At 48.5% G+C, this 56603-nt stretch carries 58 protein-coding genes, 1 tRNA gene and 1 pseudogene (1 of these 60 cut by a window edge); 15 read left to right on the forward strand and 45 right to left on the reverse strand.

The genetic code is table 11. The annotated features are described in order from the left end of the window. Nucleotides 1-368: 368 nt before the first annotated feature. Both HAL07_RS01425 and HAL07_RS01430 read left to right on the forward strand, forming a co-directional pair. Nucleotides 369-1292 carry a restriction endonuclease gene (locus HAL07_RS01425; RefSeq protein WP_053944842.1) on the forward strand — a complete coding sequence of 308 codons (924 nt, stop codon included), beginning with the start codon at nt 369-371 and terminating at the stop codon, nt 1290-1292. Further along, nucleotides 1285-1842 carry a restriction endonuclease gene (locus HAL07_RS01430; protein WP_082355795.1) on the forward strand — a complete coding sequence of 186 codons (558 nt, stop codon included), beginning with the start codon at nt 1285-1287 and terminating at the stop codon, nt 1840-1842. Before HAL07_RS01425 ends, HAL07_RS01430 begins: the two co-directional genes overlap by 8 nt. Before the next feature lie 129 nt (nt 1843-1971). Here the strand turns inward: HAL07_RS01430 and HAL07_RS01435 are convergent, their stop codons facing one another. From HAL07_RS01435 to HAL07_RS01455, 5 genes are all read right to left on the reverse strand, one after another. Next, a complete protein-coding gene (locus HAL07_RS01435; RefSeq protein ID WP_053944844.1) occupies nt 1972-2343 on the reverse strand; it encodes a Fic family protein in 372 nt (123 codons plus the stop codon). A gap of 231 nt (nt 2344-2574) precedes the next feature. Further along, complete coding sequence (locus HAL07_RS01440; RefSeq protein ID WP_053944845.1) at nt 2575-3603, reverse strand: hypothetical protein; 1029 nt, start codon at nt 3601-3603, stop codon at nt 2575-2577. 13 nt (nt 3604-3616) lie between these two features. Then, nucleotides 3617-4060: a 23S rRNA (pseudouridine(1915)-N(3))-methyltransferase RlmH gene (locus tag HAL07_RS01445; RefSeq protein ID WP_053944846.1), complete on the reverse strand. Its 444-nt coding sequence runs from the start codon at nt 4058-4060 to the stop codon at nt 3617-3619. After that, nucleotides 4057-4908 carry an acetyl-CoA carboxylase, carboxyltransferase subunit beta gene (gene accD, locus HAL07_RS01450; RefSeq protein WP_053944847.1) on the reverse strand — a complete coding sequence of 284 codons (852 nt, stop codon included), beginning with the start codon at nt 4906-4908 and terminating at the stop codon, nt 4057-4059. The genes HAL07_RS01445 and accD overlap by 4 nt, the downstream gene beginning before the upstream one ends. Before the next feature lie 44 nt (nt 4909-4952). Next, on the reverse strand, nt 4953-6092 hold the full coding sequence (locus tag HAL07_RS01455) for a YbfB/YjiJ family MFS transporter (protein WP_053945031.1): 1140 nt from the start codon (nt 6090-6092) through the stop codon (nt 4953-4955). A gap of 130 nt (nt 6093-6222) precedes the next feature. On the opposite strand from HAL07_RS01455, the gene fliK reads away from it, so the two are divergent. Continuing rightward, nucleotides 6223-7788: a flagellar hook-length control protein FliK gene (fliK, locus tag HAL07_RS01460; RefSeq protein ID WP_053944848.1), complete on the forward strand. Its 1566-nt coding sequence runs from the start codon at nt 6223-6225 to the stop codon at nt 7786-7788. A 72-nt stretch (nt 7789-7860) separates the two neighbouring features. After that, nucleotides 7861-9081, forward strand: coding sequence for a glycosyltransferase family 9 protein (locus tag HAL07_RS01465; RefSeq protein ID WP_053944849.1), 1221 nt, complete (start codon nt 7861-7863; stop codon nt 9079-9081). Here HAL07_RS01465 and HAL07_RS01470 read toward each other — a convergent pair. The 4 genes from HAL07_RS01470 to HAL07_RS01485 form a co-directional block, all read right to left on the reverse strand. Then, nucleotides 9078-9587 carry a C40 family peptidase gene (locus HAL07_RS01470; protein WP_053944850.1) on the reverse strand — a complete coding sequence of 170 codons (510 nt, stop codon included), beginning with the start codon at nt 9585-9587 and terminating at the stop codon, nt 9078-9080. The two genes, HAL07_RS01465 and HAL07_RS01470, sit on opposite strands and share 4 nt — an antisense overlap. Nucleotides 9588-9600: 13 nt before the next feature. After that, nucleotides 9601-10707, reverse strand: coding sequence for a Cj0069 family protein (locus HAL07_RS01475; RefSeq protein ID WP_053944851.1), 1107 nt, complete (start codon nt 10705-10707; stop codon nt 9601-9603). Between the two features lie 92 nt (nt 10708-10799). After that, entirely contained in the window at nt 10800-12143 is a 1344-nt protein-coding gene (locus HAL07_RS01480; RefSeq protein WP_053944852.1) for an outer membrane family protein, read from the reverse strand. A gap of 56 nt (nt 12144-12199) precedes the next feature. Continuing rightward, nucleotides 12200-13558 carry an outer membrane family protein gene (locus HAL07_RS01485; RefSeq protein ID WP_053945032.1) on the reverse strand — a complete coding sequence of 453 codons (1359 nt, stop codon included), beginning with the start codon at nt 13556-13558 and terminating at the stop codon, nt 12200-12202. A gap of 124 nt (nt 13559-13682) precedes the next feature. Here HAL07_RS01485 and HAL07_RS01490 point away from each other — a divergent pair, with 124 nt between their 5' ends. Further along, nucleotides 13683-14018, forward strand: a complete 336-nt coding sequence (locus HAL07_RS01490) for a hypothetical protein (RefSeq protein WP_238374456.1) — start codon at nt 13683-13685, stop codon at nt 14016-14018. Here the strand turns inward: HAL07_RS01490 and mnmA are convergent. The 9 genes from mnmA to HAL07_RS01535 are packed head-to-tail and all read right to left on the reverse strand — an operon-like array spanning nt 14015 to nt 22057. Beyond that, nucleotides 14015-15052: a tRNA 2-thiouridine(34) synthase MnmA gene (gene mnmA / locus HAL07_RS01495; RefSeq protein WP_053944854.1), complete on the reverse strand. Its 1038-nt coding sequence runs from the start codon at nt 15050-15052 to the stop codon at nt 14015-14017. The genes HAL07_RS01490 and mnmA overlap by 4 nt on opposite strands. Next, the gene (locus tag HAL07_RS01500) at nt 15053-15733 is read right to left on the reverse strand and encodes a MotE family protein (protein ID WP_053944855.1); all 681 of its coding nucleotides are present in this window, start codon (nt 15731-15733) and stop codon (nt 15053-15055) included. Next, nucleotides 15726-16160 carry a flagellar FliJ family protein gene (locus HAL07_RS01505; RefSeq protein WP_053941709.1) on the reverse strand — a complete coding sequence of 145 codons (435 nt, stop codon included), beginning with the start codon at nt 16158-16160 and terminating at the stop codon, nt 15726-15728. Before HAL07_RS01505 ends, HAL07_RS01500 begins: the two co-directional genes overlap by 8 nt. Then, nucleotides 16157-17365, reverse strand: coding sequence for an adenylosuccinate synthase (locus HAL07_RS01510; RefSeq protein WP_053944856.1), 1209 nt, complete (start codon nt 17363-17365; stop codon nt 16157-16159). Before HAL07_RS01510 ends, HAL07_RS01505 begins: the two co-directional genes overlap by 4 nt. A gap of 11 nt (nt 17366-17376) precedes the next feature. Continuing rightward, nucleotides 17377-18312: a ribose-phosphate pyrophosphokinase gene (locus HAL07_RS01515; protein WP_053944857.1), complete on the reverse strand. Its 936-nt coding sequence runs from the start codon at nt 18310-18312 to the stop codon at nt 17377-17379. After that, complete coding sequence (locus HAL07_RS01520) at nt 18313-18807, reverse strand: HIT family protein (protein ID WP_053944858.1); 495 nt, start codon at nt 18805-18807, stop codon at nt 18313-18315. Nucleotides 18808-18816: 9 nt separating this feature from the next. After that, the gene (locus HAL07_RS01525; RefSeq protein ID WP_197271625.1) at nt 18817-20283 is read right to left on the reverse strand and encodes a Mur ligase family protein; all 1467 of its coding nucleotides are present in this window, start codon (nt 20281-20283) and stop codon (nt 18817-18819) included. Continuing rightward, the gene (gene estV / locus HAL07_RS01530; protein WP_053941705.1) at nt 20277-21014 is read right to left on the reverse strand and encodes an EstV family lipase; all 738 of its coding nucleotides are present in this window, start codon (nt 21012-21014) and stop codon (nt 20277-20279) included. The genes HAL07_RS01525 and estV overlap by 7 nt, the downstream gene beginning before the upstream one ends. Next, nucleotides 21014-22057, reverse strand: a complete 1044-nt coding sequence (locus HAL07_RS01535; RefSeq protein ID WP_053944859.1) for a D-alanine--D-alanine ligase — start codon at nt 22055-22057, stop codon at nt 21014-21016. The genes estV and HAL07_RS01535 overlap by 1 nt, the downstream gene beginning before the upstream one ends. 235 nt (nt 22058-22292) lie before the next feature. Here HAL07_RS01535 and prmC point away from each other — a divergent pair, with 235 nt between their 5' ends. Then, on the forward strand, nt 22293-23120 hold the full coding sequence (gene prmC, locus HAL07_RS01540; RefSeq protein ID WP_053941779.1) for a peptide chain release factor N(5)-glutamine methyltransferase: 828 nt from the start codon (nt 22293-22295) through the stop codon (nt 23118-23120). On the opposite strand, the gene nspC is transcribed toward prmC, so the two are convergent. From nspC to folD, 10 genes are read right to left on the reverse strand one after another with little or no spacing between them, the layout of a single operon-like run. Then, a complete protein-coding gene (gene nspC / locus HAL07_RS01545) occupies nt 23117-24316 on the reverse strand; it encodes a carboxynorspermidine decarboxylase (RefSeq protein ID WP_053944860.1) in 1200 nt (399 codons plus the stop codon). The genes prmC and nspC overlap by 4 nt on opposite strands. Beyond that, nucleotides 24316-25287 (reverse strand): chemotaxis protein, encoded by a 972-nt coding sequence (locus tag HAL07_RS01550; protein WP_053941702.1) that lies wholly within the window; start codon nt 25285-25287, stop codon nt 24316-24318. Before HAL07_RS01550 ends, nspC begins: the two co-directional genes overlap by 1 nt. A 40-nt stretch (nt 25288-25327) precedes the next feature. Next, nucleotides 25328-26428 (reverse strand): redox-regulated ATPase YchF, encoded by a 1101-nt coding sequence (gene ychF / locus HAL07_RS01555; protein WP_053944861.1) that lies wholly within the window; start codon nt 26426-26428, stop codon nt 25328-25330. Further along, nucleotides 26429-27871 carry a leucyl aminopeptidase gene (locus tag HAL07_RS01560; protein WP_053941700.1) on the reverse strand — a complete coding sequence of 481 codons (1443 nt, stop codon included), beginning with the start codon at nt 27869-27871 and terminating at the stop codon, nt 26429-26431. Between the two features lie 12 nt (nt 27872-27883). Further along, nucleotides 27884-28483 carry a DedA family protein gene (locus HAL07_RS01565; protein ID WP_053941699.1) on the reverse strand — a complete coding sequence of 200 codons (600 nt, stop codon included), beginning with the start codon at nt 28481-28483 and terminating at the stop codon, nt 27884-27886. 2 nt (nt 28484-28485) lie between these two features. Next, a complete protein-coding gene (locus tag HAL07_RS01570) occupies nt 28486-29034 on the reverse strand; it encodes an adenine phosphoribosyltransferase (protein ID WP_053941698.1) in 549 nt (182 codons plus the stop codon). Between the two features lie 6 nt (nt 29035-29040). After that, nucleotides 29041-29373 (reverse strand): coiled-coil domain-containing protein, encoded by a 333-nt coding sequence (locus HAL07_RS01575; RefSeq protein ID WP_082346437.1) that lies wholly within the window; start codon nt 29371-29373, stop codon nt 29041-29043. Then, the gene (rpiB, locus tag HAL07_RS01580; protein WP_053941697.1) at nt 29367-29801 is read right to left on the reverse strand and encodes a ribose 5-phosphate isomerase B; all 435 of its coding nucleotides are present in this window, start codon (nt 29799-29801) and stop codon (nt 29367-29369) included. Before rpiB ends, HAL07_RS01575 begins: the two co-directional genes overlap by 7 nt. Then, nucleotides 29802-30683, reverse strand: a complete 882-nt coding sequence (lepB, locus tag HAL07_RS01585; RefSeq protein ID WP_053941696.1) for a signal peptidase I — start codon at nt 30681-30683, stop codon at nt 29802-29804. Nucleotides 30684-30702: 19 nt separating this feature from the next. Then, nucleotides 30703-31551, reverse strand: a complete 849-nt coding sequence (gene folD / locus HAL07_RS01590) for a bifunctional methylenetetrahydrofolate dehydrogenase/methenyltetrahydrofolate cyclohydrolase FolD (RefSeq protein WP_053944862.1) — start codon at nt 31549-31551, stop codon at nt 30703-30705. Between the two features lie 94 nt (nt 31552-31645). Between folD and HAL07_RS01595 the strand changes: the two genes are divergently transcribed. After that, complete coding sequence (locus HAL07_RS01595; protein WP_053941777.1) at nt 31646-31969, forward strand: c-type cytochrome; 324 nt, start codon at nt 31646-31648, stop codon at nt 31967-31969. On the opposite strand, the gene thiC is transcribed toward HAL07_RS01595, so the two are convergent. Beyond that, nucleotides 31966-33297 carry a phosphomethylpyrimidine synthase ThiC gene (gene thiC, locus HAL07_RS01600; RefSeq protein WP_053944863.1) on the reverse strand — a complete coding sequence of 444 codons (1332 nt, stop codon included), beginning with the start codon at nt 33295-33297 and terminating at the stop codon, nt 31966-31968. The genes HAL07_RS01595 and thiC overlap by 4 nt on opposite strands. Nucleotides 33298-33487: 190 nt before the next feature. On the opposite strand from thiC, the gene ispF reads away from it, so the two are divergent. Together ispF and HAL07_RS01610 are read left to right on the forward strand one after the other, a co-directional pair. Beyond that, nucleotides 33488-34669, forward strand: a complete 1182-nt coding sequence (gene ispF / locus HAL07_RS01605) for a 2-C-methyl-D-erythritol 2,4-cyclodiphosphate synthase (protein WP_053941693.1) — start codon at nt 33488-33490, stop codon at nt 34667-34669. Continuing rightward, nucleotides 34662-35558: a response regulator transcription factor gene (locus HAL07_RS01610; protein ID WP_053944864.1), complete on the forward strand. Its 897-nt coding sequence runs from the start codon at nt 34662-34664 to the stop codon at nt 35556-35558. The genes ispF and HAL07_RS01610 overlap by 8 nt, the downstream gene beginning before the upstream one ends. 10 nt (nt 35559-35568) lie before the next feature. Here HAL07_RS01610 and HAL07_RS01615 read toward each other — a convergent pair whose 3' ends face one another. Genes HAL07_RS01615 through tsaD form a run of 3 tightly spaced genes read right to left on the reverse strand, consistent with a single transcriptional unit; the run spans nt 35569 to nt 38791 of the window. After that, complete coding sequence (locus HAL07_RS01615) at nt 35569-36126, reverse strand: ComF family protein (RefSeq protein WP_053944865.1); 558 nt, start codon at nt 36124-36126, stop codon at nt 35569-35571. Between the two features lies 1 nt (nt 36127). After that, on the reverse strand, nt 36128-37723 hold the full coding sequence (locus HAL07_RS08265; protein WP_053944866.1) for a methyl-accepting chemotaxis protein: 1596 nt from the start codon (nt 37721-37723) through the stop codon (nt 36128-36130). A gap of 36 nt (nt 37724-37759) precedes the next feature. Next, the gene (tsaD, locus tag HAL07_RS01625; protein ID WP_053944867.1) at nt 37760-38791 is read right to left on the reverse strand and encodes a tRNA (adenosine(37)-N6)-threonylcarbamoyltransferase complex transferase subunit TsaD; all 1032 of its coding nucleotides are present in this window, start codon (nt 38789-38791) and stop codon (nt 37760-37762) included. A gap of 120 nt (nt 38792-38911) precedes the next feature. On the opposite strand from tsaD, the gene HAL07_RS01630 reads away from it, so the two are divergent. The 5 genes from HAL07_RS01630 to HAL07_RS01650 all read left to right on the forward strand — a co-directional run bounded on the left by HAL07_RS01630 (nt 38912) and on the right by HAL07_RS01650 (nt 44474). Further along, entirely contained in the window at nt 38912-39913 is a 1002-nt protein-coding gene (locus tag HAL07_RS01630) for an agmatine deiminase family protein (RefSeq protein WP_053944868.1), read from the forward strand. Between the two features lie 6 nt (nt 39914-39919). Beyond that, nucleotides 39920-42112: a carbamoyltransferase HypF gene (gene hypF, locus HAL07_RS01635; protein ID WP_202903462.1), complete on the forward strand. Its 2193-nt coding sequence runs from the start codon at nt 39920-39922 to the stop codon at nt 42110-42112. Between the two features lie 3 nt (nt 42113-42115). Beyond that, on the forward strand, nt 42116-43105 hold the full coding sequence (gene hypE, locus HAL07_RS01640; protein ID WP_053941687.1) for a hydrogenase expression/formation protein HypE: 990 nt from the start codon (nt 42116-42118) through the stop codon (nt 43103-43105). A 76-nt stretch (nt 43106-43181) separates the two neighbouring features. Next, on the forward strand, nt 43182-44198 hold the full coding sequence (locus HAL07_RS01645; protein ID WP_053941686.1) for an aliphatic amidase: 1017 nt from the start codon (nt 43182-43184) through the stop codon (nt 44196-44198). A 72-nt stretch (nt 44199-44270) separates the two neighbouring features. Continuing rightward, entirely contained in the window at nt 44271-44474 is a 204-nt protein-coding gene (locus HAL07_RS01650; protein ID WP_053941685.1) for a hypothetical protein, read from the forward strand. Nucleotides 44475-44585: 111 nt separating this feature from the next. On the opposite strand, the gene HAL07_RS01655 is transcribed toward HAL07_RS01650, so the two are convergent. The 9 genes and pseudogenes from HAL07_RS01655 to modA form a co-directional block, all read right to left on the reverse strand. Then, a tRNA-Pro gene (locus HAL07_RS01655) sits at nt 44586-44663 on the reverse strand. 44 nt (nt 44664-44707) lie between these two features. Beyond that, nucleotides 44708-45802: a 1-deoxy-D-xylulose-5-phosphate reductoisomerase gene (dxr, locus tag HAL07_RS01660; RefSeq protein WP_082355775.1), complete on the reverse strand. Its 1095-nt coding sequence runs from the start codon at nt 45800-45802 to the stop codon at nt 44708-44710. Then, nucleotides 45799-46587, reverse strand: coding sequence for a phosphatidate cytidylyltransferase (locus HAL07_RS01665; protein WP_053944869.1), 789 nt, complete (start codon nt 46585-46587; stop codon nt 45799-45801). The genes dxr and HAL07_RS01665 overlap by 4 nt, the downstream gene beginning before the upstream one ends. A 14-nt stretch (nt 46588-46601) precedes the next feature. Beyond that, nucleotides 46602-48202 (reverse strand): annotated as a pseudogene (locus HAL07_RS01670) (SLC13 family permease). Nucleotides 48203-48267: 65 nt separating this feature from the next. After that, on the reverse strand, nt 48268-49989 hold the full coding sequence (locus HAL07_RS01675; protein WP_053944870.1) for an OmpP1/FadL family transporter: 1722 nt from the start codon (nt 49987-49989) through the stop codon (nt 48268-48270). A 15-nt stretch (nt 49990-50004) separates the two neighbouring features. Continuing rightward, a complete protein-coding gene (locus HAL07_RS01680) occupies nt 50005-50604 on the reverse strand; it encodes an HP0838 family lipoprotein (RefSeq protein WP_053945035.1) in 600 nt (199 codons plus the stop codon). A 31-nt stretch (nt 50605-50635) separates the two neighbouring features. Next, a complete protein-coding gene (locus HAL07_RS01685; protein WP_053941682.1) occupies nt 50636-51310 on the reverse strand; it encodes an LPP20 family lipoprotein in 675 nt (224 codons plus the stop codon). 46 nt (nt 51311-51356) lie between these two features. Next, entirely contained in the window at nt 51357-52034 is a 678-nt protein-coding gene (gene modB, locus HAL07_RS01690) for a molybdate ABC transporter permease subunit (protein WP_053941772.1), read from the reverse strand. Further along, on the reverse strand, nt 52024-52746 hold the full coding sequence (gene modA, locus HAL07_RS01695) for a molybdate ABC transporter substrate-binding protein (protein ID WP_053941681.1): 723 nt from the start codon (nt 52744-52746) through the stop codon (nt 52024-52026). Before modA ends, modB begins: the two co-directional genes overlap by 11 nt. 90 nt (nt 52747-52836) lie before the next feature. On the opposite strand from modA, the gene HAL07_RS01700 reads away from it, so the two are divergent. Beyond that, a complete protein-coding gene (locus tag HAL07_RS01700) occupies nt 52837-53868 on the forward strand; it encodes a bifunctional 3,4-dihydroxy-2-butanone 4-phosphate synthase/GTP cyclohydrolase II (protein WP_053944871.1) in 1032 nt (343 codons plus the stop codon). 178 nt (nt 53869-54046) lie between these two features. Here HAL07_RS01700 and cmoA read toward each other — a convergent pair whose 3' ends face one another. The 4 genes from cmoA to bioD all read right to left on the reverse strand — a co-directional run. Continuing rightward, complete coding sequence (cmoA, locus tag HAL07_RS01705) at nt 54047-54739, reverse strand: carboxy-S-adenosyl-L-methionine synthase CmoA (RefSeq protein ID WP_053941679.1); 693 nt, start codon at nt 54737-54739, stop codon at nt 54047-54049. Beyond that, nucleotides 54736-55512: a thiazole synthase gene (locus tag HAL07_RS01710; RefSeq protein WP_053944872.1), complete on the reverse strand. Its 777-nt coding sequence runs from the start codon at nt 55510-55512 to the stop codon at nt 54736-54738. Before HAL07_RS01710 ends, cmoA begins: the two co-directional genes overlap by 4 nt. Nucleotides 55513-55514: 2 nt before the next feature. After that, nucleotides 55515-56156, reverse strand: a complete 642-nt coding sequence (sodB, locus tag HAL07_RS01715; RefSeq protein ID WP_053944873.1) for a superoxide dismutase [Fe] — start codon at nt 56154-56156, stop codon at nt 55515-55517. Between the two features lie 70 nt (nt 56157-56226). Further along, nucleotides 56227-56603, reverse strand: partial view of a dethiobiotin synthase gene (gene bioD / locus HAL07_RS01720; protein WP_053944874.1) — the 3' portion only. The gene runs 283 nt beyond the window's last position; 377 of the gene's 660 nt are visible here — the last part of the coding sequence; its start codon lies beyond the right edge, outside the window; its stop codon occupies nt 56227-56229.

Raw genomic sequence — 56603 nt, forward strand, 5'->3', positions numbered from 1 at the left:
ACCTCGCTCGCACAATTTAAAAAATGTAAAGTCAAAACAAACTCTGCGTTAAATGCCCTAAACTCTGCTACACAAAACCCCCAAGCTTTAGAACAAGCTAACAACCTCGCCAAATCCCTAGAGGATTTAGAAGTCTTGTTAACTGCCTTGCAAGAAAGCCACGCTCCCCTACTACAAGGCACAAACACCAACACAAGCCAAAACACTAACCCCGCACAAGCCACACAAACAATCCAAAGCACACAATCTTCAAATGCTCTAGAAGTTAAACCCCTATGGAAATGTGGAGTTTTTGTATCTTAAAGCCATACTTTATTGCCACTCCCCCCAACTTTCGTTAAAATCTTGGCAAACACAAAGGGTTGTCTATGTCCTTAAAATATGTCAATGGCGGAGTGATGAAAGCAAATGCTAAGAATCACCTAGACGCTTACTACACCAAACCCGCCATCGCCAAAGAGCTGCTTAACACCACTAAAGAGTTCATTGCCAAATACGAAAACCTAGACAAATACACTTGGCTAGAGCCCAGCGTGGGGGAGGGGTGTTTTTACGATCTCTTACCCGAAGCTAAAATTGGAATCGACATCAACCCCACTAAAGAGGGCGTGATTTGTGCCAACTTTTTAGAGTGGGAGCTGCCCCAAAAGCCCCTAATTGTGATCGGCAATCCGCCCTTTGGGCATCGGGGAGTTTTAGCCCTAGAGTTCATCAAGCACGCCAAGAGTGCGGAGTTTGTGGCCTTTATCTTGCCCATGTTTTTTGCCAGTTTGGGCAAGGGGTCGGTGCGCTACCGGGTGCCAAATTTGCATTTATTGCATGAGCAACCCCTACCTAAAAACTCTTTTTACCTAGCCAATGGCAAAGAAAAGGATATTAGCTGCGTGTTTCAGATTTGGAGCAAGAATCACAAAAACCCCAAGAGCGAGTTTAATTGGTACCGCCACAAGAAAAGCGAACCCTTTAGCCATTTACTCAAGGTTGTAACGGTGTCCTTAGCCAAAAATAGAGAATGTGGCAAGGCATGGATTTTTGAGAAAAAAGCAAATTTTTATCTCTCCAGCACCTTTTTTAGACAGACTGCCGTTGTGCCTGAGTTTTGGCAAGTGAATTACAAAAGTGGAATCGCCATCATCTACCACGAAAACGCCCCTAAAGACAAACTAGACACACTCTTTTTAAACGCAAATTGGTGTCAATACAGCTCTTTGGCTACAAATGGCTGCCGCCACATTGGCAAGTCGCACATTTACCAGCTTTTAAAAGATAAAGGGTTTAGTGAAAATGCATGAGATTTTATTGACGCTCATTGAGTGCAAATACGAAGAGATTAAGGAAAAACAGCAAACCGGCATGTTTGAAAAGATTTTTCAGTTTGAAGGCAATGCCATAGGGCAGATTGGGGAGGCGTTTGTTAAAGAAGTTTTTAAAGTCCTTTGTTTGCCTTTAGATTGCAATAAAGAAGTGATTCACGATGAATACGATTTGCTCTCACAAGGAAAAAAAATAGAGATCAAAACGGCTAGAAAAGGTTTAAAAAAGGACACATTTCAATTTAATGGGATCAACCCTAAATACAATTACGACTACATTATCCTGCTTGGCATCACGGCCAACGATTTGCTTTACTACATCATTGACAAAAAGCAAGACCACAGCTACAAGCACAAAGAACGCAAGGACACCATCCGCATTCATGGCAAAGAAAAGCAATTAGTGGCGATGAATCCGGGCAATCAAGCTAATTACAAGCTTACCCTGTCTTTAAAGGAGTTAAAACCCATTGTGGGATTTACGGAGGAGTTAAAAAAGCTTTTTGGGGATGTGGAGGTAGGCCACTAAAATGGATTCCCTATGTACATGTATATTAGTAGTCTCTATATCTCAACACAAACCCTAAATAGAAAATCGAAGCAACTGCTCCAACCCTTCAATAATAAGTAGGCCAAAGCTCATCAAAGGACGGGAGGGCTAGTGGCTGTGGATATGTTGTATGGTGGCTGTTTCTAGCCAATCTTTGTCTATGCCACCCACAGCGACCCCCATCACAATGTCTTCAAACACTTTTTCAAAATCTCCTAACTCCACGCCATGCCCCATCAAGAAACAAGCCCCAAGAGCAAGGGCTGCCCGCTTGTTGCCATCCAAAAAGGGGTGGAATTTCATACAAGAAAACATTAAATGGGTACACTTCGCACTTAGAGCAGGGCAGTAGGCATCATTTTGGATATGTGCTAAAGCACTTTCTAAATACCCCAAACCTTTTTGGTAAAACCCTTGCCCGCCCCTTGTCTTTTGTAAAATCACGCTGTGTAGCTTCTTGCAAGGTCGGGTAAATGTCATTTTTGTGCCAATCGCTCATAGACAGCCAAAATTTCGGGGATGTCTAGGCGTTTCTCGTAGCCACTTTGGATTTTTTCAAAAAGCTGGGTTCTTGCGTCTAGGAGCGGGTTTTGTGGGGGGTTTGGAGTCTATGCTTTGCTTTGGCATGGATGCTTCTTTTGTCTAAGAAACCCTGTGGGTTCTACCTTGTGGGTTTCTCCTTCGGTCTCAAATTAAACCTTCGGCTTCAAATTAAACCTTCGGTTTAATTCCAAAAAATATATTTAACGGGTAGTTCTTGTCGGATTTTTTGAGCTCCAAATAAGCTTTGATGATCAAAAACTCGTCTTGAGGATGGGTGCTTAGGCGCTCTTTGGCCTGCTCGATCATCTCCAAATCTAAGAGCACATACAAAAACGCCTTTTCGGCTTGCTCGTCCTTTTCGGCCAAGAGCTCAAAGAATTTATACCAATCATCGGGGGATAAAAAGGTCTTTGCATCCACGGCCATTTGCAAATACTCTTGCTTGTCGCACCCCACTTGCACGCAAAGGTCGGCAATCTCGGTGAGTTGCATGCCCACTCTTTTGTCCCAAAATGCCCGCAACAACACCTCTAACACGGATTTATCCAACAACTCGCCCGCTCCCTTAAGGGCTTTGGGGATTTCCTTAAACGAGCCGCGTTGGATCAAGTCGATCAGGGCTTGGCGTTTTAAAGCGGGGCTGTGGCCTTCTTTTTTAAGGATTTGCTGGGCTTGCTTGAGGTCGCTATGGATTTTATTTTGTAAGTTTTGGATGTAAAAGGGGTTGCTCGGGTCTAAATTGTACTTGTGCCACTCCACATCCTCAGCCTGCGACACACGGGCATAAAGGCTAAAGAGTTGATCGAGCTTTTCATACCCGCTCTCTTGGCTGTTTAAGTCCGCTTGTAATTTAAAGCGGGCGAGGATTTTAGAGAGCGCCGCAAAGCGGGGGTTTTTGTATTTTTCTAAAATAAAATGTTCTCTCGTATTTTGGTCAATGATTTGCTTGGCTAATTTCTCAAAGTCGCGCTTTTCTTGGTAGCGTCTCCATAAATTGGCGATGCTCCCATTGAGCATAAACAGCAGGGTGAAGACAAAAAAGAGCAACACCACACCCACGACCCAAAGGGCTATGGGTAGGTTTAAGGTGTGGTTTGCGACATTGACGGGGAATTTTTGCGGGTCGGCATTGTAGATATACCAGCCCACAACAACCATAAACAGCAATGTAAAAGTGCCGTAGTAGCGTAATTTCATGCTCTCTCCAATTTCACTTGTGGTAAGGGTGGTTGTTTAAAAGGCTCAAGGCCCTAAAAATTTGCTCGCATAAAACGAGTTTAGCCATTTCGTGGCTAAAGGTGAGCGGGCTTAAAGATAAAGGGGTGCAACGCGTTAAAAACTCTTTTTCAAAGCCAAAAGCCCCGGCAATGAAAAATTGCACATGGGCGTGCGTGCTAAGGATTTGGCTAAACTCTTGGCTATCATAAGTTTTGCCGGCTGGGTGCAAGGCATAGGCGGGGATGCTTGGCTTTAAATAGGGGCTTAGGGCCTTAGAGTAAAGACTCTTGGCATTGGAGCTGTTTGTCAAGGCTTTAGGAAAAATATCCACAATCTCAAGCGTGGCCTTGAATTGCTGGCACGCGCGCTGTTGTTGTGCCAAGAGTGGGGCAAAATCGGGGTTTTTTTTGGCAATGGCGTAAATGCTGCAAGTCATCGGTTTTGGGTGAGCATCCCCACTAGGTCGCTTAAGGTCTTTTTTAAATCCCTGCGCTGGACAATCATGTCAATCAAGCCATGCTCGAGCAAAAACTCCGCGCTTTGAAAGCCCTCGGGCAACTCCGCGCCGATGGTCTGCTTAATCACCCGCGCGCCCGCAAAGCCAACCATCGCCCCCGGCTCGGCAATGATCAAGTCGCCCAAAAAGGCAAAAGACGCGCTCACCCCTCCAAAGGTGGGGTCTGTGAGTAGAGAAATGAAAGGCAGCCTTGCCTCTGTAAGCCGATTTAAGGCCGCGCTGGTCTTTGCCATTTGCATGAGCGAGTAGGTGGATTCTTGCATGCGCGCCCCCCCACTGGCCGACACGATCAACAACGCCTGCTCTTTTTCCACCGCCCGATTGATTGCCCGAACAATCTTTTCGCCCTCCACTGAGCCTAACGACCCGCCCATAAAAGAAAAGTCAAACACGACTATTTGCAACGCGGTGCCGTTGATCCGCCCCTCCACGCTGATCACCGAGCTGGGCCGCCCCGTTTTGGCCTCGTATTTTTTAATGCGCTGTTTGTAGCTCTCTTTATCCACGAAGTTGAGCGGGTCTATGGGGCGCAACTCTTGGTCGTATTCTATAAAAGAATTGTCATCGCACAAGAAAGCCAAGCGGTCATTTGCCCCCATCCTAAAATGGTAATGGCACTTCAAGCACACATGGTGTTTGGCAAAGACCTCTTTATAGTACATCAAAGCGGTGCATTTAGGGCATTTGATCCAATGGCTTGGCATGTCCTGTTCGCTTGATTGCACCCTTGTTTTCTTAAGATTTTTTAAAAAATCTGCAAAACCCATGGACTTTATCCTTGCAAAACAAATAGCCTCTATTCTAGCATGGCTTAAGTGTTTTTAAAAGTGCTTGCGGGCACGGGCAACAACACCGCAAAAGCCAAAAACAACGCCACTCCGCTCCAAAGGAACATTTTAAAGAAACTCAAACGGCCCAAAGCCCAAGTGAAAACAAAGGAAAACACTGCTTGAAAAATCCCAAAGGCTAGGGTTACTAGGCTGGAGGCTTGCACGAAATGCTCTTTACCCATGATATGGTACGCCATCGTGCTTGTGAGCGTGAGGTTGCCCGTGGTCCCAAAGCCCATTAAAAAAATGGATAGATTGAGCCACGCTATGTCCGTGCTAAACATGGCAATCACACAAGAGGCGGTCTTCATTAAAATCACAATGCTTGAGGCGTGCTTCAGCCCTAGGCTTTTGGCAAGGGTTGCGCTTAAGATTGTGCCACACGCCGCCCCAAAGCCAAAGAATGCCCACGAAGCCCCCGCCACCCCCTTGCTGAAGTTAAGAGAGCGCACTAAATAATCCACCCAAAAGAGCGTGTGGGGCAAGTAGCCAATGGCATTGAGCACCACAGACACCAAGAGTAGGGCAAAAAAGGTTGAGATTTTAAAGGAGGCTTTGGCATGGGTGGCATCTTTGGGCGGGTGCAAAGTCTTTAAAAACAAACAAGAGAGCACAAACGCCACCGCCCCCACAGCCCCTAAGAAAATCCACGCCATGTCTATGTCTTTGGCAAAGTGGGGCAGGATAAAGCCACTACACACCACCCCCATCCCAATCCCACTAAAGACAAAGCCACTCGCATAGGGGCGGTGTTGCTCTTTGACTAAGCTCAAACACAGGGGGGCAGAGAGCACCATTAAACAAGAGGCAGCCACGCCGGCTAAAAAACGCCAAGACCACGCCCACGCAAAGGGCAGGCGATCTAAATAGCAGGCAAAGAAACTAAGAGAAATGACTAAAAAGCTGATTTTGGCAATGCTCTCTAAAGACAAACGCCTTTGCAAGAGGCTTAAGATAGCACTCCCAAAGATATAACCGACCATGATCGCAATGGCAAGTTGTATGCTTTGGTGTTCGCTCATTTTGCCCGCTAAAATCAACAGAGGAATGAGAACCACATACCCAAAACGCGCCACGCCATTAGCCATGAAAGTCGCCAAAAAGCACACAAAAAGACGCATAAACATACAAAATGCTCCGTGTTGGAATCGTAAAAAAGCCCATATTAGCCCAAAATTAACAATCTTGCCTTAGAACTAGGGGAACTGAATTTGCTTAAGTTGGCCTGATAAACCATCGCAAAGGACTCTTGTGGCGACCCACATTAAAGGCTTAGAGGCCCTAGACCCCAAGGGCAACCCCAAAACCCACACCAAGAAGCACACGCCGGCAGAGGACAAAGATGCGTTTAAATCTTTGCTCGATCAAAAAAAGGCCCACCTTAAAGGCGATGGCAAAGACCACAAAGCAAAGGACAAAAAGGGAGAGCATGCCAAAAGTGATGTCCCTAAAGATCTTCCCCACGTTGCGCCCAACAGCCCCCTAGCGCATTTGCTGGATAAAAAGCTCACCCCCAAGCAAGAAAAAGAGCTCAAAAAAGAATTAAAAGCACAGGCAAAAGCAGAGGCTAAGGCCGAGCACTCTAAAAACAAACTTGACCCCTTTAGCCAAGCTATGGCGTTAAAAGGAGCAAAAAACGCCAAAGCCCCCTCTGCCACCCCCACAGCAAAGCTTGGCGACATTAAAAACCTAGAGAGTGCAAAGGCGTTAAATTTAAGCAAACTCCAACACGAGAGCAAAACAGGCAAGCTAGACAAAGCCCCGCCAAAAGGCATAGAACTAGCCACTAAGAGTGCGCCCAATCTAGCCAAAGGCGCGCAGAGCACACAAGCCACGCAAGCACAAGCCCCCCAGGAAGCCCGGGCTAAAATATCTACTGCTGACTTGCTCTCGCTAAAAAACCCTAAAGCCCAAAAAGCCCCCCTTGCCCACACAACAGAGAGCAAAGAGGGCAAAGAACAGGCCAAAAGCGCCCCCACAAATCCAAAAGATGCCGCCACCAACACCGCCAAAGCCCAAACACCCCTAAACCAACTATTGAATAAACCTAAACCCATGCCCCATGTCAAAGACAGCCACGACAACGATAAAGAAATTAAAAAGGCGTTTCAAGAAGCTTTTGACGGACCGCTTAAACCTAAACCCACTTTTATCCCACTATCCTTTGACCCTAACCGCATGCCTTTGCAGGGTCCGGCTAAACCCCTTGTGGCCAGCAAAGACGAGGACACCCGCACAAGCGCGATAGAAAGCCCCACGCACACCGCGCACACGACGCACACTACACAAAAAAGCACAGTAGAAGCCCCCCAAATCAAGGAAACAATCAAAAATTTAGCCACGAATTTACGCCAGGAACTTTTAGACTTCAAGCCCCCCATCACGAAGTTATCTATGGAGCTCAACCCGGATAAACTTGGCAAAGTGGAGGTGGTGATTCAACAAGTGGGGCAGAACTTGCAGGTGAGTTTAGCCTCCGCTGCGCCGGTCAGTGCTCTGCTCGTAGCACACCAAAGCGAGTTGCGCCAACATTTATCCCAAATGGGCTTTAACAATGTGGATTTGCGCTTCAATGCCACAAACAACGAGAACACCGCTTATCAAGGCGGGGGCAACCACAACTTCAATCAACAACAGCACAACCCCCAACAACAAGGCCAACAACAACCGCAACACAGCCCGCAAGTGCAAAGCGCCCCCTTGCAAAACCAACCCTCCCAGACTCCAGCACAAGGCACATCCCCACAAACCGCGCCCACTTCTATCGCTAAAGCCTCCTATGCGAGCAACCCCTCGGGCCTACCCGATTACGCTTAAGGGCACTTTTTAACAGATTAGGGCTTTTATCGCCCCGATTGCGCTACAATAACCCTTTTATAAAGGACTTGTATGGAAGCTTGGGTGCGTTTGTGGTTGGAGAGGGCGTTTTATAAATTTGTATGCGCTTTGTTGGCGCTACAAGTGCGTAAGCCCAAAATCCGCCCTAAAACCTTATTGCTGATTCGCCTAGACGCTTTGGGCGATTATGTGTTGTTTCGCAATTTTTTAAGGCCTATCAGAGAGGCCTACAAGGATTATGAGATCACCTTTTTATGCAACAGCGCAAACTTAGAAATCATCAACGCCTACGATTTGGATTGCGTGGATGAGCTTTATCCGCTTAAAGTGCCTACTTGGCGATCTTTAAAAAGCTTACATTGCTTTTCTAGCCTCTATCACTTTCTTTATAGCCTTTACAAACTGCGCCAAAAAGGCTATGAAATTTGCATTAGCCCCGTCTTTACCCGCCGTGTGTTTAAAGAAGATTTAATGATGCGAGCAGTGCATGCCACGCATAAAATAGGCAGTTATGGCGAAATGCTTAGTCGGTGCTGGCACGAAGTAAGGCCCGCACTAAGCCACCACGACAAGGCTTACACTTCTCTTTTAGACGCGAGCCCAAGCGTCCTCTTTGAATTTGAGCGCAACCGCGAATTTTGCGCCACGCTTTTAAACAAAAACTTAGACTCTGTGCGCTTGCACATGGAGTTGCCACACTCACCCCCTCCTCCCATTAAAGCCCCTTATGGGGTGTTTTTTATAGGCTCGCAGGTTTTAACAAAACAACTAGATGCGACTACTTGGATCGCTCTAGCTAAGGGCATCTCTTCCAATTTTTCACTGCTTTTGTGTGGCTCAAGCGGAGAAGTTAAGCGGGCTCAAGAAATCACGCAGGGCGTGGAGGGCTTAATTAATTTAGTGGGGCAAACTTCGCTGTGCGATCTCTTGCACTTGCTAAAGGGGGCAAGTTTTATTGTGTCGCACGAAACCGCCATCCCACATTTTTGCATGGCTTTAGGGTGTAAGGCGGTGTTTGTCGTGTGTAATGGTACTTATTTTGGGCGTTTTGCCCCCTACCCGAGTACCTACACCAACTACCACGCCATTTACCACCCCCGCGTGTGTGAGCTGCTCGCCTGTGTGCATGGCATTGGGCGGTGCATGGAAATTTACGCCCATAAATCCATAGACCTACAAATCCCCCACCCCGACCTGCCTAGACTCATTTTGCAAAAAATGGCAGAAGTCAATGGGGAGTGGATTAAAGACCCCACACCCATTAAGCTTTAAAACAGCTCCTCGCTTTTTAAATCCCACACACGCCAGTTGTCAAAATACTCCCCACGAAATTTGGTTTCGATGTCTAGTAAAGTCCATTTTTGGCTATCATGCGCGCCTGTGAGGCACTCATAGACGAAACAATGGCAGTTGCGCTCGTGCTTTTCTGTGGGGATGCCCATCGTGGGGTAGTTTAAAGTTTGGCCCACAAGGCTCTTTGCCCTTTGCGCGGCTTGAGAGAAACCCACCGCCTCGCTCCCCTTGCAAGAAACATAAATGCTCATCGCTTGTGTCCCGCTGATGAACTCTTTAGGGCTAGAGAGCTTGACCTCGCCCGAGCCTAGCAGCTCTACAATCTGTTGGTCGCCGACATAAATCCCTGTGTGGGTGGTGGGGCCTATGAGGCGGCAATATAAAATGCTGCCAAGTTTAGGCGTAACCTTGTCCCTTAAAACATTGTCGATGAAAGACTCGGCTAGATTAAAAGCAGCCGGCAAGCCAAAAATTAAGGGCAACACGGGCAATCCTTAATCAACTCAATTTGTCCTCTACAATGTCAATGATGGTGTTGGCGACCTTGCGCGCGGTTTTGTCTAAGAATTCTATGGGGGTCGTAAAGCCCACACAAGAGCAGTTGATTTCACCTAGAATATACTTGTCCTTGCCATGCTCATCGGTATCCAAGATAAAATCTGCCGTCCAAATGAGGGGCAGATCGTAATTGCCTAGCTTGGTTTGGATATGGGGCAGTTGCCTTAAGAAGTAATGCACCAAGTCGTCCCATTGCTCGGGTTTGTCGTAGCGGTATTTCGCCCCACTAAAGAGAGTGGCACTAAAGGCATCTGCCCCTTCAGCCGGCTTTTTATGCACCACATAAATGGGGTGTTTATAGAGCATGAGAATGCGAATCTCACCCTCTTTAATGCGGGGTAAAAAGGTCATGTCCACCAGCATGCCATTGTCCCCAACTAAGTATTTTTCACAAAAATCCATAAATTCGCCTAGTTGGCGGTGCTCCACATGGTTATCCACTGCTTCAATGCATTTGATTTTGGCATTTAGAGGCACTTCGCTAACGCCTGCAGGCAAAGGCTCTTCTAATTGCACATGCCAAATGCCCTCGCCGGTGGAGCCGCGGTTTTGTTTCAACACCCTCTCGCCCTTAGCCAAAGTTTTGGGAAAAGTCTTTTTCAAATCGTGCTGATCGCCCCAAGTTACTCCAATGCGTTTAGCCTCCTCTTTGTCATAATAGGCGTAGGTGTCATCGGGCACGAGCTCGGTATCGGCGAGTTTAGTGAGCGCGTCCTTAGCTCCATAGCCGATCATGGCATCGGGGTGAGGCATGCCAATCACGCCATGATCACAGAGTTTGCGCAAGAGATCAAAATAGAGTTTTTCTTCCTTCAAGTTACCCGGATTGACGCGGGAGACATAGGCATCGGCGACCTTTTGCACATATTCATAAATCCCTTTGGTTTTTTCACTATCTTTTAAAAGGGCATCGGTGAGTTGCACCACCTCTGCTTGCCAGCCCATTTTTTTGAGGTAGTCCATCATGGGCATGGTGTCGCGTCTGTGCCCATCTCTGCCCTTGTCCGTGCCACCTACAGCCTCAAAAAACACCACATGTTTTTTCATCAAAACCTCCAAAAGATTATTGCGGTTAATCCGCTGGTGTTATTGTAGCAAATGGAGAGCGCAAAACTTAAACAAAAGGCTGAGGTCACACGCTAAATCTGTAAATCATAACTCACCGAAGTCATCACATAACTACGATCCTGTGTGGTGGGGGCAAATTTAGGATTAGGTGCACCAAAGTAAGCGACTTTATAGCCTCTGTGCATCATCACTTCATAGCCATTGAGACGCAACATTAAGTGGATGTGCTTGCCTAGGTTGTATTCGCAAGTGATCCCTAGACTTTGGGCGTTGGCTCTAGGTGCAAAGGTGAGTTTGCCAAGCAGATACCAAGCAAAGTTTTTAAACTTGCCCCCCACTCTGGCGTGCACGGTTAAGGCATTGGCATCGTAAAGGTTGGTGTAAGCGTCCTCATAAGGGGTGTCGTCCGTGGTGTCAAAGGACACAGGCGAGCCATTCCAGCCTAACTGGGCATTGGAGTTGCCAAAATTCTTATACACCCCCCAGCCAGCGTAATAATCTTTGTAATACAGCCTTTGGCGCACGAGCAAAGTGGCGGTGGCTGTGCCGATCAAATTGCCCCTGTAATAAGTCTTGGCTAGAGCGTGGCTATAAATGGGAAACCACGCATAGACATCGCTTTGGAGTTTATACTGCCCCCGCTCAAATACAGCACTCGCTTGGATGCCCGGGGCGTTGAAGTTCTTGGGGTAAAACCAAAAGAAGGGCATGAGGGTGTAGTGCTTAGTGGTGTAAGCTAGGCTTATAGCGTGCATGCCATAATTCACCCGTCTGCCATCGCTAAACGCATAGCTCACGGGGGCGTAGAAGTCGCGGATAAACTGGATGTTGGCTAAACCCCGCCCATAGGTGCTAAACCATCTAAGCTTGAATTGGCCTAAATGCAAAAAGAGGGTAAAGCCCTGATTGTATCCACGCAAGAACAAAGCTTCGGGGCTTAAGTAACGCCCCGCCTTGATCCCAAACATGTCTTTGTAGGTGTAGCTTAAATAGGCGTTGTATAAAATGTAGTTTTTAGCATGCGATTCATCCTCTTCACGCACATGCCGCCAAGGAGCGTTCATTAAATAGCCCTCCCAACGCCCCATGTAATACCAGTTGGCTGGCTGGAGCACCCCGTTTTGATCTCTAAGACCCCTAGTGGAGTCGTAAGCCAGCCCGCCGATCTCCCCTCCAAGCCCCACTTCTAGTTTTTGATTCTCCACAGATTTTGGCAATAAATTGGCATTCACTTCTAGTGCCCCGATGGTGGTTACATAGCTGCCTGTGGGGTAAAGTCCCTTGTCTGTATTGATGGGGGCATTGTTAAAGCCGATGCGCGAGAATGAGCCGACACGCCCTGAGATTTTGTAGTTAAAGGCCTGTAAGTGTGTGCTAAAAAGAGAGAGAAAAAGAGCGAGGCTTTTTCCTTTCAACTGAGCTCCTTTTGTCGTGGTTGTGAAAAAAACCCGCTATTGTATAACAAACGCCCTTAAAAATCATAACCCATCGAGGTCATCACATAACTGCGATCTTGTGTGTTGGCTTGAAACTTAGGGTTATACCCGCCTGAATAATAGCCCACTTTATAGCCCCTATGCATGGTAACCTCGTAGCCATTGATTTTAAACATGAGATGGATGTGCTTATTGAGGTCATATCTTAAAGTCAGCATGAGGCTTTTGGAGTTGGCTCTGGGTGATTGGATGATTTTGCCTAGAAGTTGCCACGAAAAGTTTTGCACCTTAAAGCCCACATAGGCAAAAGCCGTGAGAGAGTTGGCGCTATATAGATTAGAATAAGCTTTGGCATAGGGGGTGTTGTCTTTGGTGCCAAAGGGGATGGGCAAACCAGTCCAGCCGATACACGCGCTGGCGTTGCCAAAGTTTTTATACACCCCCCAACCAAAGTTGTAATGGTTGGCGATGTCAAAATGCTGGTAGACGAGCAGGCTAGCCGTGTCTGTCCCCACCAATGCGCTTCTAAAATATCTGTGCGCCATATAGGAGTCATAAATGGGAAACCACGCATAAAAATGGGTGTGGACTCTCCAATTGACACGGGCTAATTTAAGGTCAAGCTGCAACCCCGGGGCCGTGTAAAGCTTGGGGTAAAACCACACAAAGGGCATCACCGTGATGTGGTTGCGTTTGTAGTCGCCTCTATAGACAAAACTTAAAGAGTGTAGGCCGTAGTTGATGTGCTGGCCATCGGAGAATTTGTAGCTAATGGGGGCGTAGAAGTCGCGGATAAACTGGATGTTGGAGCGCGCCCGTCCATAGGAGCTAAACCATTGCAAACTCCAGTCGCCAAAGTGTAGAAAAAGTTGGATGCCTTGATTGTAGCCACTTAAAAACAAGGCGCGGCTGCGGTAACGCCCGAGCTTAAAGCCAAAATGATCTTTATAGCTGTAATCCAAATACAAAGTGTGGAGCACAAAGTCGCGCGTATGCATGGCGGTTTCATAGCGGGAGTGTTTCCAAGGCGCGTCCATAAAATAGCCCTCCCAACGCCCCATGTAGTAGTAGTTAGCAGGCAAAAACCCTTTTTCTAGCCCGCTGGTGTCTGTCAAAGTTTGTGTGGAGTCGTAGGCCAAATCCCCTAATTCTGCGCCTATGGCGGCTTTGAGTTTATGATTGCTGACAGATTTAGGCAAGAGATTGACACCCAGCTGCAAGGAAGCCACCAAAGTGACATAGCTGCCTGTGGGGTAAATGCCTTTGGCTGTGTTGATGGGGCTATTGTTAAAACCGATGCGCGAAAACGAGCCTCCAAGTCCAGAGATTTTATAATCTAGGGTGTGGATACAATTAAAGGTGCCAAAAAGTGCTGCTAAAAGTCGTTTCAAAATCTTGCCCTTTTGAAAACCATCTTCACAAAATCCTAAGATTACCCATGCTAGAATGCAGGCGGTTTTTGATCTTACCACAAGGAGTCTTCATGGGGCGTTTAAGCCGTTAATCTTCTTGGCTTTTTTGAGCCGTTTAAGTGCGTATGTTGAGGTTGGGTATGCTGAGGGCGCGCAAGTGCTGTTGCAACCTGTAAAATTATCGGTGCTGAGCGTCAAGGCTTTGGTAAACGCCAAAAGGCGGCAACAGCTGTTGGAGAAGCGGGCGGTGCAGGAAGCGATTTTGGCGACCGAGCAGATTCTTAAGCGTTTAGCTAATTATAAATCTTTAGATGTCCGTTCTGGACAGTACGATGGCTTCGTGGGTAAATGCCAAAAGCATATCAATATCTATTTCCCCATCAGCAATGCCTCCACGGAGTTGCAGAGCGATTACCATGTCAGCTTCCATTGGCGCTTTTAGGCGCTCTTGGTGATGATCCCTCCGCCCAGCACGCAATCGCCCTCGTAGATCACGAGGGCTTGGCCTAGAGCCACGCCATAGACGGGTGCGTCAAAGGTGGCTTTGATGGTTGCACCCTCAAGGCGCACTTGTGCCTTAGTGGGCGTGCTTCGGTAGCGCACTTTTACCGAGTATTCCCCCTCTTTAAAGTTTTCGGGCAAGGATTTATTTTGTGCCTCAATGTTGAACACCGCCAAATCTTGCTTTTCACCCACAATGATCTCGTTTTTAGCTGCATCAATGCCCACGACAAAATGCGGGGTGTGTGCGCCTTTCACGCTAAAGCCCTTGCGTTTGCCGATGGTGTAGTGCATATAGCCCTTGTGTGTGCCAACCACTTGTCCGCTCAAATCCCTAACTAGCCCCTCACAATCCACCTTCACATGCTCTTTGAGCGTGTCGATATAGGATTTTTCTACAAAACAGATTTCTTGCGACTCTTTGTAACTCTGTAAATCCCCCAAAAACGGCATCGCCGCTAGGGCTTTGGGCTTGATCTCACTTTTGAGTAAATCCCCTAGGGGGAAGATGAGCGCATCTATCGCCCTTTGGGGCAGGGCGTATAAAAAATAGCTCTGATCCTTGCTCAAATCGTGCGCCTCTTTAATGCGCAACACCCCCTGCACTTCTTGTAAGCGGGCATAATGCCCCGTGGCGATTTTTTCACAGCCACGGCTTAGGGCAAACTCTAGTCCTAGCCCAAATTTCATCAAGGGGTTACACAGCGCGCATGGGTTTGGAGTCTGCCCGCTTTTATAGGTGTCTATGAAAGCTTGATAGACTTTTTCTTTAAACGCCTCTTGAAAATCCACGACCTCAAAGGGGATATTTAAAAACTTCGCGACCGCCTCGCAGTTTTTAATGTAGTGGGCGTGTTTTTCCTCTTTGCCATGCAATTTTAAATACACCCCTAAGAGCGCGTGACCGGCTTGTTTGAGTAAATACGCGCTATAGGAGCTATCCACTCCTCCACTCATCAAAACAGCTATTTTCATTTATTCATCCTCTTCTTTTGGTTTGGGGGGCGGGGGCGGGGGGGGTGGCGCTTTAAATGGAGGCCCTTTTTGCAACATTTCGGTTAAATTGGCTGCTTTTTGTGGGTCCATTTTAGCCAAAATTTTACCCATGTCCTTGGCCTCAAGTTTGGATAAAATCGTGGCGGCCTGATCGATGGGCATGTCTTGCAAAATGGGTGCGGCTTTGGAGTCTTTCATTTTGGCGTAGGTCGTGGCGACTTTAGAGCTACTCGCCTCCTTGATCTCTTTTAAAAGTTCCTCATTTTGCGCCACCAGTTTTTTTAGCTCTTTTTCCTTTTGCGCCTGCAAGTCCTTAAACGCCTTTTCTTTTGCCTCAAATTCTTTTAAGCGGGTGTCTAAAGCTTTTTCCCTTTCGGCCACTTTGGCGTTGCGCTGATCGAGCAGGCTTTGGGTCTGCTCTTGCAAATTCTGCAAGGTCAGGGCCCGCTCTTGCAAGAGCTGTAGTTGGTTACTTAGCTCCGCCTTACGGGATTCAAAAATCGCGTTGCACTGCAAAAACTGCTGAGATGAGGGGTTTGCACCCTTTGGGGTGCTTAGACTGGGGAAGGGCTTGGGCGGATTTGCTCCATTGCTTGGAATCTGGTCGGTGTCGCCTAAGAGCAGGCCCACAAAAACGGCGCAAAGGGCGAGCCTACGCACGGCGCGCCTTGTGTTTTTGGTAAAAGACCTCAGCCCCGATCGCGTCCATTTGTTTTGCTTCTTCTTTTTCAAGTTTTTGCGCCATTTTACGCAACTCTAAAGTGTATAAATAGTGCAACTTTTCATATTCGATGCAAGCGTTTTTGTAGAGCTCTTTTAAGTGAGCGTCTATTTGCTTTAACTCGCTGATATCTGTGCCCACTTGGTCTATGGCATAAAGATAATTTTTTTTAAGGCTGTTGCACTGGCTAAAGGCTGCGATGTTTGCTTGCATCGGCACGCTTAAGGTGTTGAGCTCGGCGATCAAGTGCTCTTGCTCTCTTTGTTTGGCGTGGATTTTGGCAAGGTTAGCAGCAATGTCGGCTTCACAGCGTTGCATGGCTTGTTTTTTCACCTGCACGAGGGCTTTAAAGGTTTTTAAGTTCATGGCAACAACACCATGTTTTCTCTCTTAGGGCTGGTAGAAACCGCGCCAATCTTGACTCCAATGATCTCTTGCAAGGCTAGGATGTATGCTTGTGCCTCTTTAGGTAAGGCGTTAAAATCGCTCACCCCCGCGCTGTTGTTCCAGCCTTTAAAGCTCTTGTAAATGGGTTTTGCTCCCTCTAAATTTGGGCTGGTATTTTCATAGCCCACGCCCACTAAAATTTCCTCTAAGCCGTCTAAAACATCCAGCTTCATTAAAGCCACTTCATCACAGCCATTGAGTCGGCAGGCGTATTTCACCGCCACCGCGTCAAAATACCCACACCGCCGTGCCCGATTTGTGGTGGTGCCAAATTCATGCCCTCTTTCTCGTAAAAATGCCCCCACTTGCCCTAAATCCTCAGTGGGGAAGGGCCCTAGCCCCACGCGGGTGCAATACGCCTTAGCCACCCCGATGATTTTACCTATGTCTTTCACACTAAGCCCGCTTCCACTGCACGCCCCAGAGGCAATCGTGGTGGAGCTGGTGACATAAGGGTAAGTGCCAAAATCCACATCGAGCATGCTCCCTTGCGCCCCCTCTAGTAGAATTTTTTGCTGACGATCTATCGCCTCCCATAAAAGGGCAGTCGTGTCTGTGGCGTAGGGCAAAATCAAGGGCGCGTAGGCGTTTAAATAGTCTTCAAGGGCTGTCAGTGTGGGTAGATCCGGAATGTGTGCGTGTGCGCTCAAGTGTTGGGCGATCTTTTCTTTGAAAAGCTTGGGTTCTTTTAAATCCCCCACCCTAAGCCCCACACGGCCGACTTTGTCCTGATAAGCCGGGCCTATGCCTTTTTTTGTCGTACCTATGGCTCTTGTGGCATTGCCCTCTGTTCGCACATCTTGCAAGCAGTGGTGGGGCAAGATCAAATGTGCCCGCTCACTCACAAACAACCGCCCCTTTAAATCGCCAAAGGGTTTTATCTCCTCTGCTAAAGCGTCTAGTGCCACGACCACGCCATTGCCGATCACATTTTTACACTGCGGGTAGAGCACGCCAGAGGGGATCAAGTGCAGGGCGTGGGTTTTTCCATTTGCCACAATCGTGTGTCCGGCGTTGTGCCCGCCTTGAAAACGCACCACAAAATCGTAATTAGGGGCCAGCCGATCGACTAATTTACCCTTCCCCTCATCGCCCCACTGCACCCCCACAACTACATCAGCCATACCAAACTCCTTTAGACAAAGAGCGAATGCACGCTCTCGTTGTGGTAGATCCTGCGGATCACCTCAGCAAACAAGGGGGCGACACTCAAAACGGTGATTTTGGCGTGCTTGCCCTTGTGGGGAATCGAATTGGTGACGACCACCTCATCTAGCGCGCTCTCTTGTATCCGCTTCATGGCATTGCCGCTCAAGACCGCGTGCGTACCCACTGCCATGACCGAGTGCGCCCCCCTAGCCTTTAGCATCGCTGCCGCCTTGCAAATTGTGCCCGCCGTATCGACCATGTCGTCTATTAAAATCACATCTCTTTTATCCACATCCCCGATAATATTCATCACCTCCGCCTCGTTTGCCCGCTCACGCCGTTTATCCACAATGACTAAATCCAACCCCATTTGGCTAGCAAAATACCGCGCCCTTGACACCCCCCCGATGTCCGGGCTAGCCACAATGGGGTTTTTAAACGCCTTAGACATGATGTAATCTCTAAAGACGATCGAGCCGTAAAGATTATCCACTGGGATGTTAAAAAAGCCCTGTATTTGCCCAGCGTGTAAATCCATCGTGATGATGCGATCGATTTGCACGGTTTGCATCAAATCCGCCACGAGTTTAGCGCTAATAGGCACCCTAGGCGCGGCTTTGCGATCTTGTCTGGCGTAGCCGAAATAAGGGATCACAGCAGTGATGGAGTTGGCGCTGCTACGCTTGAGCGCATCGACCATGATTAAAAGCTCCATTAAATTGTCATTGACAGGGGCGCAAGTGGGCTGGACAATACATACATCGCGCCCGCGCACCGACTCGCTGATTTGTACATTGATCTCCCCATCGCTAAAATGCCCCAAGATGGCCTTAGACAAGCCCATATTTAAATGCCGCGCCACTTCTTTACTAAAACTTAGGTGCGCGCTCCCACTAAAGATTTTAAAACTGCGCGTTTTCATTCAAACTCCTGTAAAATAATCCGCCGCCTTTTTTTGAAGCGTGGTGTAAATCTTTTTAAAATCCACCCCATAAATGCGGGTTTGCCCGATGGTTGTCATAAAATTTGTGTCCTTGTGAAAGCGCGGGACCAAGTGCCCATGCAAGTGGGGCGCAATGCCCGCCCCTGCGGCCTCTTTAATGTTAAAGCCCAAATTCACGCCCTGCGCTCCAAAGGCATAAAGCAGTTGTAGCCCCTCATACAGGCGTTTTTGTAGGTGCAACCACAGCTCTAGCCCCAAGAGTTCGGGGCTGTCTTTGTGCGCGTGGGGGATGATCATAAAATGCCCGGGGGTGTAGGGGTAGCGATTCATCACGACAAAACAAGATTCATCTCTAAAAAGCACATGGTTTTTCAAGTCATCCTTAGGGTTTTGGCTAATGGCACAAAAGACACAATCAGGCGCGCCATCTCCCGTTAAATAGGGGCTGCGCCACGGGGCGTATAAATGATCCATCACAGCTCCTTAAATGTAATTGGGCGCGTCATTGGCAAATAAAATTAAATCTTTAGCAAAGGTGATGGTTTGCAAAACTTGCTCTAGTTGGCTTTTATCGCGCAAGAACACCTTTTGGGGTCTGCTTAAATGTTGGGTGAATAAATCCGCGTTGAGCTCTCCTGTAACCACCACAATGTCAAACACTTCTTCGATGGCTTGGGCTAAAGTGGCATTGGATTCTTCATCGCTTTCAACCAGCCCGGGTGTTACAATCACCTTGCGTCCGGGGTATAAGCTTGCCAAACGCACGCTCTCTAGCATGCCCTTTAAATTGCCATTAAAGCCGTCATCGATGATGAATTTATCGTTGAGGTGCAAGGGGTGTAAGCGGTGGGGGACGGGTTTTAATTTAGACACGAGCCTTTGCAACTGGGCGGCGGGGATTTCAAAATAACGCCCGATTAAAACGGCTAGGGCGATGTTATCCACATTAAACGCCCCTAAAATTTTGGTTTCAAAGGCGAGCCACTGGTTGTCTAAAAAGAGCTCAAAGCTGGTCCCCTCTAAAGTGGCGCTCACCGCACGCACTTGTCCGGGGTAGGGCTGGATTTGCCCCTCTAGCCCGGCGTAAAAAGGCTCTAGAGGGTTTTTTTCATGGCAAAAAGCGCGAATGAGGCGGGGGGATTGCAAAATCTCGGCTTTGGTGGCGTAGATGGTTTCCATATTTTTAAAATATTCAATGTGTTGGTTACCGATCTCTGCGATGATGGCGTAGTGGTGGGCTAGAAGCTTAGAGATGGCTTTGATGTCGTCCTTTTGGCGCGCCCCGGCCTCGGCGATGTAAAGCGTTGCGCTCTCTTCAAGGTTGTTGTTGATGTCTTGACTTAAGCCTAAAAGCGTATTGACGCTGTCAAGGGAGCTGTAAATCGTGAATTTGCCCTGCAACATTTGGTAGAGGTAGTTTTTTACGCTAGTTTTGCCAAAACTGCCCGTGATGGCGATGATTTGTAGGTCTTTCATGCGCCTTAATTTGTCTTTAGCAAGGCGTACATACCCTTGGGCAATCAACGCCTCAAAGGCTTTGTAAGCGATATGCACGAGAGCGATCAACAAGAGATACAACCAAAAAAAGCTTTGGTTGTAGGCGTGGGCCAAAAGCGCATCCACAGACAAGAAAAGCAACAAAAGGGTGAAAAAACGCACCACGCGGGGGGTGAAAACGAGGGGCTTGTCTAAACGAGCGCGCCAAAACAAGAGAGCCGGCAACTGCACCCCCCCCACAAAGACGATAAAGGCCAAATCCCAATGTTTTAGCTGTGTGATGACAAAGACAGCAAGGGGCAAAAGGGCGTGGTAGATGTGCCAACGGCGTTTGTGGTGCTTGGTGAGCACCCTAGAAAAGCTGTAATTATACCACTGCAACAAAGTGATCAAGTAGTAATTTAGCCCCAACACAAAACCCCAAAGCACCACCCATTTTAAAGTGTCTAGCATACTTCACCCCACTCTTTTAAACATTGCAAATATGCCCCCTCCACTTGCGCCCCCTGTTTGAGAAAAAAGTAATGATCCCCTTTTAAAGCCACAAAGCAGTTTATCGGCACTAAAGAAGCGATTTGTTGCCCGGCATGTAGGGGCGTGGCTGTGTCCTCTTGCCCCCATAAAATCAGGGTCTTTTTGGCGCAGGCTTTAAACTCGGGGCTAAAATCCTGCTGCACCGTGTATTTGAAGGTTTCATACATAGCGGGATTGAGGTTGTCTGCATCCTTGCTTTTAAGCAGGCTCAGGGCTTTTTTAAGCCCAACAGATTTTAAGGCTTTGGCAAATTTGATTTTCAAACGGGTGTTGAAGGGCTTTGGCATTAAAATCCCCGCACTGCTAAGAAGGATGAGATAAAGGCTCTCACACAGCAGGGCGACCTTGCCCCCGAAGCTGTGTCCCATGGCGGTGTCGATCTGTACTTGCAAAGAGTGGCAAAACGCATCTATGATCTTGGCGTAATCTAGGGGGGTTAAAAAGGTGTCATTGGGGCTCTTGCCAAAGCCGGGCAGGTCTAAATAAAAGTGGTTAAACGCCTTAAAGTAGGGCTTAAAAGCCATTTGCATCAGCTCCTTAGAGCTCCCCCAGCCGTGCAAAATGAGAAGGTTTTTAGGGGCTTTGTTGTCGCAAAAATCGTAGGCGATTTCAAAATCTAGCCCCTTATAGCAGATTGTACGCTTGGCCATCACTTGGCTTTTTGGATTTGGTTAATGTAGTTATAGGTGATGGGGATGGGGGTGGGCTTGGGTAAATCGATGTGGGCTAGGACATGGGCAAAGTCTTCAAAGAGATAGTGGGCCAAACTGCCCGGAATGGGGTTGATCTCGTTTAAAAACACCTCTCCCTCAATCACAAAAAAATCGCAGCGGATGATCGCCCCCACAAACAGTGGATCGTAAAGGGCTTTAAACAGGGCGTGCATTTTTTTCTCTAAGGCGGGGCTAAGGTCGGCTTTAGAAACCTTATCAGTGCGCGCAAAGTCCAAATACTTTTCCTCAAAGCCCAAAAAGTCTTTCTTTTGGGGCTCTTCAATGGTGGAGAAAACAAACGCGCTCTCCCCCTTGTCTTGGATTTTACACCCGGCTAGGTTGTATTCTTTGACCCCCTTTTTAAAAGGCTCGATGAGTACTTGGCTGTCAAACTCAAAGACCTCATCTAAGCCAAAAGCAATGTCTCGCTCCTCTTGAATCACCCTAATGCCTATGGAGCTGCCTAGGCGGTTGGGTTTGGCGATTAAAGGGTAGTCCATGTGCTTTAAGGCGGTGCCATCGTGGTGTTCTAAGAAAACATAGGGCAGCGTGTTTAGCCCCTTTTCTTTGGCAAGCATTTTTGTAAAGTGTTTGTTAAAACTAAGCACGCTAGCCTCCACTCTAGGGCCGATAAAGCGCACGCCAAAAAAGTCTAACAAAGAAGCGAGTTTGCCATCCTCCCCATCTGCTCCGTGGATTAAATTAATGAGCGTGTTGAAGATAACTTTTTTAGAGCCAAGCAAGCCTTGCGTGTAGAAGCCATGCATTTTTAAGGACAATTCGGGGCATTTCTTATACTGCCCGCTAGAAAAGAGTTGTGAGCGCATGTCTTTAGGCTCGATCAAATAAAATTTATGCGCCCCATCTAAAAAAATAAAAACCTTGATCCGCTCTCTTAGCACCTCTTTGAGCGCAATGGCACTCACGATGCTGATTTCATGTTCAAAACTCTTGCCCCCAAATAATAGCCCGTAATCCACTTGTATCCTTTTATCAGAACCAAAAGCCTGCTAGACAAAGCCTCATTATACACAAATCTATTAAAAATATGCCTCTTAAACATGTCTAAGGTTGTTTTAGGGTACAATGGCAAGCTAAATTTTAAAATAGGGTGCCAGTGGTGTTTTGCAATAAAGATCAGACCTCTTCTGCGCTTGGGTTTAGGAGGCGTGTGTGTGCCCGCTAAAGACCACCCACGAGGCCAGTCCGCTCAACATGAATATCTCAAAAGCCCTCCACGAAGCCAAGAAGGTGCTTAGAAACAGGGGGGTGCGCAACGCTTTAGAGTCTGAATTACTTTTAAGTTATGTTTTGGGGGTGGATCGGGTGTATTTACACATCCACGCCCAAGAAGAGTTGGAGGAATTTGCTTTCGAGCGTTTCATGCATATGGTCAGAGTCCGCGCTAAGGGCCGCCCCATTGAATACATCACCAACGAAGTGAGCTTTTATGGGCGGACCTTTTTTGTCGATGAACGGGTGTTAATCCCTAGGCCTGAGACAGAGATTCTAGTCGGCCAAGCCTCAAAACTCATCCAAGATTACGGCATTAAAAATGTGGTGGAAGTAGGGATTGGCAGCGGGGTGATCGCTGTGAGTTTGGCGATGGCAAATCCTAAAATCTCCATTTTAGCCACCGACATTTCTATGGATGCCCTAGAGGTGGCGAGCATGAATATCAGCACCTTTAATTTGCAAGAGCGCATCGAATTGTTCCAAACCTCACTCCTAGAAGGCGTGGATATTAAAGCCCGTACCCTTGTGGTGAGCAACCCCCCCTATGTCCCCCTAGATTACCCCCTAGATGAATCTGTGCGCTACGAGCCAGAGATCGCGCTGTATGGGGGAGAGGATGGCGATGAGATTTTAAAAGTGCTGATCGATGAAGCCGCAAGCAAGCGGGTAAAGTATCTAGCCTGCGAGATGGGCTACAACCACAAGGCCTCTTTAAACGAGCATTTGGGCGTGCAAAAGTATTACCCCAATTTTTACACCGACTACGCCGGGCTAGATCGGGGTTTTGTCGCCACTAGACAAATCTAATTGCGCTCTTTATAATCTGCGTACCCAAAACTCTTTAGAAGTTTAAACGTCTCTCCCTCTAAAAGCCCCAAAGCGGGCAGGGCGATCCCATTAAAGGTGTTGTTTTTAACGATTGTGTAGTGCAACATGTCTTCAAAAATCAAGCGATCGCCCACGCTTAAAGGGCTTTTAAAGCGATAGGGCCCTGTGTAATCGCCCGCCAAACAACTTGTCCCCCCTAGCATCACGCCCCCTTGTGGGTCAATCTCTGCCCTTTCGATGCCTGCTGTACTTAAGTGCAAGACTTGTGGGGTGTAGGGCATCTCTAAACAATCTGGCATGTGATTAGCCACGCTGATGTCTAAAATGGCAATGTCTTTTTCATTATGGACGATGTCTATAACGCTGGCGAGCAAAAAGCCTGTCTGCCAACCCACCGCCTCCCCGGGCTCTAAAAAAATGTCTTGGATGTGCGGGTGCTTGGTCCTAAAGTCGTGAATGGTGCTTTTAAGCACCTCTAAATTATAGCCCTCTTTGCTGAGGTGTTGCCCGCCTCCAAAGTTCATCCACTCCATTTTTTCAATCACCCCGCCAAAGTGCCCCTCAACATGCTTTAAAGTTTCTTGCAAGGCGGGCGCGTCTTGTTCGCAATGGGTGTGGAAGTGTAGGCCACTAATGCCCTCTAACCCGCACTGCATGATCCCCTTTTCAAAAGTCTGCGGGGGGATTCCCAAACGGCTAAAAGGGGTGCAGGGGTTGTAGATGGCAGGATGCACCTCACTATAAAGGGGATTGATTCTAAGGCCCATTTTAATGGGGGAGAGTCCTAAATTATGGAGTTTTTGGTTTTTGAGTAGGATGGTGCTTTTATAGCGTTGGTATTGGCTAAAAGAGTTGAAGATAATATGCGAGGCGATGGGCAAGATTTGTTGCATGTCGCTCTCTTTATACCCGGGGCTAAAAACGCAAATCTCCTTCCCGCTCTCCCTCGAGCCAAATTCCTCATAAGCGAGCACCGCCTCATACACCCCACTCGCACAACACCCCCACAAGCTCGCCCTCACCCACTCAAAGCAACGCCAAAAGGCAAAGCCCTTGAGGGCAAGTAAAATTTTTATCTGCGCCTCTTGTTGTACCCGCTCTAGCAAGGCTAAATTCGCCTTGAGCTTGTTTAAATCTAAAACATAACAAGGGGAGGGAATCGCGTTGTAATCCATTAGGCGGGTTTAACTTGCATGAATTGTTTCACGATGCGCTCGACATCTTTAGGGTTAGACTTCGAGATAAAGTCATCGGCATGCAAAGAGCGCGCCATTTCCTCATTGCTGCTCCCGCTCATGGAGGAATTGACCACAATGGGGATATTGATGGTGCGCTGGTCTGATTTTGCTCGTCTTATCACCTCAAACCCGCTCGCCTCGGGCATTTCTAAGTCGGTGATGATAAGGCCCACTTCCTCGACAAGAGTCTCTGGGTTGAAGAGATAATCTAAGAGCTGTTGGCCATTGATGAAGTCTAAATGCTTGATGCCTAACCTGTCTAAAATCGCTTGCATGGTTTTTAAGACGCTTGGCGAGTCGTCTGCCAAGAGCACGATTTTATCGCTGTAAAGTTGGCTCAATTGGTCTAATTCCTCGTGGCTTTCTTGTTCGATCCAAGGGAAGACATCCACCAACATTTTTTCAATATCCACCACCTGCACCAACCGTCCATCAAAGTAGCGGGTACGGCTGACTAATTTAGAATTGCCCGTGTTGCCCCCCACGCCCGCACTCTGCTCGATCTCCGTCCATTTCTTATTGAGGATGCGATCCGCCTCATAGATGCGCACTCCAATCGTCCAGCGCGAGAACTCGCAAATCATCACAATCTCATCGCCATTTTCCGCCTTTTCAATGCGGTAAGGGCGCAAATCCCGCTGTTTGTTCGCGCTGTCATAGTAAAACCACTTTTTCATGTCAATCAAGGGGATGGTGAGCTCCCTGATGATGATGAGCCCCTCGACTAGAGAATTAGGCTCGTGGCTGATGATGGTTAAACTCCCATTGTACTTCACCACCTCGCGGATTTTAAAGACATTGACGGCGTATAAATCCTTGTTCTTGCCTAAGCGAAAGCAGAGCAGCTGCAACTCATTGTTCTTATGCAGGCTCGTAACTTGGTCAATGTGGGCTAAGTTGTTGGGCATCCTCTTCCTTTAGCTTGCAAATGCTCTAATTATAACACAGCTAAACATTGAATCTAAAGTGCATCACATCGCCATCTTGCACGATGTAATCCTTGCCCTCCACACGCAAAGCCCCTTTAGCCTTAGCCCCCGCCTCTCCCCCATAGGCGATAAAATCTTTATAAGCGATCGTTTCAGCCTTGATAAAGCCCTTTTCAAAGTCTTTATGAATCACCCCGGCCGCTGTAGGCGCGCTAGAGCCCTTAACGATCGTCCAAGCCCGAACCTCTTTGACCCCAGCGGTAAAATAACTCATCAACCCCAAAGCCTCAAAACCTAGCTTAATGATTTGATCCAACCCACTCGATTCTGCGCCCAAACTTTGCAAAAACTCCAACGCCTCACTCTCTTCCATGCTAACCAGCTCTTCTTCCAACTTAGCACACAAAGCCACAAAGCCCGCCCCTCTACCAGTAGCCAACTCCTGCACTTTTAAGGCGTGGTCATTCAAGCCACTTAAGCGCGCCTCATCCACATTTGCCACAAAAATGACCTCTTTTACGCTCAAAAAGCGCAACTCTTGATTTAAAGCAATAAAGGCAGGGTGCTCTCTATCTTTAAAGCTGCTAGCGGGTTTGAGCTCGTTTAAGTGGGCTAGAAGGGCGTTGGCAATCTCTAGGCTAGCTTGGGCTTCTTTGCTGGTTTTGGCAAGTTTGGCAAGCTTTTCTAGGCGTTTTTGCAAGGTCTGTATATCAGCTAAAATCAATTCTACTTCAATGGTTTCAATGTCGCTTAAAGGGTTGACCTCTCCGCTCACATGCGTGACATCCTCGTCCTCAAAACAACGCACCACATGCAAAATCACGGCGCACTCTTTGACATGGGCTAAAAACTGATTGCCCAAGCCCTCGCCCGCACTCGCCCCCTTGATGAGCCCCGCAATATCGACAAACTCCACGCTGGAGTGCTGGATTTTCTCGGGCTTAACGATGTCTGCCAACGCCTTTAAGCGGGCATCGGGGACATCTACGATCGCCTTATTGGGGTCAATGGTGCAAAAGGGGTAGTTTGCACTCTGCGCGTTGGCACTCTTGGTGAGCGCATTGAATAAACTAGACTTACCCACATTGGGCAAGCCCACGATGCCAATAGAGAGCCCCATTTAGGCCAAAATATCCAAGACAAACTGCACGCACATGCGCACGCCCGCTCCGCTGGCTCCTGCCACATTAACATCCCAATCTTTTTCAATGTAGGCAGGTCCGGCAATGTCGATGTGTAGCCATTTGTCCTTATAGGCTTCGCGGATAAACTCGTTTAAGAAAAGTCCTGCGGTAACCGCCCCGCCGTAGCGCACAGGGGTGATGTTGGCGATGTCTGCCATCTTAGAATCCAAGAGTTTGCGTAAATGGCGGTTAAAGGGCAGTTTTGCCACAAGCTCCCCACTTTTAAGCGCGGACTCTTCAAATTGGGTTTTTAACGCCTCATTGTTTCCCATAATCCCGCTGGTGTAAGAGCCAAGGCCCACTACGCAAGCTCCCGTGAGCGTGGCAAAATCCACGATCAAATCGGGCTCCAAATCTTGGGCAAAACTCAAGCAATCGGCCAGCACCAAGCGCCCCTCAGCATCCGTGTTGCGCACCTCAATGCTCTTGCCCTCTTTGGAGATTAAAATGTCATCGGGGCGGTAAGAGTTGCCAGAAATCATGTTTTCTGCTAGACCCAACACGGCATGCACTTCTGCCTCAGCGTGCAAGTGCGCTAGGGCGTTGATGGTCGCTAGCACCGCACACGCCCCGCCTTTATCGGCTTTCATCGTTAGCATGTACTCGGCAGTTTTAATGCTAAGGCCACCGCAATCATAGGTCAAACCCTTACCCACTAAAACAATCTTTTTCTTGGCGTTTTTGGGTTTATAGACTAGATGCACGAGCCTAGGGGGGTTGGCCGAAGCGGCATTCACGGCTAAATAAGCGTTCATGCCCTTTTCTTTGAGGTATTCCTCCCCGTGAATAAAGCACTCTAGCCCATTCTTTTCGGCTAAATCTTTGGCTTTTTTGGCGACATAGGGCGCGCTGGCGACATTGGGGGGGGTGTTGACCAAATCGCGCGCAAGATTCACATGTTCGACCACAATTTTAGATTTGTCTAGGGCTTTTTGTAGGGCTTTTAAATGTTGTTCCCCGCCCAAAGCCACGATGATCTCTTGTAAATGGACTTTGCTTTTCTTTTCTTTATAGGTTTCAAACTCATACATGCCAAATTGCAAGCCTGTGAAAATCGCCTCCATCGTTTCTTCTAGGGCGTGTTTATGCACGCTGTGTTTGGCGGTGTAAAGCCCGATTTTTGCACTTTTCACGCATTTTTTGAGCGCGCGCACGGCGTTAAAGGCCGCCTCTCTAAATAAATGCGTGTCGCTCTTTGCCACGCCCACATACAAGGCTTGGTTTTTTTGATCCCAAAACACACCCTCGCCCTCGTAGTTGTGAGTTTGCAACAAATGCGGGTCTAGGGCAACGCTTAGGTCTTTATCAACAATAAAAACAATGGCAACATCCGCCTTAAGGGCATCAAAAGCACTTGTCTCTAACTTCAGTGAAAACATTCGCATCCTTTACTATTGAATTTCTTGGATTTTTTTATCCATCTTCTTGGTGTGGGATTGAAAATACCACACGACAAACCCTACAGTCACCAACAATATTAGTATAAGAAGGTAAGGATAATGCTTAATCAACCTCAACAAATTAAAAAGTTGTTCGCCAAAACACCACGCCAATAAAATCGTGATCGAAGCCCACACAAAGGCACTTAAAAGGTTGATGGCGGCGAATTTAAAGGCGTTGTAGCGGGTAAGGCCTATGCTAATGGGGATGATGGTGCGCATGCCATACATGTAGCGCTGGATGAAGATCACAAACCAGCCGTATTTTTGCAAGAGCAAATGCGCCAAGGCTAATTTGCGCCGCTGTTTTTCTAGTTTTTTATTTAAATAGGTCTTGCTGGTGCGCCCGATATAAAAATACATTTGATCTCCGCTAAAACCCCCAAGGGCGGCTACGCTGATGGCCAAAAACACATTCATATGCCCCGCGTAGCACGCCATGCCTGCTAAAATCAAGCCGATCTCGCCCTCTAAAATGCTCCAAAAAAATAAAATGACATAGCCCCAGTTAGCGGCGTAATTGTTCCACAACTCTAAAATATAGGCTTCCATGCCTATTTGTCGTACTCCAGCACGCTAAAGGCGCTCACCCTCTCAGCGACTTTTTGCAAGCCCTCCAGCTCATTTAAAGAGATTAAAAAACACGCCTCCACGCAGTGGGCTTGTAATTTGTCTAAGAGCTCTAGACTCGCCAACGCCGTCCCACCTGTGGCGATCAAGTCATCAATCAGCACTACATGCGCGTCTTTAAGCTCTCTAAGCGCATCGGCGTGGATTTCTATGGTGTCTGCGCCATACTCTAGACTATAAGACGCGCTTAAGGTTTGGCAGGGCAGTTTGCCCTGTTTTCTAATCGGCACAAAGCCCGCTTGCAAAGCGTAGGCCAAAGCCGCGCCTAGAATAAACCCGCGTGCCTCAATCCCGGCGACAAAATCCACGCCGTGCAATTTATAGCGATCCCTTAAAGCGTCTATGAGCATGCCAAAGAGCATGGAGTGGTTGATTAAGGGGGTGATGTCTTTGAATAAAACCCCGGGTTTGGGGTGGTCTTGCACTTCTCTAATGGCTTCTCTTAGTTGGGCTTTTAATTTTTGGCTAAACATGATTCCTCACAATAGGGCTTCGATTTTTTGTTCTAATTCGCGGATTCGGGCTTTGTATTTGTCGGTTTCTAGGCGGTATTGCGCGTTGCGCTGCTTTAAGACCTTCACCTCATCTTTTAAGGCATTCATCTCGTGGGTCAAAATGTCAATGTTGCCTAAAGAGCGTTGCAGTTGCAATTGGTGCTTTTGAATCAACACCTCTGCTTCTTGCAAAGTGAGTTTCATAGAAGCCGAGTATTTCTCTTGCCTTTTAGCCACCGAGCGGTAAAAGAAAGTCCGCACCGCCATGTAAGCCACAAACAACACCACAAGGGTGATGACCATCCATTGCGCTAACACTTGAGCCCTTCAATTTTATCTAAGCGAATCGCATGCCGTCCGCCCTCAAATTCTGTTTGTAAAAAAGCCTCGATGGCACTTAAAGCCACCCCAAAACCCACGACATTTTGTCCTAAACAAAGAACGTTGGCGTCGTTGTGTAGGCGCGCCATTTTAGCCATGTAGGCATTCGTGCAAAGGGCCGCGCGGATGCCCTTAAAGCGGTTTGCCATTATGCTCATGCCAATCCCGCTCCCACACACCAAAACCCCTAAAGCGCTTGGCTTTTCTAGCAGGGCTTGCACAACTAAAGTGGCGTAATCGGGGTAATCCACCCTCTCTTTTGGCGCGGGCTTAAACACCTCTAGGCTGTGGCCACTTCTCAGTTGCTTCTCTAAAAAGGCGCACAACTCCAATCCCGCATGGTCGCAACCCAAGATCACATGCATTTAGTCCTCCTGTGTGGGTAAGTGGTGTCTTTCCTTCATTTGTGCCTCGAGCCCTTGCACACTTTTAAACATGCGCTGCCAGCGCACAGTGAATTTATCTTTGGGCTCTCCGCCCGCCTCAATGCTGTTGGATAAATTCAAACTAAAGTAAATGAACCACGGCGTGCCGACAATGTGGCTATAGGGCACACTCCCCCAAAAGCGCGAGTCGCTGCTGTCATCGCGATTATCGCCTACCATAAAGTAATGGTCGGGCTTAATCTTAGCGTAAAAGGCATTTTCGCCCTCCAGATCAACAAGTTGCATGCCCACCTCCATTTGGCTTTGGATTTGGTGGCTGGCGAGGGCTAGCATGATGGGAAAAGTTTGGTTGTGCTTGCTGTAAAAAATCCCCAAGTGTTTATCTGCATAGGGCGCAAAGACAAAGTCTTTGCCTAAAAATTGTTGCACCTTGTGTTTAGCAAAGTGCTTAGAAATGTAGTTGGGGTCGGTGTCGCTCTCTTTAGGGTGCAAATAAAAGCCATCTTGTTTAAAAATGATTTCATCGCCCCCGGTGGCAAAGAGTCGCTTCACATAGTAGCCCTTGTTGGTGGGGGGGATAAAGACCACCACCTCGCCCCTTTGCGGGCGTTTGCCCTCTATTAAATGTCCATTGCCCTTAAAATCGGGCACTAAAGGGATGTCAAGCCATGGCAGACGCGGAATGGGGATGCCATAGCTAAACTTCTTCACAAAGAGCATGTCGCCCTCGTAGAGAGTGCCGACCATAGAGCGCGAGGGGATGACGAAAGCTTGCGCCACAAAGAAAATCGCCAAGAGCACTAAAATGATTGTCCCCGTCCAACTCATCACAAACCGGCGCAACGCTTGAAAGAAACCCATAAAACCCCTTATTTAAAATTTAAGCACAGCCTTTAGCGGCGTGCAAAGTGTTTTGTAAAAGGCAGGCGATGGTCATCGGCCCCACACCCCTTGGCACAGGGGTGATGAAATCCACTTTGTCCTTTAAACCCTCAAAATCCGCATCCCCCACGATCTTGCCCTCCACTTTATTGATGCCAATATCCACCACCACCGCCCCCTCTTTGACCATGTCCGCTTTTAATAATTTGGGTTGCCCCACCCCCACGCAGACAATGTCCGCTTTCTTGGTGTATAGGCTGATGTCCTTTGTCAAAATATGGCATAGGCTAATGGTTGCCCCCGCGTTTAACATCAAAGAGGCTAAGGGCTTGCCAATGATGTTGCTCGCCCCCACGATCGCCACATCTTTACCCTTCACCTCAATGTTGTAGTGCTCTAAGAGTTGCATCACCCCCATCGCCGTGGCGGGCAAAAATCCCGTGTAAAGGCTGTTAGAGTAAACCCGCCCCACATTGAGCGGGTGGAAACCATCCACATCCTTACGCGGATCGATCGCCTCAATCACCCGCCTTGTGTCTATGTGTTTAGGCAGGGGCAGTTGCACTAAAATTCCATGCACGCTTGGATCGCGGTTGTGAGCGTCTAGCAAGTTTAAAAGCTCTTTTTGGGAAGTCTGCGCGCTTAATGTTTGCAACACGCAATCAATCCCGACTCTCGCGCAAGCTTTGGCTTTCATATTCACATACAGCACGCTCGCGTTGTCTGTACCCACTAAAATCACCACCAGCTTAGGGCAAAATTGCAGGGTTTGTTGCAAAGTCTGTATTTCGTGGCGCAAAGCCTCTTCTTTTAAGCGCGCGAGCGTGTAGCCATCTAGTAAAACCATCACCTAACTTACTTGAATTTTTACGCTATTATAATCAAAAATCTTTGAAAGAGACAGTTTGCCAAGACAAAGCGCGTTTTTAGCTTGTGTTTTCATTGCTCTTCTCTATGGAGCGGACAAGCCCAAAGAGGGCGGTTTCATCACTATTTTAGAATACGGCAAAGAGCTTTACAACAATCCGCGCAACATCAGTTGTGTAAAATGCCACGGGTGGAAAGGCCAAGAGCAAATCATCACCCGCTACACCACCGCCGCAGACCAAGAGCGCGTTTTTAAAGCCCCCCCCATCTATGGTTTGAGCTTCGAGCAACTTAAGGACGCTTTAGAAAGGGGCAAATCCATCATGCCCCGCTACAACCTCACCCCCGATGAGATCAAGGCGATTTACTACTACCTGCGCTCCACCAAGCAAAACTAAGCCCCCTTGTAATTTTTAAAGATGTCTTGGCTCACCTTGTAACTGCAAAACTTGGGCCCACACATGGAGCAAAACTCGGCTTCTTTAAAAACCTCTTGGGGTAAAGCCTCATCGTGGTATTCTCTAGCCCTGTCTGGATCAAGCGCGAGCGCAAATTGCTTGTTCCACTCAAAGGCATAGCGCGCATCACTCATCAAATCATCGCGCACCCGTGCGTTGATGCGCCCTCTAGCGATGTCAGCGGCATGGGAGGCGATTTTATAAGCTAAAATCCCCTCGCGCACATCTTTGGCATTAGGCAGGCCCAAGTGCTCTTTAGGCGTTACATAGCAGAGCATCGCCACGCCCTTATAAGCCGCCAAGCACGCCCCGATCGCGCTGGCGATGTGATCGTAGCCGGCCGCAATGTCCGTCACCAAAGGCCCTAGTACATAAAAAGGGGCCTCGTTACACAATTCTCTTTGTAATTTGACATTGCGCTCAATTTGATTCAAGGGCACATGCCCGGGGCCTTCAATCATCACCTGCACATCTTTTTCATACGCCCTTTGGGCCAATTCGCCCAGTACTTTTAATTCGGCAAACTGCGCCGTGTCGCTAGCATCGGCCAAACAACCCGGGCGCAACGAATCGCCTAGACTTAAAGATACATCGTGTTCTTGGCAAATGGCGAGGATGTCGTCAAAGGCTTCATAAAAGGGGTTTTGTTTGTGATAGTGCATCATCCACGAAGCCATCAAGCTCCCCCCACGACTCACAATCCCCATTTTACGCCGCCCGACATAGGGCATGTGCTCGAGCAAAAACCCGCAATGGATGGTAAAATAACTCACCCCCTGTTTGGCTTGTTTCTCTAGCACCGCTAACATCGTCCCGATGTCTAGCTTCATCACATCGTTATTCACATCGTGTAGGATTTGATACATCGGCACGGTGCCAATAGGCACGCTCGAGGCGGCGATGATTTCTTTTCTAATCGCATCCAAATCCCCACCGGTGGATAAATCCATCACCGTGTCCGCCCCATATTTAATGGCGATTTGCAACTTTTCCACTTCCTCTTGTGTGGAGTGGATGATCGCCGAACTGCCGATGTTGGCATTGATCTTGGTCTTTAAGGCAATGCCGATTCCCATAGGCTCTAAATTCTTATGGTGGATATTTGCTGGGATGATCAAGCGCCCCTTTGCCACCTCTTTACGCACCAACTCAGGGCTTAATTCTTCAATGTTGGCAATGTGGTGCATTTCTTCAGTAACAATGCCCTTTTTAGCGTAGTGCAGTTGGGTTTTAATGGGGCCTGTGTGTTTGTCTATATCGTTGCGCATTTATAGCTTCTCCTTTGATGAAAAGCACCACACTAACACAAGCGTTTAAATGTAGGCTTAAAGCTTGCTCTAACACCCTTTTAAGCTAGAAAATACTAGAATGTGGCTTTGTGCTTTGAAAATTGAGAACTTTCACTCTGAGCCTTAAAGGTTAGGGGTTTGGGGGTTTAGGTTTGCCTAAAGGGTTTGCTTGCAACCACGCCAAGATCTTTCGCTCGTTTTAGCCGCAGCGGGTTTAAGTACCCGTTTTACCCCCAACTTAGCCCACTTCCCCCACATTAAAAAACAATTTTGGCCCTTAAATGGCGTGCCTTTGGTGCAAAAGGTCTATGAAGATTTTAAACATCTCGGGCTTTTTACGCAGATTTTTATTGTGGTGTCAAACCGCTTTGAGCAAATCTATTTAAGACAGCTTTTATGCGATGAGAGTGTCAGCGTTTTGGTGGGGGGGGCGAGCCGTCAAGAGTCGGTGCAAATTGCCCTAGAGGGCGTGCAAACCCCCTTAGTTGTGGTGAGCGACATCGCCCGCTACCAAACCGAACCTTTGGTCTTAGAAAGGCTTTTAGAGCGCATGCAAGGCGGGCTTGATTGCGTGGCCCCGGCTCTAAGCGCAACCGACACGATGGTCTATTACAACCCCACAGCCATCCCGCCCTACCAGCTTTTAGAGCGCAAACGGGCGTTAAGGGTGCAAACCCCCCAAATTTGCCGCACCTCTGTTTTAAAACAGGCTTACAAGGCGGGGACTTTCACCGATGAGAGTAGCGCCATTTTAAGTCTAGGCGCGCATGCCGCCTACATTGAGGGCAGCCCCAACCTAGACAAACTCACCTTTGCCAGCGACTTGCCCGCGCACAGTGTCCGCACCACTTCTCACACGGGGCTAGGCTTGGATGTGCATGGCTTTGAGGGGGGCAAGGTGATGAAGCTTGGGGGAGTGGTGATTCATTCTAGCGATTGCGGGGATTGTGGATTTAGAGCGCACAGCGATGGGGATGTGTTGTTACACGCGCTCATTGACGCGCTCTTGGGGGCGATTGGGGGCGGGGATATTGGGTTGTATTACAGCGATCAAGACCCCAGCTTTAAGAACAAGGACTCGGCAGAAATGTTACAAGAGATTTATCAACTTGTGCAGGGTGTGGGGCATTGTGTGGAGGGGGTGGATATCACCCTTTTTGCCGACATGCCTAAAATTTCTCCTTATAGGGCGTTGATTAAAAAGAATTTGGCAGAATTGTTAAACATGCAACTAACAAACATTAACCTGAAAGCCACCACTTTCGAGGGGTTGGGCTTTGTAGGTAGAAAGGAAGGTGTGGGTGTGCAAGTGTTGGTCCAAACCCGTGCCCTGTATGTGGTCCATGAATAAAACTGGCAGTGTTTTAATCATTGAAGATGAGATGCATTTAGCCCAGAGCATCAGCTCGGCTTTAAGCAGTGTGGGCTACCAGTGCCAAAGCGCATCGAGCATTTTCCACTATTTTAAAGAGGATTACGATGTCATTTTACTCTCTTCGCAAGTCTGTGTGGAGCGTTGCGAACTCTTTGTGCGCAAGAACGCCAAAGCCATCACCATCATCATGGCTCCTTTTGTGAGCGAGGATGGAGTCAATCGCCCCTTGAAAGCGGGCGCAAAAGACTACATTTTAAAACCCTTTAAAATGGACGAGCTCATTAGAAAAATCGCCTATCACCGGTCCTACCAAAAGGCGATTGAGCGGGCGAGTGTCTATGAAAAGTATTTAGATTTTAGCGCCCAACATTGTGGCTTTGACATGCGCGCCAGCCACAACCTCCCCTTAGTCTTACACAGCTATGCGCAAATTGGAGCAGACATGTTTGTGCTCAATTACACCCGCCTGCATGGCTTAAACTTGGAGTTTTTCTCTTTAAAAAACCTAACAGACATTAGCAAATACCTGAGCCACAAAGACCGCTCCAGCGTTACCTATTTCACGCATTTAGAGGCGCTAAACCAGAGGGAGCGAGAGAAGTTTTTAAAAACCCTAGAAAGCCACAACGCCATTGTGAGCTTCGTGGGGCAAGAGAGCTTAGAGTGTGCTAACTTCTTCTCTTTGGAGGCAAACCAACCCACAATCCCCCTAGGTCTGCTTTCCATCCAAGATTACGAGAAAAACGCCATCCAACAATTTAGCCCCTGCTACACAGACACCGAATTGGCTAAACGCTTAGGCATTAGCCGTAAATCCCTTTGGGAGAAACGCCGCCGCTACAACCTGCCTAGAAAACAAGCCTAAGCCGAGGGGCTTAGACTTTCGCCAAAACGACTCCAAAAGCCACTTGGGCCCCCGTGGCCTTTAAGGTTTTTAGGGCTTGGCGCAGAGTCGTGCCCGTGGTTAAAATGTCATCGACCACAAAATAAGGCAAACTTGGATCGCCTGTAAAAACAAAGCCCTTGGGGTTTTGCTCTCTAAATGCCAGACTCTGCCCGGCGTAGGCGACATCTTTGGTGGCCCGCAACTTGTGATAAACAGGCTTGCAAGGACTTTTTGTGCAGAGCGCGCGGGCGATTATAGCGGTGTGCGCATACCCTCTTTTGATGTGATCGTCAATGGGTAGAGCATAAAGGGGCTTAGACAAAAAGGGTTTGAGCAAACCGCACACACGCAGGGCCAAAAGAGGTAAAAGGCGGCTGCCTACTAGGTGGTACTTGCTTTTAAGCAAAAATTCCACCTCGTCATAAACATAAAAGCTGTAAATGGGGGTGTCCTCTAGGCGGTGGGCTTGCAGGCGTGGGGCCAAATCGGCGTAGCAACGCCTGCAAAGCAACTTAACGCTCCATGCCATGCAGACAAAACAGCGCACCCTAGACCTTAAATTTCTTAAACTCCCTATCTAGCTCTTGGCTCTTATCCACAATTGCGGCACTGTGGTTTGCTAAATCCTTGCGCACTTCCTTAACCCCCGCAAAGATTTGGATGAACTCGTTGATGACCTGATTGAGCTCGTCCATCTTAGCCACCACGACTTTATTTTGCTCCACGGTGTTTTGGGATTTTTCCTTAGTTTGGGTCAAGGTCTCTCTGGCGTTTCTTGCATCCGTGATGAGCAAAGAGGTCTTTTCTGACACCTCTTGAGATTGTGTCGCCCCGTTTTGCACCCGCTCGCCCATGTTTTCAATGCTCTGCGTCACCATATTCACCATCGCCGTGATCTCGCCCAAAGATTTTTGCGTTTTCTCGGCCAAGTTGCGCACTTCATCGGCCACCACGGCAAAGCCCCGCCCATGTTCGCCCGCGCGGGCCGCTTCAATGGCGGCGTTTAGGGCGAGCAAATTCGTTTGGTTAGCGATGCCATCGATGATCGAAAGGATGTTTTTAATTTCAGACGCATGTTTGACAAGTGCGGTCGAATCTGTGGCGATCTCTTGTTGGGTTTGCACGGACACCAAAATCAAATCTACAGAGTTTTGGATTTTTTCAATAAATTCGTTTAAGATCACGTCTGTGGCATCTAAATTAGCAATCGTCTCGCCCAAGTTGCTTTGCGCCAAGTGCAAACTTTCCCCCGTCTCGTGGTTGATCGCTTTTAAGTTTTCAACCGAGTCTAATTCTCTTTGCCCGGCTTGTGTGAGTTTATCTATTGACTTTTCTAAGGCCTGCCCCACGCGGCTATTGTCTTCAACAATGCCCTTACCAATTTTGACAATCCCGGCGATTTTGGCGATGAATTGATCTACATTTGCCGAAACTTTCGCGATCTCATCGCTCCCGGCGATGTTTAAACGGCGTGTCAAGTCCGCTTCTTGCGAGGACACCAAATCCTGCGCTGTGTCTTTAAGGCGGTTTAAGGGGCGGATCACATTTCTTTGCACCACCAACAAGAGCAAAACGATGATGAATAAAGAAATCCCCACCATCCATGAGAGGGTTTTGATACTAAAGTTGCGGGCATTGTTGTAAGATTCTTTTAAAGAAAGCTTGACCTCCATCACCCCGATCATGTCTCCGGGTTTGTTGTTGGTGTGGCATTTCACACAGCTAGCATCGCCGACTAAGGGTTGCAAAACCAAAACATGCCGCCCATCGCCCTCTCCTTGTACCAAGACCTCTTGGGGAGTTTTTGGGTTGTCAAAATAATTGCGGACGCGCGGGTCTTTTGTAAATTCTGTATTCAAGCCAAAGAGGCGTATATCTCCCTCTCCCGGGTAGAACTTCATTTTCACGCCCGGTAGTTTGTTGCTATCGTCTATCGCTTTGTAAATCGCTTTGGTTGTGCCCACTGCGATGGCTTGTACAATGGTGTTGATGATGGAGGCGTTGATGCTTTTAGCCACTGCTGTGCCTTGTGCTTCAGTCATTCTGGCATAATCTCTGCGGATCAACATAAAAATCAATAGGGCAAAAAGGCTCAATAAAATCACCAGATAGAGCAAAGCCCGAGTCTGCAAACTCCTAATCACATACACTCCTTGCGTTAAATGATGAAACAATCTCTATCATAGCAGAAATTTAGGGGCATAGACCAAACGGGTGTGCGGGCTAATGTCTGTGTCATATAAAGGGGAAAAATCTTTACATCTAAACAGCTCCACCCCCACTCTTGCGACCATCGCCGCATTGTCGCTGCAAAATTCTAGGGGGGCTAACAATAAATCCCGCCCAAATTCATTGCAAAGGGCGTTGATGCGCTCACGCACATATAAATTCGCGCTCACCCCCCCCACTAGCCCCAAGGTTTTAATGGGGCTGTTGGCAAAATAGCGGCGCAGGTTTTGCAATAGGTGGGCGGTGGCTGTCTTTTGAAAACCGGCGCACAAGCGGGCTTTAAAGCTCTCTGAAACAGCCCCCTTTTCTTTTTCTTGCATAATGGCTAGACGGGTAGCGTTTTTAAGCCCTGAAAAGCTAAAGGCTAAACCCTTGTGATCTTTAAGCGGGAGGGTGAATTTTAGCTCTTCTCGTGGAGGGCAAGCTTTCGCTAGACTCTCTACCACAGGCCCGCCCGGATAGCTAAGGCCCAGCATTTTAGACACCTTGTCAAAGCTTTCGCCCAAGCTATCGTCCAAGCTTTTAGCCACAATTTGCATCTCCTGCGGGCCATGCGCTTCCACAATGAGGGTGTGCCCGCCTGAAACGAGCAACACGCTTAGGGGAAAGATAGGGGGTTTGTCGATGAAAAGCGAAAAAATATGGGCTTGCAAGTGATCTATTGCAATTAAGGGGATGTTTAAGCCCAAAGCCAAAGTTTTAGCCAGCATCAGTCCTTCTAAAAGGGTAACACTCAAGCCCGGGCAAGTGGTGATGGCTATGGCTTTGAGCGCGCCAAAGCCGTTTAAAAAGTCTTTAGCCCTTTGGGCCAAGAGGGGAAGATTGAGCGCGTGTAGGCGCGAGGCAAGCTCGGGCACAACCCCGCCATAGGGGCTGTGAGCGCTTTCTTGTGAAATTTTAGAGTGCCAAAGCAATTTGGCGGTTTGTAGATCAACAAGCGCTAACGAGCTGTCATCGCAACTGCTTTCAATGCCAAGCAACATGTTTATTAAAACCCCCTTAATTTGCTTGTGGGCGCGCTCTAAGAGCAAGCCTTGTGCCCAAAAGGGCTATTTTAGCGTATTTATGGCTATAATAAGAGCGCATTACATTAAAGGGATTCTATGAAAAGATTGAAGGCCGAGTGGGAAGAGCAAAGCGCCATTTTAATGGCCTTTCCCCACACCGCCACCGACTGGGGGGCATATCTAGCAGAGGCACAAGAGTGTTTTTACAACACCATTTGCGATTTGAGCCATTACCAAAATGTGATTGTTTGCGTGCATCCTAACGACACCAAGAGCCAAGATAGCCTAGCCAAGCTTGATCAAGTGCAAATCGTCTTGATAGACTTCAACGACACATGGGCGCGCGACTTTGGCCCCTTGTGCGTGGAAACGGGCGGGGTAGCGCTTTACTTAGATTTTATCTTCAATGCGTGGGGGGGCAAGTACCAAGCCCACCTAGACAACGCCATCAGCTCCAAGCTCTCCCAAAAAGGGCTTTTAAGACACCCCCTGCGCTCTGTCAATTTTGTGTTAGAGGGCGGGAGTGTGGAGAGCGATGGCGTAGGGACGATTTTAACCACCACTTCTTGTCTCTTAAACCCCGATCGCAACCCCAACTTAGACCAAGCGCGCATTGAGGGGGTGTTAAAGCAAGAGCTGGGGGCAGAGCAAATTTTATGGCTAGAAGTGCAACCTTTAGAAGGAGACGACACAGACGGGCACATCGACACTTTGGCTCGCTTTTTAGACCCGGACACCATCGCCTATGTGAGCTGTGAGGATAGAAACGACTCGCACTACAATGACTTAAAAAACATGGAGGCGCAATTGCGCCGTTTTAGAAACACCAAAGGAAAAAAATATAGACTCTTGCCCCTGCCCCTGCCCCGCCCTAAGTTTCATCAGGGCGTGCGCTTGCCCGCCACTTATGCGAATTTTTTATGGGTGAATAACAATGGACAAAGGGTGTTGTTTGTCCCCACCTATAAAGACCCCGCCGATAACAGGGTGTTAAAACTCTTAGAGGCTAATACGGGGGTGGAGGTCGTGGGCGTGGATTGTTCCATGCTCATCCGGCAAAAGGGCAGTTTGCACTGCGCGGCCATGCAACTTTACTAGGGCTCTTTGGTTAAGCTTGTCATTAGTGGGCGGGTGCAGGGCGTGGGCTTTCGCCCTTTTGTCTATCGCACCGCTAAGAAGCTTGGCACAAAAGGTTATGTTTGTAATGTGGGCGGGCAGGTTGAGGTGGTGCTTGAAAAGGCGCATTTACAGGCATTTTTACAAGAGTTAGAGCACAAACCCAAAGAAGCCCAAATCACCAGCATCGCCCAAGAGCCCACACCCCCGCAAAACCACCCCTTTCACATCGCCCCGAGTTGTGGGGTTTCTTTAAGCTTAAAAGACAATTTACCCCTAGATTTAGCCATATGTGCGGATTGCCTAAAAGACACACAAGACCCCAAAAGCCGTTTTTATCGCTACCCCTTCACGGCGTGTGCGCATTGTGGCCCGCGCTTTAGTTTGCTAGAAAGCTTGCCCTACGATCGCCCCAAAACTTCTATGAAAAACTTTAAACTCTGTGCGGCTTGCACTAAGGATTACAACGACCCCACGAGTCGGCGCTTTTTTGCCCAAAGTTTAAGTTGCCCCCAATGCCCCATCAAATTAAGCTTTTACAACCAAGAGGGCATCGAGAGTCAAAACGCCCTAAAAGAAGCCATCAACGCCCTAAAAAGAGGGGAGGTGGTGGCGCTTAAGGGCGTGGGGGGCTTTGCGCTCACGGCTCTGGCCACAAATAAAAAAGCCATAGAGCAAATCCGCCAAATCAAAGCCCGCCCCTTTAAGCCCCTAGCCCTGATGGTGTCCCTACAGGAGGCGTTAGAGTGCGTGCATTTAAACCAACGAGAGCTAGACGCTCTCGTCTCTAAAGAAGCCCCCATTGTGTTGGCCCGCAAAAAAACCCACATTTACGAGCATTTAGCCCCAAATTTAGACAGCTTGGGCGTGCTCTTGCCCTACACCGCTTTACACCATTTGATCTTGCAAGAGGTGAAAGCGATTGTCTTTACCAGCGCAAATTTAAAGGGCGAACCCATCATCACAGATTTCAAGGAATTGCAAGCCAAATTGCCTAGGCTGTGCGTTTTAACCCATGAGCGCCCCATAGTGCATGGCATAGATGATAGCGTGGTGCGCCTTGTGGCGGGCAAGATGCGCCTTGTGCGCCTTGCTAGAGGCTATGCCCCCCTGCACTTAAGGCTAAAGGCACCTAAAAACACCCTAGGCATGGGGGCGCAAAACAAGGCAAATTTATGTTTCATCAAAGAGGGCTGTTTGGTTACGCCAGAGCTTGGCGGGCTTGATAGCGTGGCAAGTGTACAGCGTTATAAACAAGATTTAGATTTTTTTACCAAACTCTATCGCAAGCCTGAAATCATAGGGCTGGATTTACACCCCAATTACACGGCTAGCCAAATTGGCAAAGAGCAAGGTGCTCCCTTTAAAGAGGTGCAACACCACGCCGCCCACCTGCACGCCCTGCTTGCTGAGTGGGGGCTAAAGCACTCTTTTAAAGAGGGGCAGGCTGTGATCGCCTTTATTTGCGATGGGTTTGGGCTGGCGCAAGATAAGAGCCTTTGGGGTGGGGAGGTCTTTTTAGCCACCTATCAAGCGGGCAAGTTTCACACCAAACATTTGCACAGCCTGCAATCTACCCTTTACCCCCGCTCTACAAATTTATTAAAAGACGCTAACAGCCTAGCCTATGCTTTGGCCTATCAACATAACCTAGCCTTTGCGCCCCTACTTTTAGAGCCCACAAAAGCGCACAACATCGCTACACTCATCACTAAGCAGATTGCCACCATCTCGAGCACTTCTGTGGGGCGCTTATTTGACGCTGTGGCTGGCTTTTGCAAAGTGGGTGGCTTTAACACCTATGAAGCCCAAAGCGCCATGCAATTAGAAAGCCTAGCTGCCACCCACCCCACTAACGACATTTACCCCTTTGAAATCCAAAAAGACATTTCAATCGCCCCCATGCTAAGGGCAATGGAGCAAGACATTTTAGCCCAGCGTTACGCTTTAGTGGCTAAAAAGTTTCACAACACTTTAGCCCACATTGCCCTAAGTTTATCTGTGCGCTACAATTTGCCCTTGCTCTTGGGCGGGGGGGTGTTTTTAAACCGCTTGCTTGGCGACACCCTTCAAGAGATTTTTAAAACTAGGGTTTTCTTTTTGCCTGAAGCGTTGCCCCCCACAGACGGGGCTTTGGCGTTGGGGCAAGCCCATTTTATGGCAAATTCATTTAAGGGGTAGTGCATGCAAATCGTCAGTTTAAGCTGTGGCAATGGAGGCAAAGAGGGGCAGGCTCTCATAGAGAAAGTTTTTAAGCCCTATTTGCAAGATTTTTTAGTGGCGGAGGGCGAGGATAGCGGAGTGTTTAGGGCTGGCGGAGAGTGGGCCATGAGCACGGATAGTTTTGTCATTGACCCGATCGTTTTTAAAGGGGGGGACATTGGCAAGTTGTGCGTGTGTGGGAGCGCCAATGATGTGTGCATGGGTGGCGCACACCCCAAGTATTTGAGCGTGGGTTTTATCTTAGAGGAGGGGCTAGAAGTCACATTGTTGCAACAAATCCTAAGCTCCATCAAAGAGCAGTTAAATTTAGGCGGGCTTAAATTGCTCTCGCTAGACACAAAGGTCGTGCCTAAAGGCTGTGTGGATAAAATTTTTATCAACACCACCGCTTTAGGCTCTGTGCTTTACCCCAATTTGAGTGCGAAAAATTTAAAAGAGGGGCAGGCGATCATTGTGAGCGGACCCATTGGCACGCACGGGGCCATGATCTTTTCCCAAAGGGCTGAAATCCAACTGGACACGCCTTTAGCCAGCGATTGCCAGCAGTTATTCCCTTTGCTTGAGTCTGTGTTTCAAAGTGATTACAAGCTTCACGCTTTAAGGGACGCGACAAGGGGGGGGCTAGCCTCCGTCTTGCACGAGTGGGCGCAAAGCTCGAGCGTAGGCATAGAGGTCAAGGAGGATCAAATCCCCATTTTAGAGGGGGTTAGGGGGGTGTGTGAGATTTTGGGTTTAGAGCCCTATGTTTTGGCTAATGAGGGGGTTTGTGTGTTAAGCGTTAAGGCAAGCGATGCGCCTAGAGTGTGCGCCCTCATGCAAGAGAGCGGGGCTAAAAAGGCTTGCGCGATCGGACAGGTTGTGGCAGGTGGGGGCGTGTTTTTAAAAACCCCTTGGGGCTCTAAACGCCCTTTAGACATTTTAGAGGGCGAGCTCTTGCCTAGGATTTGTTAGCCAAAAGTTATAGGATTATTTACTTTGTTGGCCTAAAGTGCTGGCGCATTTTTGATAAAAAAGTTAAGGAGCGACAATGCGACACGGAGACATCAGCAGCAGTCCAGACACCGTCGGCGTGGCGGTGGTGAATTACAAAATGCCTAGGCTACACACCAAACAAGAGGTCCTAGACAATTGCCACAACATCGCCAATATGATCGCGGGGATTAAGCAGGGCTTGCCCGGGTTAGATCTAATCATCTTCCCCGAGTACAGTACACACGGCATTATGTACGATCGCAAAGAAATGTTTGACACGGCTTCAAGCGTGCCCGGTGAAGAAACCACGATTTTTGCCAACGCATGCCAAAAAAACAAAGTTTGGGGCGTGTTTTCTTTAACGGGTGAAAAACACGAGGACCCCAAAAAAAATCCTTACAACACCTTGATTTTAATCAACGACAAGGGTGAAATTGTGCAAAAATACCGCAAGATTTTACCTTGGTGCCCCATTGAGTGTTGGTATCCGGGGGATAGAACTTATGTGGTAGAGGGGCCAAAAGGCTTGAAAGTTTCTTTGATCATCTGTGATGATGGCAACTATCCTGAAATTTGGCGCGATTGCGCGATGCGCGGGGCAGAGCTCATTGTGCGCTGTCAAGGCTACATGTATCCTGCTAAAGAACAACAAATCAACATGGTCAAAACCATGGCATGGGCAAACCAGTGCTATGTGGCGGTAGCAAACGCCACGGGCTTTGATGGGGTCTATTCTTACTTCGGGCACTCCAGCATTGTGGGCTTTGATGGGCGCACCTTAGGCGAGTGCGGGGAAGAAGAAAATGGGGTACAATACGCCCAGCTTTCTGTGCACGAAATCCGCGATGCGCGCAAACACGATCAAAGCCAAAACCAACTCTTTAAACTCTTGCATAGAGGCTATAGCGGGGTGTTTATCAGTGGAGATGGGGACAAGGGCGTGGCCGAATGCCCCTTTGAGTTTTATAAAACTTGGGTCAATGATCCTAAAAAAGCCCAAGAAAATGTGGAAAAATTCACAAGAAAACACATCGGCGTGAAAGATTGCCCCGTTTACGATTTACCCAATTAGTGTGATTGTGGGGGCTTTAATTAAAAGTGTGTTATAATTGCGGATTCTTAAAACAATAAAAGAAGGAGACCCATGCAAGCACGCCTTTTATGCGCCGCCTTTTGCGCCGTTCTTTTGATGACCGGTTGTGCTAGTGATGCCCCCACCAAAAGTGCAGCGCCTAGCAAGTCCGCCACGGCTAAGAAAGCCCCAGCCCCCGCACAAAGCGCGCAACAAAACGACGATGACGATGATGACATCAATTACGAAAGACAATTAATCCGGGGCAAAAAGTAGGGCACGTTGCTTTTTAAGCGGGCCTTTGGCCTAGACGGGCCTTTGGCCCGTCTGCAAAGTGCAACAAAGATTCAAGAGCTGGTTTATAAAAAGAAAAATTTCATAGGAAAGTGGTCGGAGTAGCGGGATTCAAACCCACGACCTCACCCACCCCAAGGGTGCGCGCTAATCAGGCTGCGCCATACTCCGTAAAGGGCTAATTCTATCTAAATAAGATTAACTTTAACTTAAGACTAGAGAGTCTGCACAAAAGCGCGTACCTGAGAATCTAAGGCTTTGATTTGCTCTAGACTCTCTAAAGCGGGGAGTTTGTCTTTAAAGTGCTCTAGGCTTTGTGCCATGAAAGCGCTCATCTTACCAAAAGAAATGGCCCCCGCCTTAAAGGCTTTTAGGGCTTCTTCATTGCTGGCGTTAAGCACCACCCCCAATTTTGGTCTTTGCAAAAGCAAATCTTTAAGCCTCCAAAGAGGATACCTAGCCACATCGATGGGCTCAAATTTTAAGGAAGTGCTGTATAAATCTAGGGGCTTTGTAAGGGCTCGTGGGGCGTTTTTGGGGCTTAGGGCGTGGATGATGGGCAAGCGCATGTCGGGTTGGCTTAAGTGTGCGTGGTAGCTTTGGTCTTTAAAGCGCACAAGCGCATGCACACAAGAGCTGCGCTCAATGCACGCATCCACGCCAATCCCCCCAAAGAGCCAATGTGCTTCCAAGAGCTCAAAAAGTTTATTGGCCATGCTCGCGGAGTTGATGGTGATGTCTGCGCCCATTTGCCAATTTGGGTGTTGCAAGACCTTTTTAAGGCTTTGGTTAGCGATTTGCTCTAGGGGCGTGTCGCGCAAAGCCCCTCCACTGGCGGTTAAAAACAAGGTGTCTATGCACTCTTTAGGCGTGTTTTTTAGCAAAGAGTGGAGAGCAAAATGCTCGCTATCAATGGGTAAAATCTGCGCCCCTTTTAAAAGCCACCCGCCCACCACCAAAGACTCTTTATTGGCTAGGGCTAGAGTTTTGCCTGCACGCGTGGCGCACAAACTCGGCTCAAGCCCCCCAAAGCCCACAAGGGCGTTAAGCACAATTTCGCTCTGTGAGCTAGCCACCATTTGGGCGATCCCCTCTGCTCCAATAAACACTTCTGTGCTCTTAGGGGCTTTGAGGCGGGGGTAGTCTTGTTTGTCTAAGAGGGCAACTTTTTTGGGCTTGTGGGCAGCGATTTGGGCGTTTAAAAGCTCAACATTGCGCCCAGCGCTCAACGCTTCTATGGGTAAGTTAAAACACGCAGACACTTCTAAGGCTTGACGGCCCACTGAGCCCGTGCTGCCTAAAATGATCATAGATGGGCTTCGAGGACTTCTTTAGTGTGCAGTAAAAAGTGCATGCTTACAGCACCAAAGAGCATGGCATCTAGGCGGTCTAACACACCCCCGTGCCCGGGTAAAATATTCCCACTATCCTTGATGTCTGCCCGCCTTTTTAAAGAGCTTTCATACAAATCTCCCAAAATGGCGCTTAAGGCTATGATGACACTAATCACAAAGGCGTACAGAAAGCCCACATACTTTAAACCCACCAACCCTCCTGCTATGCTAGCAAACATAAGGCCGACAAACGCTCCCTCAAAAGTCTTTTTGGGCGAAGTGGGGCTTAAGGGGATGTACCCAAAGAGTCGCCCGCCAAAATACGCCCCCACATCGGCAGACATCGCCACCACCACGAGCCACACCGCCGCCATGACTCCAAAATCCTTAAACAAAGCCAAAAAACAGGCAAAGTTCAGGGTTGGATAGACAAAAAATAGAGAGTGGCGGACATCTACAGCCTTGTAGGCCAAATACCCCGCCACGAACATGCCCACAAAGAGCACGACTTCAATGGAGGGGAGGATGTAGATCAAAACCCACAGCGCAAACATGCCCACATAGTGCCATGTCGTGGGTGCGGGGCCATAAATCTTTTGATAAATTTGCAAAACTTCATGCCCGCCAAGCATGTATAACACCCCCAGCACCGCCCAAAACACCCATAAAGAGTTTAAGGAAAACACTGTAACGGCTAAAACAACTAAAAAACCTCCCGTGATGTAACGGGTTTTTTGACTAGATAACTTTTTTGTTTCCATTTTATTCATAACCTTTAACGCACAAAAATTAAATCAACAAGGCCGTAAGCAAAGGCACTGATTAGAACAATGCTAATAAGATTGAGCCACAGCCCCGCTTTAATCATATCTTTCATTTGCAAATAGCCCGAGCCGTAGGCGATCGCGTTAGGCGGGGTCGCCACGGGGAGCATAAAAGCACAAGTGGCGGCCAGCGCCACAGGGATGGTCAGGAGCAAGACCTCGGCTCCGTTAAAGCCTAGCCCCAGTGCCACACCCCCCACTACGGGCAAAAACGCCGCCGCTGTGGCGGTGTTGGAGGTGATCTCTGTTAAGCAGATCACCATTGTGGTGACAAGCACAATCAAGAGCAACAAAGGGATATGCCCCAAAAGCGCCACTTGTTTGCCAATCCACAAGGACAGCCCCGTTTTAGAAAACTGGGCTGAAAGAGCCAATCCCCCGCCAAAAAGTAACAACACATCCCAAGGGAGCTTTTTCATGGTGTTCCAATCAATTAAACGGGCGTTTTGCGCGGGGACGATAAAAAGCAGCACTGCCACGGCCATCGCGATGATCGAATCCACGCTGGCTAGCTTGATCCCTTTTGAATGTAAAAAGCTGCCCAAAAAAATCCAGCTTAAGGAAGCGGCTAAAAAGAGAAAAGCGACCCAACGCTCGCCAGCCCCCATGCGCCCCAGCTTTTTTAACTCTTCTTTGATCATCTCCTTGCCCCGGGGATGGCCTGTATTTTAATAGGAAAGATCACATAAGTGAGCAACGCCCAAGCCCCAAAGAGGATCAGCAAAGACAGGGGCACGCCAAAAAGCATCCACTTGCCAAAGTCAATTTTCACATGCAAGGCTTCTTGCATGTAGCCGGCTAAAAGCGCGTTCGGGGGCGTGCCAATGAGTGTGCCTAGCGATCCGATGGACGCGCTGTAAGCGATGCCAAGCATCAAGCACACACTAAAATTGGTGCGATAAACCGGAGTCTTTGCGTCCTGCCCCTTATCTACGATGTTTTGCAAAATCCCGCCCTGGGTGCTTGCCCTTGAAAGCGGGCTCGAGTCTAAGGGCTTTGCTTGCCCTTGGTTTTGCTCTAAGAGTTTGGCGACCAATTGCAGCACGCTAAGGCCTACGGGCATCATCATCACGGCTGTGGCGGTGTTGCTCACCCACATAGACAAAAACGCCGTAGTCAGCATAAAGCCCGCGACTAGAGCCCTAGGGCTGGTGCCGACTAAAGCGATGATGTTTAAGGCGATTCTAGTGTGTAGATTCCATTTTTGCATCGCCATGGCCAGCACAAACCCGCCCATGAATAAAAAGATGATGGGGGAGGCATAAGATGCGCCCACTTCTTTAAAGCTGGCAACACCAAAGAGAGTAAAAAGCACAAGGGGCAAAAGGGCGGTGGCCACAAGCTCAATCGCCTCGCTCATCCACCACACTCCCATTAAAACTGCAACGGCAGCTACAAAGGGCATGCCCTCTATTTTTAATTTAGGCTGGTTTAAGCTGTGCTGGATGCTCTCCAAATGGGCGGACATGGAAAAATACACCAACAAAGCCAATGCAAGGCCGACTACAAACCCAACCCAAGGGATGTAGCAGCCGATACTCGGCTGGGGCATGGCGATCCTTAAAAATAAAATAAAGAACCAACTCTAGGCTAAAAGGGCTTATAATGTGTTTAAAACTACCAGCGGTAGCCCAAAGATGCAGAGAAAATACGCAATTGCCCCAAATCGCTAGACTGGTAATAGCTGTTGCGGTTGCTTTTAAAGGTGAAAGTCCCCCCCCAACCGATGTCAAAGCCCCTAAAATTGTACTTCGCCCCAAAGGCGATGGTGTAGCCATTTGAATCGGGGATGCCAATCGCCTCTTGCGGGCTAGGGGCTTGATCGTAGCTAAACGCCCCCATAAGCCGCAAAGATCGCCCCATATAAGTTGCTCCCAGTCTAAAAGTGTTGGTGTCGCGCCAGCCCGCCCCCATGTTCATCACCCCGCTAAAATCTGCCAAACCGACCATCTTTTTTAAGGTTTCAGGGCTCAAATACTGCACGGTCCCGCCGATGCCCTGATAACTTGCATTGGCAAAGTCTGGCGTGACTAAAAACTTATTGCCCTGTGACCAAAAGGTACGCCGATAAACCCCCTCAATGCGCAAATGGTGCTTAAAAAACTCATGGGCGTAGGCGACATCTAGCATTTCAGGCAAGGACACATTGATGTTTAAATGCCCCTGTGTCAAAACATTGCCCAAGCTTGGGCCCAGCTCAGTTAGGGCGGTTAAATCTCCGTGCATGTTAAAAGTGACGCTGCTGTTATAGACCACAGAAAACATGCCATTATCGAATACCCGCATGCTCGCCGCCGCCCGATAACCCCCACTCCACCCACTGCCATTGCTTTGTTGGACTACCTGAGAGGTCCCGTAAAGATTGGAGTCGGCTTGTTGCAATCCGCTATAACGCATGATTTGCTTTAGCCCATTGTAATAGGCTTCACAAGCGGGGGAGTTTGCATTCATGTTAGGCGCGCAGGCGATGGCGGGTTGGTAACCAATGCCCGCCAGCTGTTGGCGCATGGCACTGGGCACTTGCTGACTAAAGACTTTGTTAGGCAGGCCTATGATTTGATTCGCGCTCAACACAGACGCGCCATGCAAGGGCACATACACGGTGTTGTTAAAACTGCCCGTGGCGTAAAGCCCACGCCCCGCAACGCCCACAGAAAAGCGGTTGCCAATGGTGTAGCTGATGCTGGGAGCAAGCTCAACCATCATGATAAACACATCGCGCAAAAATTCGCCCCCGGGCCCATGCCACTTCATGCCAAGTCCTGAGGGGGCGGTAAAACTCCCCCCAAAGGTAAAGCCATTGTGTGTGCGGCTCTTGTAAAAGAATTTAGGCAACACAAAATTAGTTGTGCCCGTCCAGCCGGGTACCACTTGGTTACTAGGCATGGAAGCCACGGTGGTCACTTTTTCGTTCGTGAGATTTTCTAGGTTGTTGATGAATCGTTTTAGAGCGGGCAAGCCTCCTGTGATGAGCTTATTTGCCGCTGAAGTGGCGACCCCGCCCAGCCCTAAAATATTGATGATGGCCGCCATGTTTTGCTTGCTTTTATCCATCACAAGGCTTGTGACCGAATATAGACCTTGGTTGCTGCTAGGCACCATAAACTTAAAAGCCGGGATGTTGATCACCGTGCTCGTCACTTCAAACTCGCTGCGATTCTCCCCCCAATCGTTTTCAAAGCCCATGTTTGCGGGGTTATAATAACTCGCATCCGCCCCCCTAGCCCCCGCGACATAGGCCGAGCCTAAAGCCGTGCCATTTAAGCTTTGTTCAGAAATTTGAAACCCATTAGCCGCCAAAGACGCGGGCAAAAGAGGCCATAAAAAGCGTAAGCGCAAAATAAACCCCCTAAATCATTGCGGGTGGTAGGCTTCAAACACGATGGCCACGCCCGTGGTCATGTTTTGAAACAATATTTTTTCCGGGTTGCGCTCGTAGTAGATCAATTCCCCATTTTCTACAAAGCGCTGGATGAGCGTGCCATTGGGGGCGATCTGCTTGCCCATGCCTTGAAAAATGTCGCGCCCTAAAACGATGTCATCGAAAAGATCGCCATAGCTGACTTTGCCAAACATGTCCCTAGCCGCGCTCCATTTTGCCATGCAAGTACCCGAAAAACAAATGTAATTTTTTTTAATGACAATGTCGCCTAGCCGCTTACTGAGTTTATACAGCACGAGCTCTAAATCCCCTTCTTTGGTGCGTCCGATCGTCCCGTAATCGTAAAAACGCAGAACCGGCGTGTAAATGTAGATGAGTTTGAATTTGGCCAACTCCTGCTTGATCTTGGCCTCTTGCTCCCGCTGGCGCTCTGCATAACTCTTCTTAATAAAAAACTTTTTATGAGGCTTGTGGGGCTTATGAGACTTATGGGGTTTTTCAGGTTTTGGCTGGTGGTGGCACGCACTCACAAGGAAACCAAAAAGCCCAACCGCCAATAAACGCCCCCACAAACAACCCCGGCGCAAATTCTAATCCGTTGCCCTACCCGCGCGCGCGGTTAAAGACATTGTACCAAATGCGCCCGTCTAGCTTTAGCTCCATACTCACTTGGCAAAGCCCATCTTTGTAAATTGTTTCCGTGATCTCGGCGTTGCGGATCAAGGCATTGACCTTTGTTTTGATCACAGAGTTTTGCAAAATCATGTCTTTAACCGTGTCGGTGGCATTCACGCGAATCCCATACATCTTCTCGCCCAACTGGCGGTAACCATCCACAATCGCCGCCCTTTTAGCCAAAGCTAGGGCTTGAGAAGGCGAAATGGTTGATTCAGGCGCGACACCCATCCCCACCGCACTGAGCTCAATCACATTTGTGGGAGTGAGGATAGGGGTGTTGGCAATCATGCCACTCTCTCCAGCGGATGCGCTGGGCGCAACATTTTGGGAGGAATTGTCAAAGCGCGTCTCAATCTGTGGAGAAGAGGGGGATTTGGGAAAAACGGGCATGGAGTGGTTGCTGCGCCCATTGTTGAAAGTTGTGGGTGGGTAAATGGGAGCCTGCAAACCCGTAGCTGAGGGCGGGATGAGCTGCGTGATCCCGGGCTTTTTAAACCAACCACACCCCACCAAAACTGCAGCTAGCCCAACGGACAAGCAAAAGGGGGCGGCTTTTTTTAAAACGCCAACGACAGACTCTAAATGCGCTTCTCGCTTCATCACACGACCTTTGGATAATTTAAGCCCCCATTTTAACACAAAAACCCTAAAATTTGTAAAAAGCCTGTGCCCGTTTTTGGACGAAAAGCATGCTAAAGAGGAGTACAAAGCTTAAAATGCTCAGAGTGAGCGCGTATCGATTCGCCAAGGCTAAATCATTTGCTTCCGCTTGGGTGTAAATGGCGATGCTTGCTACCCTTGTTTCTCCCTCAATGTTGCCCCCCACCATCATCACCACCCCAAATTCGCCCACAGTGTGTGCAAAAGTCGTGATGATCGCCATGAGCAAAGCGGGCTTGATGTTGGGCAAGAGCACCTGAAAAAAAGTGGCCGTTTTGCTTTTACCCAGCGTGTAGCTGGCTTCCTTCAAAGATTGCGGGAGGCTCTTTAGGGCGTTTTGGATGGGATTAACCATAAAGGGCAAAGAGAAAATGACGCTGGCTAGCACCAGTCCGCTAAAGCTAAAAACGAGGTGGATGTTAAACTTTTGCAAAAACGCCCCTAGAGGGTTTTCAGGCGCAAAGAGCACCAAGAGATAGAAGCCCAACACCGTGGGGGGCAAGATCAAGGGCATCCAAGTTAGGGTTTCGATCACAAGTTTTAAAAGCCCGTCTTTAAACGCCAAATATGCCCCCAAAGCCAGCCCTATGGGGCATAAAACAAGAGTTGTTAGCCCGGCGAGTTTAAAAGTGAGGGCTAGAGTGGCGTAAAAATTAGCTTCCAAAGGGGGGAACCAAGTAGCCATAGGATTTAAGGATGGCTTGCCCCTTAACGCTCAAAATAAAATCTGCAAAATCCTTAGCCAGTGCTTTATCCCCGCCCGCTTTGGTGAGTACCATCGCCTGCTCTATGGGGCTGTAATACTCTTGGGGGACAATCAAATAGTGCGCCTTTTTATCCATTAAAGAGAGCGCGCTAAAGCCCAGCTGTGCGGCTTTGCTAGCGACATAGGAGGTTGCCTGCCCCACGGAGTTGGCCTCAGCGATCTTAAGCTGCAAAGTGTCGGCAAGGTGCAACTTTTTCAACACTTCCATGCCCGCGCGCCCATAGGGGGCCAGCGAAGGGTTGGCAATCGCCAAATGCTTGAAAGAGTCTTGCAAAGCGTCTAAAGACTTCACTTTTCTGGTTGTGCTCCAAAGCACCAGCACCCCTCGTGCATAGACTTGCACGGGATAAGGGGTGTAGCCCCCTTGCACCAATCGTAGGGGGCGGGCTTTGTCGGCGCTGATGAACAAATCATAGGGCGCGCCCAGTGTGATTTGCTTAAACAAACTCCCCGAAGAACCAAAACTCAAAAGCACCTTGTCTTTAGGGTGCTCTTTTAAAAATGCCACTTTGATCGCTTGTAGGGCTCGGCTCAAATTCGCCGCCGCCGCGACTTTAATTTGCGCCCCATAGCAAAAACCCACCAACAAAACAAGGCATAAAAAACGCATAAAGGTCTCCTGTTTATTTGAAATTATATCTCATACGCATTAACAATATGGCATTGTGCTACAATGTTTGCTTTAGCCTAAAGGGAGTGTATGACAAATTTAAAGAGAGTAGAAGAAGCGATCAAGGCCTTAAAAAATGGGGAGTTGGTGATCTTAATGGACGATGAGGATCGCGAAAACGAGGGGGATTTGGTGATGGCTGGCATTTTCACCACCCCTGAAAAAATCAACTTCATGGCAAAACACGCAAGGGGGCTCATTTGTGTCGCTTTAACTCAAGAGATCGCGAGCAAGTTTGAGCTAAAACCGATGGTGAGCCACAACGACTCCAAACATGAAACGGCTTTTACCATCTCCATTGACGCGAGGGCGGCTAAAACGGGCATTTCTGCTTATGAACGCTCATTAACCATTGAGCTTTTGTGCAAAGAACACAGCACACCTGAAGACTTTGTGCGCCCCGGGCACATTTTCCCCCTCATTGCCAAAGAAGAAGGGGTGTTGGTGCGCACAGGGCACACGGAGGCGAGCGTGGATTTGTGTAAATTAGCGGGGCTAAAACCGGTGAGCGTGATTTGTGAGATCATGAAAGAGGATGGCTCGATGGCAAAGAGGGGGGATAAATTTTTATTAGACTTTGCCAAAACCCACGATCTTAAGGTTTTGTATGTGTCTGACATTGTGAGCTACCGCCTGCAAAGTGAAAACCTTTTACGCTTGCTAGAAGAGTCGCCCGCCCAGTTAGCAGGTGTGTATTGCCATAGCTTGGTATTTTTAGACCATCTAAAGAGGAAGCACTTTGTCTATCGGTTTGCAGACTTGGGCAATGCTCCTTTGGTGCGCTTTCACATCATCCGAAGCGATCACGAGCTTTTAAGCCACGCACAAAACTATAACTTTTTTATGCGGGTTGTGGAGAGGTTGCGCCTTGAGGGGGGAGTGTTGGTGTTTATCGACCCGCAGGCTAAAGTGCATGACACACTAAAAAACTTTGGCATCGGGGCACTGGTGCTTAAAAGTTTAGGCATTAAGACTTTTCGCCTGCTCACCACGCAAGATAGCCCCGAATACACCGCACTAAAGGGCTTTGATTTGGAAATGTTAGAGGCGATTTGCCCTTAGTGTCTTGCTCAAAGATTGAGTCAAAGTTGTCCCGCTGAAACAGAACCCTAAAAGAGGCTACTTGCGCTTGAGTATCTCAAGGTGTAAAAGAAGCTCTAACCATATCACAAGCCATCTGATGATGTCGGCGTGCTTTTTTAGCAATGCGTATCATCTCTCCTCTTAATCTAGGATAAATCTAAGCCTTACGCGCGAACAAGAGGCCAAAATTCACCCATTTAAAGAGCACTTCGGGCTGTTTAAAGCCGGCGCGCTCTAAAAGGGCGGTGTTTTCTTGCAGGCTGTAAGGCACGAGTACATTTTCTAGGGCCTCTCTTTTAAAGCTGATTTCGTTTAAAGTGTAGCCTTGCGCCTGCTTATACAGATAGTAAAGCTCGACCATTTGCTTGTCCAAAATGCGATCCATGCTCATCATTTTCTCGGCCACCACCACCACGCCCCCGGGCCTTAGCGCGTCAAAAATGCGCTCTAAGAGGGCTTGGCGCTGGAGGGGGCGGATGAATTGCAAAGTATAAAGCAGGCTCACCGCCCCCGCATCTTCTAAAGAGGTGGTGAGCAGGTCTTCGCAGCGAAACACCACATGAGGGGCGCTTAATTTCTCTTGCGCCTTTTCGAGCATGCTAGGGGAGTTGTCTATGCCCACTAAGGGCGTATCCACAAGGGGGGCTAGAGCGGCCAAAAAATTACCCGTAGAACAGCCCAAATCGTAGAGCGCACCCTCTAAGTCTTGGGCGATAAAGTGGCTGGCTAATTTGAGTGTTTCTTGGTAATAGGGGATGGAGCGCTCCAGCATGTCATCAAACATGCCCGCCACTTGGCTATCAAACTCAAAGCGTTTGGGCAGGGGAGCGTTAAAAAGGGTGTCCTTCACAACTGGGCTAAACCAAAGACGGGCGAGCTAGGGCTGGCGTAGGCTTTTTTTGGAATGCGCCCGGCTAAATAACTCTTACGCCCCGCTATGACGGCAAATTTCATGCTCTCTGCCATCATCACCGGGTCTTGGGCGAGCGCGATGGCCGAGTTTGTTAAAACCCCATCTGCACCTAGCTCCATGGCAATGCTGGCATCCGAGGCACAGCCCACGCCCGCATCTACAATCACGGGTACACTCACCGCCTCTTTAATGAAGCCGACATTGTAGCGGTTTTGGATGCCAAGCCCGCTTCCAATGGGAGAGGCTAGAGGCATTACAGCACTCGCTCCGGCGTTTTCAAGCTTTTTAGCCATGATGGGATCGTCATTGCTATAAGCGAGCACACAAAAGCCCTCTTTAGCCAAGACCTCGCAAGCGTGCAGAGTTTCTAGCACATCCGGATAGAGCGTTCGATCATCCCCGATAATTTCCAGTTTGATAAAATCAATCCCGGTGGCCTCTTTGACAAGCCTGAAAAGGGCGATCGCCTCTTGGGCGGTGCGACACCCTGCCGAGTTTGGCAAAAAGCTAATGCCCGTGTCCTTAAAAGTGTCTAGCAGGTTTTCGCTGTGAGGGTCTGTGATATTCACACGCCGCACGGCCACGGTGATCATCTCCGCCCCGCTGGCCAAGGTCGCCTGCTTGGTGGTGGCAAAATCCTTATACTTGCCACTGCCTACAATCAGGCGCGAGGCAAAGGTTTTAGAGCCGATAATGAGGGGGTCTTGCACCGCTAGGCTTTCTTATGCACGATTTGGTTGATGTAGTAATCCACAGAGCCTAAGCCCTCTTTTTTGGCCCACTCTAGGCAGGCAGACACAAACACCCAGTTGATGTGTTCGTAGAATTTCTCCAAATACACGGGGCGGGCGTTTTTGTGATCGATGTAGTAGGCGTGCTCCCACACATCCACGACCAAGAGGGGGACCTTATGCTCGGTTACAGGGGTGTGAGCGTTGCTGGTTTGCACGATCTCGATCTTGTGGTTAGCGGGGTTATAGACCGCCCAATTCCAGCCAGAGCCAAAAAGCGTGGTTGCGCTTTTAATAAAGGCCTCTTTAAAGCCCTCTAAAGAGCCGTAATCATGCTCTAGGGCTTCTTTGAGCTCTGCGCTCATTTCTGTGGCCTTAGGACTCAAGCAATCCCAATAAAAATCGTGGTTGTAAATTTGGGCGGCGTTGTTAAACACCCCTCCGCTGGATTTGGTGAGGATGGTGAATAGACAGCTGTCCTTAAATTCCGTGTCTTTGATGAGGTTGTTGAGGTTATTGACATAGGCTTGGTGGTGCTTGCCGTGGTGGTAGTCAAAGGCGGTGGGGCTTAAAAAATCTCCCATGCTGTCTTTGCTGTAGGGCAATTCTCTTAAAACAAACATGTTTTCTCCTTAAATTGAAATAGAGGGCTATTATAATCATTTTAATTGCATTTTTGATAAACAAGGGCTTTTAGGATTCCAGCAGGCGGTTTAGCAAGAGCTCTTGTTGTTCTTGAAAAACCAAAATTGGGTCTTTTAGACTGTTATTAAGATAGTCTATGTAAGGCTTGTTGGTCTGGTAGTAGGCGCGGCTTTCGAGCATGTTGATGGCGATTTGGCAGGGGATTTTACCCGCACTCAGGTAGTGCAGATTCAACAAAAGGTCGTTTAGCATGCCAAGCTTGCTTGCGCTAATTAAAAGCAGTTTTGTTTTGAGATGGAGGGCTAAATCCACAATCCGCACTTTTTCATCTAGGGGCACGAGCAAGCCCCCGACCCCTTCGATGATGAGCAGGTCGCACCGCTCTTGCAAGGCTTTTAACTTTTTTTCGATGTGCTTAAAGTCTA

The sequence above is a fragment of the Helicobacter ailurogastricus genome, from assembly GCF_001282945.1.
GTDB lineage: Bacteria > Campylobacterota > Campylobacteria > Campylobacterales > Helicobacteraceae > Helicobacter > Helicobacter ailurogastricus.

What these genes read in the sequence shown, in the direction of transcription:
- hypE (WP_053941687.1), top strand. Translation starts at nt 42,116, where the DNA reads ATGCAAATCGTCAGTTTAAGCTGTGGCAATGGAGGCAAAGAGGGGCAG.
- HAL07_RS01475 (WP_053944851.1), bottom strand. Translation starts at nt 10,707, where the DNA reads ATGAAAAAACATGTGGTGTTTTTTGAGGCTGTAGGTGGCACGGACAAG.
- HAL07_RS01525 (WP_197271625.1), bottom strand. Translation starts at nt 20,283, where the DNA reads ATGCTAGACACTTTAAAATGGGTGGTGCTTTGGGGTTTTGTGTTGGGG.
- modA (WP_053941681.1), bottom strand. Translation starts at nt 52,746, where the DNA reads ATGCGTTTTTTATGCCTTGTTTTGTTGGTGGGTTTTTGCTATGGGGCG.
- HAL07_RS01430 (WP_082355795.1), top strand. Translation starts at nt 1,285, where the DNA reads ATGCATGAGATTTTATTGACGCTCATTGAGTGCAAATACGAAGAGATT.
- prmC (WP_053941779.1), top strand. Translation starts at nt 22,293, where the DNA reads ATGAATATCTCAAAAGCCCTCCACGAAGCCAAGAAGGTGCTTAGAAAC.
- HAL07_RS01425 (WP_053944842.1), top strand. Translation starts at nt 369, where the DNA reads ATGTCCTTAAAATATGTCAATGGCGGAGTGATGAAAGCAAATGCTAAG.
- HAL07_RS01520 (WP_053944858.1), bottom strand. Translation starts at nt 18,807, where the DNA reads ATGGATCATTTATACGCCCCGTGGCGCAGCCCCTATTTAACGGGAGAT.
- HAL07_RS01510 (WP_053944856.1), bottom strand. Translation starts at nt 17,365, where the DNA reads ATGGCTGATGTAGTTGTGGGGGTGCAGTGGGGCGATGAGGGGAAGGGT.
- ychF (WP_053944861.1), bottom strand. Translation starts at nt 26,428, where the DNA reads ATGGGGCTCTCTATTGGCATCGTGGGCTTGCCCAATGTGGGTAAGTCT.
- mnmA (WP_053944854.1), bottom strand. Translation starts at nt 15,052, where the DNA reads ATGAAAATAGCTGTTTTGATGAGTGGAGGAGTGGATAGCTCCTATAGC.
- tsaD (WP_053944867.1), bottom strand. Translation starts at nt 38,791, where the DNA reads ATGTTGCTTGGCATTGAAAGCAGTTGCGATGACAGCTCGTTAGCGCTT.
- accD (WP_053944847.1), bottom strand. Translation starts at nt 4,908, where the DNA reads ATGGGTTTTGCAGATTTTTTAAAAAATCTTAAGAAAACAAGGGTGCAA.
- HAL07_RS01565 (WP_053941699.1), bottom strand. Translation starts at nt 28,483, where the DNA reads ATGGAAGCCTATATTTTAGAGTTGTGGAACAATTACGCCGCTAACTGG.
- HAL07_RS01645 (WP_053941686.1), top strand. Translation starts at nt 43,182, where the DNA reads ATGCGACACGGAGACATCAGCAGCAGTCCAGACACCGTCGGCGTGGCG.
- HAL07_RS01445 (WP_053944846.1), bottom strand. Translation starts at nt 4,060, where the DNA reads ATGACTTGCAGCATTTACGCCATTGCCAAAAAAAACCCCGATTTTGCC.
- lepB (WP_053941696.1), bottom strand. Translation starts at nt 30,683, where the DNA reads ATGGGTTTCTTTCAAGCGTTGCGCCGGTTTGTGATGAGTTGGACGGGG.
- HAL07_RS01650 (WP_053941685.1), top strand. Translation starts at nt 44,271, where the DNA reads ATGCAAGCACGCCTTTTATGCGCCGCCTTTTGCGCCGTTCTTTTGATG.
- HAL07_RS01465 (WP_053944849.1), top strand. Translation starts at nt 7,861, where the DNA reads ATGGAAGCTTGGGTGCGTTTGTGGTTGGAGAGGGCGTTTTATAAATTT.
- sodB (WP_053944873.1), bottom strand. Translation starts at nt 56,156, where the DNA reads ATGTTTGTTTTAAGAGAATTGCCCTACAGCAAAGACAGCATGGGAGAT.
- HAL07_RS01455 (WP_053945031.1), bottom strand. Translation starts at nt 6,092, where the DNA reads ATGCGTCTTTTTGTGTGCTTTTTGGCGACTTTCATGGCTAATGGCGTG.
- nspC (WP_053944860.1), bottom strand. Translation starts at nt 24,316, where the DNA reads ATGGATTACAACGCGATTCCCTCCCCTTGTTATGTTTTAGATTTAAAC.
- folD (WP_053944862.1), bottom strand. Translation starts at nt 31,551, where the DNA reads ATGGTTTTACTAGATGGCTACACGCTCGCGCGCTTAAAAGAAGAGGCT.
- HAL07_RS01505 (WP_053941709.1), bottom strand. Translation starts at nt 16,160, where the DNA reads ATGAACTTAAAAACCTTTAAAGCCCTCGTGCAGGTGAAAAAACAAGCC.
- estV (WP_053941705.1), bottom strand. Translation starts at nt 21,014, where the DNA reads ATGGCCAAGCGTACAATCTGCTATAAGGGGCTAGATTTTGAAATCGCC.
- HAL07_RS01630 (WP_053944868.1), top strand. Translation starts at nt 38,912, where the DNA reads ATGAAAAGATTGAAGGCCGAGTGGGAAGAGCAAAGCGCCATTTTAATG.
- dxr (WP_082355775.1), bottom strand. Translation starts at nt 45,802, where the DNA reads ATGATCATTTTAGGCAGCACGGGCTCAGTGGGCCGTCAAGCCTTAGAA.
- HAL07_RS01700 (WP_053944871.1), top strand. Translation starts at nt 52,837, where the DNA reads ATGACAAATTTAAAGAGAGTAGAAGAAGCGATCAAGGCCTTAAAAAAT.
- HAL07_RS01550 (WP_053941702.1), bottom strand. Translation starts at nt 25,287, where the DNA reads ATGCCCAACAACTTAGCCCACATTGACCAAGTTACGAGCCTGCATAAG.
- HAL07_RS01560 (WP_053941700.1), bottom strand. Translation starts at nt 27,871, where the DNA reads ATGTTTTCACTGAAGTTAGAGACAAGTGCTTTTGATGCCCTTAAGGCG.
- HAL07_RS01570 (WP_053941698.1), bottom strand. Translation starts at nt 29,034, where the DNA reads ATGTTTAGCCAAAAATTAAAAGCCCAACTAAGAGAAGCCATTAGAGAA.
- thiC (WP_053944863.1), bottom strand. Translation starts at nt 33,297, where the DNA reads ATGCGCAACGATATAGACAAACACACAGGCCCCATTAAAACCCAACTG.
- HAL07_RS01685 (WP_053941682.1), bottom strand. Translation starts at nt 51,310, where the DNA reads ATGAAGCGAGAAGCGCATTTAGAGTCTGTCGTTGGCGTTTTAAAAAAA.
- rpiB (WP_053941697.1), bottom strand. Translation starts at nt 29,801, where the DNA reads ATGCATGTGATCTTGGGTTGCGACCATGCGGGATTGGAGTTGTGCGCC.
- HAL07_RS01435 (WP_053944844.1), bottom strand. Translation starts at nt 2,343, where the DNA reads ATGACATTTACCCGACCTTGCAAGAAGCTACACAGCGTGATTTTACAA.
- HAL07_RS01665 (WP_053944869.1), bottom strand. Translation starts at nt 46,587, where the DNA reads ATGGAAACAAAAAAGTTATCTAGTCAAAAAACCCGTTACATCACGGGA.
- HAL07_RS01610 (WP_053944864.1), top strand. Translation starts at nt 34,662, where the DNA reads ATGAATAAAACTGGCAGTGTTTTAATCATTGAAGATGAGATGCATTTA.
- HAL07_RS01440 (WP_053944845.1), bottom strand. Translation starts at nt 3,603, where the DNA reads ATGAAATTACGCTACTACGGCACTTTTACATTGCTGTTTATGGTTGTT.
- HAL07_RS01515 (WP_053944857.1), bottom strand. Translation starts at nt 18,312, where the DNA reads ATGAAAACGCGCAGTTTTAAAATCTTTAGTGGGAGCGCGCACCTAAGT.